This window comes from Methylobacterium nonmethylotrophicum, from assembly GCF_004745635.1.
Taxonomy (GTDB): domain Bacteria; phylum Pseudomonadota; class Alphaproteobacteria; order Rhizobiales; family Beijerinckiaceae; genus Methylobacterium; species Methylobacterium nonmethylotrophicum.
Map to the genome: position 1 here is coordinate 225,079 of NZ_SRLB01000006.1, position 57,242 is coordinate 282,320.

Annotated in this window: 47 protein-coding genes and 2 tRNA genes (2 of these 49 only partly in view); 26 read left to right on the forward strand and 23 right to left on the reverse strand. The window is 72.2% G+C overall.

Annotated elements, in window-relative coordinates:
• Positions 1-215, reverse strand: partial view of a hypothetical protein gene (locus EU555_RS09880; protein WP_135414488.1) — the 5' portion only. Its footprint begins 166 nt before the window's first position; 215 of the gene's 381 nt are visible here — the first part of the coding sequence; the start codon lies at positions 213-215; the stop codon falls past the left edge of the window.
• A gap of 277 nt (positions 216-492) precedes the next feature.
• Here EU555_RS09880 and EU555_RS09885 point away from each other — a divergent pair, with 277 nt between their 5' ends.
• Genes EU555_RS09885 through EU555_RS09900 form a run of 4 tightly spaced genes read left to right on the forward strand, consistent with a single transcriptional unit; the run spans position 493 to position 5,236 of the window.
• Positions 493-984 carry an invasion associated locus B family protein gene (locus EU555_RS09885; protein ID WP_135414620.1) on the forward strand — a complete coding sequence of 164 codons (492 nt, stop codon included), beginning with the start codon at positions 493-495 and terminating at the stop codon, positions 982-984.
• Positions 985-1,005: 21 nt separating this feature from the next.
• Positions 1,006-1,629, forward strand: coding sequence for a hypothetical protein (locus tag EU555_RS09890; protein WP_245524224.1), 624 nt, complete (start codon positions 1,006-1,008; stop codon positions 1,627-1,629).
• Entirely contained in the window at positions 1,626-3,617 is a 1,992-nt protein-coding gene (locus EU555_RS09895; protein WP_245524225.1) for a glycosyltransferase family 2 protein, read from the forward strand. Before EU555_RS09890 ends, EU555_RS09895 begins: the two co-directional genes overlap by 4 nt.
• Complete coding sequence (locus EU555_RS09900; protein ID WP_135414489.1) at positions 3,614-5,236, forward strand: glycosyltransferase; 1,623 nt, start codon at positions 3,614-3,616, stop codon at positions 5,234-5,236. Before EU555_RS09895 ends, EU555_RS09900 begins: the two co-directional genes overlap by 4 nt.
• A gap of 334 nt (positions 5,237-5,570) precedes the next feature.
• Here the strand turns inward: EU555_RS09900 and purC are convergent, their stop codons facing one another.
• Entirely contained in the window at positions 5,571-6,365 is a 795-nt protein-coding gene (purC, locus tag EU555_RS09905) for a phosphoribosylaminoimidazolesuccinocarboxamide synthase (RefSeq protein ID WP_063838512.1), read from the reverse strand.
• Positions 6,366-6,744: 379 nt separating this feature from the next.
• Here purC and EU555_RS09910 point away from each other — a divergent pair, with 379 nt between their 5' ends.
• Positions 6,745-7,527, forward strand: a complete 783-nt coding sequence (locus tag EU555_RS09910) for an HpcH/HpaI aldolase family protein (RefSeq protein ID WP_135414623.1) — start codon at positions 6,745-6,747, stop codon at positions 7,525-7,527.
• On the opposite strand, the gene EU555_RS09915 is transcribed toward EU555_RS09910, so the two are convergent.
• Positions 7,524-8,204, reverse strand: a complete 681-nt coding sequence (locus tag EU555_RS09915) for an alpha/beta hydrolase (RefSeq protein ID WP_135414490.1) — start codon at positions 8,202-8,204, stop codon at positions 7,524-7,526. The genes EU555_RS09910 and EU555_RS09915 overlap by 4 nt on opposite strands.
• A 33-nt stretch (positions 8,205-8,237) precedes the next feature.
• Positions 8,238-8,939: a DNA-3-methyladenine glycosylase family protein gene (locus EU555_RS09920; protein ID WP_135414491.1), complete on the reverse strand. Its 702-nt coding sequence runs from the start codon at positions 8,937-8,939 to the stop codon at positions 8,238-8,240.
• 6 nt (positions 8,940-8,945) lie between these two features.
• Here EU555_RS09920 and gluQRS point away from each other — a divergent pair, with 6 nt between their 5' ends.
• Together gluQRS and EU555_RS09930 are read left to right on the forward strand one after the other, a co-directional pair.
• The gene (gluQRS, locus tag EU555_RS09925) at positions 8,946-9,890 is read left to right on the forward strand and encodes a tRNA glutamyl-Q(34) synthetase GluQRS (protein ID WP_135414492.1); all 945 of its coding nucleotides are present in this window, start codon (positions 8,946-8,948) and stop codon (positions 9,888-9,890) included.
• 117 nt (positions 9,891-10,007) lie between these two features.
• A complete protein-coding gene (locus EU555_RS09930; RefSeq protein ID WP_135414493.1) occupies positions 10,008-10,688 on the forward strand; it encodes a DJ-1/PfpI family protein in 681 nt (226 codons plus the stop codon).
• A gap of 137 nt (positions 10,689-10,825) precedes the next feature.
• On the opposite strand, the gene EU555_RS09935 is transcribed toward EU555_RS09930, so the two are convergent.
• A complete protein-coding gene (locus tag EU555_RS09935; protein ID WP_135414494.1) occupies positions 10,826-12,871 on the reverse strand; it encodes a M23 family metallopeptidase in 2,046 nt (681 codons plus the stop codon).
• 442 nt (positions 12,872-13,313) lie between these two features.
• Here EU555_RS09935 and EU555_RS09940 point away from each other — a divergent pair, with 442 nt between their 5' ends.
• Entirely contained in the window at positions 13,314-13,901 is a 588-nt protein-coding gene (locus EU555_RS09940) for a HupE/UreJ family protein (protein WP_135414495.1), read from the forward strand.
• Positions 13,902-13,948: 47 nt separating this feature from the next.
• Here the strand turns inward: EU555_RS09940 and EU555_RS09945 are convergent, their stop codons facing one another.
• Together EU555_RS09945 and EU555_RS09950 are read right to left on the reverse strand one after the other, a co-directional pair.
• Positions 13,949-14,779: a class I SAM-dependent methyltransferase gene (locus tag EU555_RS09945; protein ID WP_135414496.1), complete on the reverse strand. Its 831-nt coding sequence runs from the start codon at positions 14,777-14,779 to the stop codon at positions 13,949-13,951.
• Positions 14,780-14,871: 92 nt separating this feature from the next.
• Positions 14,872-15,360 carry a Ros/MucR family transcriptional regulator gene (locus EU555_RS09950; protein WP_135414497.1) on the reverse strand — a complete coding sequence of 163 codons (489 nt, stop codon included), beginning with the start codon at positions 15,358-15,360 and terminating at the stop codon, positions 14,872-14,874.
• A gap of 719 nt (positions 15,361-16,079) precedes the next feature.
• On the opposite strand from EU555_RS09950, the gene EU555_RS09955 reads away from it, so the two are divergent.
• Positions 16,080-16,556 carry a hypothetical protein gene (locus EU555_RS09955; protein WP_135414498.1) on the forward strand — a complete coding sequence of 159 codons (477 nt, stop codon included), beginning with the start codon at positions 16,080-16,082 and terminating at the stop codon, positions 16,554-16,556.
• A gap of 186 nt (positions 16,557-16,742) precedes the next feature.
• On the opposite strand, the gene EU555_RS09960 is transcribed toward EU555_RS09955, so the two are convergent.
• Together EU555_RS09960 and EU555_RS09965 are read right to left on the reverse strand one after the other, a co-directional pair.
• A tRNA-Pro gene (locus EU555_RS09960) sits at positions 16,743-16,819 on the reverse strand.
• A gap of 87 nt (positions 16,820-16,906) precedes the next feature.
• Positions 16,907-16,983, reverse strand: a tRNA-Pro gene (locus EU555_RS09965).
• A gap of 290 nt (positions 16,984-17,273) precedes the next feature.
• Here EU555_RS09965 and EU555_RS09970 point away from each other — a divergent pair.
• On the forward strand, positions 17,274-18,908 hold the full coding sequence (locus EU555_RS09970; RefSeq protein WP_135414624.1) for a histidine kinase famiy protein: 1,635 nt from the start codon (positions 17,274-17,276) through the stop codon (positions 18,906-18,908).
• A 99-nt stretch (positions 18,909-19,007) separates the two neighbouring features.
• The gene (locus EU555_RS09975; protein WP_135414499.1) at positions 19,008-20,369 is read left to right on the forward strand and encodes an esterase-like activity of phytase family protein; all 1,362 of its coding nucleotides are present in this window, start codon (positions 19,008-19,010) and stop codon (positions 20,367-20,369) included.
• A 280-nt stretch (positions 20,370-20,649) separates the two neighbouring features.
• Here the strand turns inward: EU555_RS09975 and EU555_RS09980 are convergent, their stop codons facing one another.
• From EU555_RS09980 to EU555_RS10005, 6 genes are all read right to left on the reverse strand, one after another.
• Positions 20,650-20,865 carry a putative hemolysin gene (locus EU555_RS09980; RefSeq protein ID WP_245524227.1) on the reverse strand — a complete coding sequence of 72 codons (216 nt, stop codon included), beginning with the start codon at positions 20,863-20,865 and terminating at the stop codon, positions 20,650-20,652.
• An 85-nt stretch (positions 20,866-20,950) separates the two neighbouring features.
• Positions 20,951-21,673 (reverse strand): ABC transporter ATP-binding protein, encoded by a 723-nt coding sequence (locus EU555_RS09985; protein ID WP_060848451.1) that lies wholly within the window; start codon positions 21,671-21,673, stop codon positions 20,951-20,953.
• Between the two features lie 4 nt (positions 21,674-21,677).
• Positions 21,678-23,747 (reverse strand): branched-chain amino acid ABC transporter ATP-binding protein/permease, encoded by a 2,070-nt coding sequence (locus tag EU555_RS09990; protein WP_135414500.1) that lies wholly within the window; start codon positions 23,745-23,747, stop codon positions 21,678-21,680.
• Positions 23,748-23,820: 73 nt separating this feature from the next.
• On the reverse strand, positions 23,821-24,693 hold the full coding sequence (locus tag EU555_RS09995; RefSeq protein ID WP_135414501.1) for a branched-chain amino acid ABC transporter permease: 873 nt from the start codon (positions 24,691-24,693) through the stop codon (positions 23,821-23,823).
• Positions 24,694-24,754: 61 nt separating this feature from the next.
• Entirely contained in the window at positions 24,755-25,969 is a 1,215-nt protein-coding gene (locus EU555_RS10000) for an ABC transporter substrate-binding protein (protein WP_135414502.1), read from the reverse strand.
• Positions 25,970-26,377: 408 nt separating this feature from the next.
• Positions 26,378-27,361 (reverse strand): hypothetical protein, encoded by a 984-nt coding sequence (locus tag EU555_RS10005; RefSeq protein ID WP_135414503.1) that lies wholly within the window; start codon positions 27,359-27,361, stop codon positions 26,378-26,380.
• Between the two features lie 192 nt (positions 27,362-27,553).
• On the opposite strand from EU555_RS10005, the gene EU555_RS10010 reads away from it, so the two are divergent.
• On the forward strand, positions 27,554-28,168 hold the full coding sequence (locus EU555_RS10010) for a carboxymuconolactone decarboxylase family protein (RefSeq protein WP_135414504.1): 615 nt from the start codon (positions 27,554-27,556) through the stop codon (positions 28,166-28,168).
• Positions 28,169-28,259: 91 nt separating this feature from the next.
• On the opposite strand, the gene EU555_RS10015 is transcribed toward EU555_RS10010, so the two are convergent.
• Together EU555_RS10015 and pdxR are read right to left on the reverse strand one after the other, a co-directional pair.
• Positions 28,260-30,866, reverse strand: a complete 2,607-nt coding sequence (locus EU555_RS10015) for a putative bifunctional diguanylate cyclase/phosphodiesterase (protein ID WP_135414505.1) — start codon at positions 30,864-30,866, stop codon at positions 28,260-28,262.
• Positions 30,867-31,001: 135 nt separating this feature from the next.
• The gene (pdxR, locus tag EU555_RS10020) at positions 31,002-32,423 is read right to left on the reverse strand and encodes a MocR-like pyridoxine biosynthesis transcription factor PdxR (protein WP_135414506.1); all 1,422 of its coding nucleotides are present in this window, start codon (positions 32,421-32,423) and stop codon (positions 31,002-31,004) included.
• A 150-nt stretch (positions 32,424-32,573) separates the two neighbouring features.
• Here pdxR and EU555_RS10025 point away from each other — a divergent pair, with 150 nt between their 5' ends.
• The 9 genes from EU555_RS10025 (at position 32,574) to EU555_RS10065 (ending at position 40,833) form a co-directional block, all read left to right on the forward strand.
• Positions 32,574-33,197: an FMN-binding negative transcriptional regulator gene (locus EU555_RS10025; protein WP_135414507.1), complete on the forward strand. Its 624-nt coding sequence runs from the start codon at positions 32,574-32,576 to the stop codon at positions 33,195-33,197.
• 88 nt (positions 33,198-33,285) lie between these two features.
• Positions 33,286-34,182 (forward strand): LysR family transcriptional regulator, encoded by an 897-nt coding sequence (locus EU555_RS10030; protein WP_135414508.1) that lies wholly within the window; start codon positions 33,286-33,288, stop codon positions 34,180-34,182.
• A 118-nt stretch (positions 34,183-34,300) separates the two neighbouring features.
• Positions 34,301-35,101 carry a putative hydro-lyase gene (locus EU555_RS10035; protein ID WP_135414509.1) on the forward strand — a complete coding sequence of 267 codons (801 nt, stop codon included), beginning with the start codon at positions 34,301-34,303 and terminating at the stop codon, positions 35,099-35,101.
• 187 nt (positions 35,102-35,288) lie between these two features.
• On the forward strand, positions 35,289-36,539 hold the full coding sequence (locus EU555_RS10040) for an ABC transporter substrate-binding protein (protein WP_135414510.1): 1,251 nt from the start codon (positions 35,289-35,291) through the stop codon (positions 36,537-36,539).
• 268 nt (positions 36,540-36,807) lie between these two features.
• Positions 36,808-37,686 (forward strand): branched-chain amino acid ABC transporter permease, encoded by an 879-nt coding sequence (locus EU555_RS10045; protein ID WP_135414511.1) that lies wholly within the window; start codon positions 36,808-36,810, stop codon positions 37,684-37,686.
• Positions 37,687-38,727, forward strand: a complete 1,041-nt coding sequence (locus EU555_RS10050; RefSeq protein WP_135414512.1) for a branched-chain amino acid ABC transporter permease — start codon at positions 37,687-37,689, stop codon at positions 38,725-38,727. It begins immediately after the preceding gene.
• Between the two features lie 2 nt (positions 38,728-38,729).
• Positions 38,730-39,470, forward strand: a complete 741-nt coding sequence (locus EU555_RS10055) for an ABC transporter ATP-binding protein (protein ID WP_135414626.1) — start codon at positions 38,730-38,732, stop codon at positions 39,468-39,470.
• Positions 39,463-40,167 carry an ABC transporter ATP-binding protein gene (locus EU555_RS10060; RefSeq protein WP_167858506.1) on the forward strand — a complete coding sequence of 235 codons (705 nt, stop codon included), beginning with the start codon at positions 39,463-39,465 and terminating at the stop codon, positions 40,165-40,167. Before EU555_RS10055 ends, EU555_RS10060 begins: the two co-directional genes overlap by 8 nt.
• 81 nt (positions 40,168-40,248) lie before the next feature.
• On the forward strand, positions 40,249-40,833 hold the full coding sequence (locus EU555_RS10065; RefSeq protein WP_135414514.1) for a hypothetical protein: 585 nt from the start codon (positions 40,249-40,251) through the stop codon (positions 40,831-40,833).
• Between the two features lie 165 nt (positions 40,834-40,998).
• On the opposite strand, the gene EU555_RS10070 is transcribed toward EU555_RS10065, so the two are convergent.
• Positions 40,999-44,190 (reverse strand): efflux RND transporter permease subunit, encoded by a 3,192-nt coding sequence (locus EU555_RS10070; RefSeq protein ID WP_135414515.1) that lies wholly within the window; start codon positions 44,188-44,190, stop codon positions 40,999-41,001.
• 197 nt (positions 44,191-44,387) lie between these two features.
• Positions 44,388-45,638 carry an efflux RND transporter periplasmic adaptor subunit gene (locus EU555_RS10075; RefSeq protein ID WP_135414516.1) on the reverse strand — a complete coding sequence of 417 codons (1,251 nt, stop codon included), beginning with the start codon at positions 45,636-45,638 and terminating at the stop codon, positions 44,388-44,390.
• Positions 45,639-45,726: 88 nt separating this feature from the next.
• On the opposite strand from EU555_RS10075, the gene EU555_RS10080 reads away from it, so the two are divergent.
• Together EU555_RS10080 and EU555_RS10085 are read left to right on the forward strand one after the other, a co-directional pair.
• Positions 45,727-46,392, forward strand: a complete 666-nt coding sequence (locus tag EU555_RS10080) for a TetR/AcrR family transcriptional regulator (protein WP_135414517.1) — start codon at positions 45,727-45,729, stop codon at positions 46,390-46,392.
• A 111-nt stretch (positions 46,393-46,503) separates the two neighbouring features.
• Complete coding sequence (locus EU555_RS10085; protein WP_135414518.1) at positions 46,504-47,724, forward strand: DUF2252 family protein; 1,221 nt, start codon at positions 46,504-46,506, stop codon at positions 47,722-47,724.
• A 7-nt stretch (positions 47,725-47,731) separates the two neighbouring features.
• Here the strand turns inward: EU555_RS10085 and EU555_RS10090 are convergent, their stop codons facing one another.
• The gene (locus EU555_RS10090) at positions 47,732-48,721 is read right to left on the reverse strand and encodes an SDR family oxidoreductase (protein WP_135414519.1); all 990 of its coding nucleotides are present in this window, start codon (positions 48,719-48,721) and stop codon (positions 47,732-47,734) included.
• A gap of 299 nt (positions 48,722-49,020) precedes the next feature.
• Here EU555_RS10090 and EU555_RS10095 point away from each other — a divergent pair, with 299 nt between their 5' ends.
• Positions 49,021-50,067, forward strand: coding sequence for a patatin-like phospholipase family protein (locus tag EU555_RS10095; RefSeq protein ID WP_425375101.1), 1,047 nt, complete (start codon positions 49,021-49,023; stop codon positions 50,065-50,067).
• A gap of 414 nt (positions 50,068-50,481) precedes the next feature.
• The gene (locus EU555_RS10100; RefSeq protein WP_135414521.1) at positions 50,482-53,505 is read left to right on the forward strand and encodes a response regulator; all 3,024 of its coding nucleotides are present in this window, start codon (positions 50,482-50,484) and stop codon (positions 53,503-53,505) included.
• A gap of 28 nt (positions 53,506-53,533) precedes the next feature.
• Here EU555_RS10100 and EU555_RS10105 read toward each other — a convergent pair whose 3' ends face one another.
• The 3 genes from EU555_RS10105 to EU555_RS10115 all read right to left on the reverse strand — a co-directional run bounded on the left by EU555_RS10105 (position 53,534) and on the right by EU555_RS10115 (position 55,645).
• Positions 53,534-54,772 carry an RNA polymerase sigma factor gene (locus EU555_RS10105; protein ID WP_135414522.1) on the reverse strand — a complete coding sequence of 413 codons (1,239 nt, stop codon included), beginning with the start codon at positions 54,770-54,772 and terminating at the stop codon, positions 53,534-53,536.
• Positions 54,769-55,143 carry a YciI family protein gene (locus tag EU555_RS10110; RefSeq protein WP_425375102.1) on the reverse strand — a complete coding sequence of 125 codons (375 nt, stop codon included), beginning with the start codon at positions 55,141-55,143 and terminating at the stop codon, positions 54,769-54,771. Before EU555_RS10110 ends, EU555_RS10105 begins: the two co-directional genes overlap by 4 nt.
• Positions 55,144-55,204: 61 nt before the next feature.
• Positions 55,205-55,645, reverse strand: coding sequence for a hypothetical protein (locus tag EU555_RS10115; protein WP_135414523.1), 441 nt, complete (start codon positions 55,643-55,645; stop codon positions 55,205-55,207).
• Positions 55,646-55,853: 208 nt separating this feature from the next.
• Here EU555_RS10115 and EU555_RS10120 point away from each other — a divergent pair, with 208 nt between their 5' ends.
• Positions 55,854-57,242, forward strand: partial view of a hypothetical protein gene (locus EU555_RS10120; protein ID WP_135414524.1) — the 5' portion only. 369 nt of this gene lie beyond the right edge of the window; only the first 1,389 of its 1,758 coding nucleotides appear in the window; it begins with the start codon at positions 55,854-55,856; its stop codon lies off the right edge, out of view.

A 57,242-nucleotide genomic window follows, 5' to 3' on the forward strand; every position in this document is an offset into this window, starting at 1 on the left:
CAGAAGCCGGCGATCTCGGCCGAGCGCGAGGCCCGGCGCCCGCGCGGGTTACGGGGCACCGGCGGGTGCTCGATCGTCAGCGTCGCGTCCCGGTTGAGCGAGCGCTCGACATACGTGGTCTCGTCGACGGGCAGCGGCTCGGCCGCGGCGGCACCGGCGGCAAGACCACCGGCGGCAAGAAGCAGGAAGGCGAGGGAGGTGGCGGCGAGTCTCATCGGGCGGCTCTCGCGAGGAGGGGAGGGGCGCGTCGTCGATCCGTCTACACGGGGAACGGTGTCAAACCACTAACGGCGGACCGCGCCTGCGCGGCCCGGACCCGGCCTACAGCTAAGCCTGCACCGGCGCTCGGGTTCCCGATCGCGACGGCGCGCGGCCGGGTCCGCGGCTTGACAGCATCCCGGCCCCGTGGTCGGAACGCCCGGACCGGCGGTCGGCCGGGGCAGCGGAGCGGTGAGCGGCGTGGGAGACAGCGTGCGACGGAGCGGTTGCCGGGTGCGGGCCATCACCCTCGGCCTCGCGCTCGCCCTCGGCCTGCCGGCCTCCGCGGCCCTGGCCCAGGGCGCGGTCAAGCAGAGCTTCGACGACTGGCAGCTGCGCTGCGAGACGCCAGCCGGCGCCAAGGCCGAGCAATGTGCCCTTGTGCAGTACGTCGCCGCCGAGGATCGGCCGAACCTCACCCTGGTGGTGATCGTGTTGAAGACCGCCGACAACCGCGGCACGCTGCTGCGGGTGGTGTCGCCCCTCGGCGTCCTCCTGCCCTCCGGCCTCGGCCTGAAGATCGACCAGGCGGAGATCGGCCGCACCTCCTTCGTGCGCTGCCTCTCGACCGGCTGCGTCGCCGAGGTCGTGATGGACGACAAGCTGATCAACCAGCTCAAGTCCGGCCAGCAGGCCACCTTCATCGTCTTCCAGACGCCCGAGGAGGGGGTCGGCATCCCGCTCTCCCTCAAGGGGTTCAAGGAAGGCTTCGACAGCCTGAAATGACCTGATACCCGGGAGAGGACCGTGCCGGCTGGCTTTCTCCGTACCCTCAGCCTCGTCATCCCCAGTCTCGTCCTGGCCTTCCTCGGGCTCGCCGCCCCCGCGCGCGCCCAGAGTGCGGCGCCGCAGGACGAGGGCAATCCCTTCCTCAACATCTTCAAGTACGGCGGCACCACCAAGCCGCCCGAGGCGCCACCGAACCCCGACGACGTCTACTGCCCGATCATCGACATCACCGAGGGCGGCTCCTCGCTGCAGACCCTGGCCGGCGGCATCGTGCGCACGCAGATCCGCCTCGGCCAGCTCAGCCGCTCCTGCCGGTCCGGGCCGAACGGCGGCACGGTCGTCACGGTCGGGGTGCAGGGCATGGTCCTGCTCGGGCCCGGCGGGGCGCCCGGCCGCTTCAACGCCCCCGTCACCATCACGGTGAAGAACGGCACCCAGGTCATCGACCGCCGCAGCCGCCAGGCCGCCGCGACGATCCCGGCCGGCCAGGCGAGCGGCACCTTCACGGTGGTGGAGGACGGCTTCTCCGTCCCGGCCGGCCTGGCGCGGGACTTCGAGATCGAGGTCGGCCTCGGCGGCAGCGGCAAGCCGGCGCGGGCGCCCCGGCGCAAGCCCGCCGCCGCTCAGCCGGCCGACGGTTGACGGCGCGCCCGGCGCCCGGCGCCTGCCGCATCGCGCCCCGCGCGGACGATCCGGACTTCACCCGCGAGCTGATTCCCGGCAGGCCCGTCGGCGGGCGCTGGCTCGCCCTCGACTACGCCCTCGACCGCTTCGCCCCCCCGGTCCGGCCGCTCCTGCGCTTCCGCCGCCGCGACGGCACGCACGAGGACGCGCTCCTGCCGGGCCCCGTGCTCGGCCGCGCCGCCTGGCTCGGGCCGGTGCCGCCCGGCACCGAGGCGATCCTGCTCGCCGCGCCGGACCGGGGGTTCCGGATCGAGGCGGCGCGGCTCCTGTCGCGCTGGGCGGTGCTCGCCCTCGGCGCAAGGCGGCGGCCGGACAAGCTGCCGGTCGCGCTCTACCAGTGGCTGACCCGCGACGCCCGCCGCCTGCGCAACACCCTGCGCATCGCCGCCGGGGTGATGCCGCTCGACCGCTACCCGGCCTGGAAGGCCGCCCGCGCGCGGCCCTTCGAGCCTGCCCTCGACCGGATGCCGTCGGGCCCGCTGCCGCGCCTCGGCCTGATCCTGGAGGCGGGCCCGGACGAGGCGGAGGCCGTGCGCCGCACCCTCGCCACCCTCATGGCGCAGGGCCACCGCGACTGGCGCCTCTCCCTGCGCTGGCGCGGACCGGCGCCCGCAGGCATCGCCACCGATCCGCGGATCTCCGGCGACGGGCTGCCGGACGGCGCCGCGATCGGCCTTATGAGGCCCGGCGACATCCTGGCGCCCGACGCGCTCGGCCACCTCGCGGCCTCCTTCGCGGGGCCGGAACCGGCGGATCTCGCCTATGGCGACAGCGAGGTCGAGGAGCCGGCGGGCCTGCGCCCGCGCCTCAAGCCGGGCTGGAGCCCGGACCTCGCCTTGACCACGCTCTATCCGGGCCGGCCGCTCCTCGTCGCGGCGGACCTCGTCGCCCGGGCTCGCTGGGAGCCGGGGCAGGGCGCCCGGGCGCTCCTCCTCGGGGCGGCCCTGGCGGGACCGGCCCGCGTGCGGCGCATCCCGCGCCTTCTCTGCCGCTCGGCGCCCGAGGCGCCCGACCCCGACGGCCACGAAGCCGACCTGGCGCAAGCCCTGGCGCGCGCGGGCTCGCCGGCCGTCGTCGCGCGCAGCGGCGACACGATCGATCTCGACTGGCCGCTGCCGGATCCGCCGCCCCTCGTCTCGATCGTCATCCCGACCCGCGACCGGCCGGAGCTGCTGCGGGTGGCCGTGCGGGGCGTGCTGCGGGACACCGCCTACCCGGCCCTCGAACTCGTCATCGTCGATAACGGCTCGACCGATCCGGCGGTGGCCGCCCTCTACGCCGAATGGGCGGACGACCCGCGGATGCGCCGCCTCGACCGGCCGGGTCCGTTCAACTTCTCGCGCCTCGTCAACGACGGCGCCGCGGAGAGCCGCGGCGCGATCCTGGTGCTCCTCAACAACGACGTCGAGGTGCTGCATCCGGACTGGCTCGCCCAGATGGTGCGCCAGGCCCTGCGGCCGGAGGTCGGCGCCGTCGGGGCCAAGCTCCTGTTCGGCAACGGCCGGATCCAGCATGCCGGCGTCGTGGTCGGGCTCGGCGGCCGGGCCGGGCACATCCTGCGCAACCGCCCGGCCGGCACGCCGGGCCATCTCGGTCGCCTCACCGTCGCCCACGAGGTCTCGGGCGTGACCGCCGCCTGCCTGGCGGTGGCACGCGAGAAATTCGAGGCGGTCGGCGGCCTCGACGCCGAGGCGTTTCCGGTCGACTTCAACGACATCGACCTCTGCCTGCGCCTGTCTGCCCGCGGCTGGACATCGATCTGGACCCCGCGGGCGGTGCTCGCTCATCACGAGTCGGTCAGCCGCGGCCCGAGCGTCGGCCCGGCCCGGGCCCGGTTCGAGGCGGAAGGCGACCGCTTCGCCGCACGCTGGCGGGCGGTGATCCGGGACGACCCGTATTACCACCCGGCCTTCTCGGTCACGACCTTCGGGGAGGAGCTGGAATGAGGCTCCCGCCTCACCCGGCCTTCGACATCCTGCGCTTCGCGGAGGGACAGCCCGGCTTTACCCAGCGCTGGGCCCGGCGCGCGCTCCTCGTGCTGCGGCATCCCGGCGAGGCCTGGGCCGTCCTCCGGGCGGCGCTCGCCGGCAAGCGCGTGCGGGCCCGCGACCAGGCGGCGATCCTCTGGGGTGCCCGCCATGCGCTTCGTCCGTCGCCGCTCCCGGCGGGCGAGGCCGAGGCGGTGCCGGGCCTGCGCGTCGCCACCCCGGTCGAGATTCTTGCGGGCGGCGCCGGGTCGGCCGCCCTCGTGGTGCTGACCGCACCCGGCCACCGGCTCGTGCCTGGCGCACCGTCCGCCATCGCCGCGTCCTTCGCGGCCGATCCGGGCCTCGGCGCCCTCTACGGCGATGCCGTGGTGCTGGGCCCCGACGGTGCGCCGCGTCTGCCGGTGCTGCGCCCCGCCTTCGATCCCGACTACCTCCTCGCCGCCGATTATGTCGGCCCGGTGGTCGCCATCCGCCGGGCGGTGCTCGACCGGCTCGGCCTCGATCCCTCCCTGCCGGGGGCCGAGATCGCGGACCTTCTGCTGCGCCTCGACAGCGAGACGCCTGGCGCGGTGCGCCACCTGCCGCGCCTGCTCTCGACTTGGTCGCCCGCCGCGGCCATCCCGCCCGAGGCCTGGGCCCGCTCGCGCCGCAGGCTCGCCGAAAGCCGCCTCGCCGGGTCGGGCCGCGTCGAGGCGGCGGGCGGCGTCCTGTCCCTGCGCCGCGACCTCCCCGAGCCGCCGCTCGCCAGCCTCATCGTCCCGACCCGCGACCGGGTCGCGCTGCTGCGGGCCTGCATCGAGAGCCTGCGCGCCCATACCGACTGGCCCTCGCCCGAGATCATCGTCTGCGACAACGACAGCCGCGGCCCGGACACGCTCGCCTATCTCGAGCAGCTCGCCCGCGAGGGCGTCCGGGTGCTGCCCTGTCCCGGCCCGTTCAACTTCGCGGCGATGAACAACCGGGCCGCCGCCGCGGCGCGCGGTGCGCTCCTCGTCTTCGTCAACAACGACGTGGTCGCCTCCCGGGCCGACTGGCTGCGGCGGATGGCCGAGGAGGCCCTGCGGCCGGAGGTCGGCGCGGTCGGCGCCAAGCTCCTCGACGGGCGCGGCCGGATCCAGCACGGCGGCATCGTGCTCGGCACCGGCGGCCTCGTCACCCACGCCCACCGCCACGTCCTCGGCGCGGCGCCCGGCTACCTCGCCTCGCTCCGGGCCACGCACCGGGTCTCGGCGGTCACCGCGGCCTGCCTCGCCGTCGAGGCGAGGAAGTTCCGGGCGGTGGGCGGCTTCGACGCGGATGCCTTCGCGGTCGATTTCAACGACGTCGACCTCTGCCTGCGCCTGGAGGCGGCGGGATACCGCACCCTGATGGTGCCGGGGGCGGTGCTGCACCACCACGAGGCGGCGAGCCGGCGCTGGACCCCGCAGGCGCGCGAGCGCCACGCGGCCGAGGTGGCGGCGTTGCGGGCGCGCTGGGGGGAGCGGCTCGCAGCCGACCCCTGGTATCACCCGGGGTTCGATCCGCGGGCGGGGACCTATGCGCGGGTGCGGGCGTGGGAGGGGGCGGGGGTGCGTTGAGGCTTCACCACCTGCTCCGTTGCAATTCCAGTAAGCGCGGGATCCCCTCTCCCGTGTGGGAGAGGGGTAGGGGCGATCGAAGATCGCGCGAGGGTGGAGACGATTCAGAACAGGCTTCAAGCGTTAAGCAGCGCAGTTCGATGCTTGGTGCCTCATCCGGAACCCGAGCCACCCTCACCCCTAACCCCTCTCCCACACGGGAGAGGGGACGCGCGTCACTCTGAAAACATCTCTGGTGTCTGACGGCCCTTACAAGCCTCGAACGACGACGGGGCCGCCTCCTCGCCGGAAGCGGCCCCGCCCATCATCCCGATCCGGCGCGAGCCGGACCTCATCACTGCACCAGGCGCGGCCCGCCGGTCTGCACCTTCTCGTTCTCGCCCAGGATGCCGAGGCGGCGCGCCACCTCGGTATAGGCCTCGATCAGGCCGCCGAGATCCTTGCGGAAGCGGTCCTTGTCGAGCTTGTCCTGGCTCTTGATATCCCAGAGGCGGCAGGAATCCGGAGAGATCTCGTCGGCGACGACGATGCGCATCATGTCGCCTTCCCAGAGCCGGCCGGTCTCCATCTTGAAGTCGACGAGGCGGATGCCGACGCCGAGGAAGAGGCCGGACAGGAAGTCGTTGACCCGGATGGCCAGGGCCATGATGTCGTCGATCTCCTGCGGCGTCGCCCAGCCGAAGGCGGTGATGTGCTCCTCCGACACCATCGGGTCGTTGAGCTGGTCGTTCTTGTAGTAGAACTCGATGATCGAGCGCGGGAGCTGGGTGCCCTCCTCCAGGCCCAGCCGCGTCGCCAGCGAGCCGGCCGCCACGTTGCGCACCACCACCTCGAGCGGGATGATCTCGACCTCGCGGATCAGCTGCTCGCGCATGTTGAGCCGGCGGATGAAGTGGGTCGGCACGCCGATGTCGTTGAGGTGCTGGAACACGAACTCGGAGATCCGGTTGTTCAGCACGCCCTTGCCGTCGATCACCTCGTGCTTCTTGGCGTTGAAGGCGGTCGCGTCATCCTTGAAGTGCTGGATGAGCGTGCCGGGCTCGGGACCCTCATAGAGGACCTTCGCCTTGCCCTCGTAGATGCGACGGCGGCGATTCATAGGCGTGTACCGTGGTTTGAGGAAGTCCATGGGGCCGAGGCTCCTGACGACGTGTGGGACCCGCGGCGCGGCGACCTCGAGGGGAAGGTCGGGCCGGGGGACGCGTCGATCCGGGGCGTCCCGGCGGCCGGTGGCAAATTACCCGAACCGCGAAGGCAGCACAACGCGTTAGCCGGTTCGCCCGGGGGGCGCCCGGACGCCGCTGCGGTGAATTGCGGTCGTTGGTCGCGCCGATATGCGCATGAAGCGACCGGGATGCAAGCGTGGCGGGAGGGGGCGGCATGTCGCGGGCGAAGGTGTCCCCGCCTCGACGGCGCGGCGCGGCCTGCCCTAAGCTCGCGGCCGACGAGCCGCGCGCCCCAATCCGCGGCCTGCGAAACCGGGAGGAACCACGATGGCGGAACGGGCAATGGCCGAACGAGGCGGAGCGGTGGCGGCGCTGGCGGCGCGGTTCCGCGAGGGCAAGCCGCTGATCACGGCCTGGTGCGGCATCCCCGAGCCCGCGGTGGCGGGGCTGCTCGCGGCGGAGGCCTTCGACGCCGTCACCCTCGACATGCAGCACGGCGCCCACGATTTCGACAGCATCAACCGCACGATCGCCCTCGTGGCCGCCCGCGGCAAGCCGACCCTGGCGCGGGTGCCGGTCGGCGGATTTTCCACGGTGTCGCGCCTGCTCGATGCCGGGATCTCGGGCGTGATCGCCCCGATGGTCAACACCGTCGCGGACGCCAAGCAGTTTGCGGCGTTGGCCAAGTACCCGCCGCTCGGCGAGCGCAGCTGGGGCCCGAACCCGGCCCTGATGCTCTCGGGCCTCGCCCCCGAGACCTACCTGAAGGAAGCCAACGGCTTCTGCCAGACCCTGGCGATGATCGAGACCCGCGAGGCGCTCGCTGCCCTCGACGACATCCTGGCGGTGGATGGGATCGACGGCATCTTCATCGGCCCCTCCGACCTGTCGATCGCCCTCTCGAACGGCGCCGGGCTCGACCCCGACGGCGCGGCGGTGCGCGACGCGCTCAAGCACGCCATGGCGCGCACCCGCGCGGCGGGCAAGCGCATCGGCATCTACGCCCTGTCCGCTGCCCGCACCCGCGAGCTGATCGGCCAGGGCTTCGACCTGATCGCGCTCACGGGCGATTCCGCCCTGCTGCGGGCCGGCGCGCAGGCCGCGCTGAAGGAGGCGCGGGGCTAAACCCGGCGGCCCGCCCGGGCGAAGCCGGCGGCGAGGAACTGGCCGGCATGGTGCAGCGCGCCGTCGTCGATCCCGTGGCCGATCCCGGCGGAGAGGTGCCACTCCGCCGGCACATCCGCCGCTGCGAGGGCCTCCGCCGAGAGGAAGAGCGCGTCGACCGGAATCACCTCGTCCTGGTCGCCATGGGCGAGGAGGACCGGCGGCACCGCCCGGATCGCCGGCTTCAGGGTCTCCGGGCCCTTGCCCTCCTCGAGCACGAGCATGCCGGACAGGCCGACCACGGCCGCCACCGGGGCCGGGCGGCGCAAGGCGACGTGCAGCGCCATCATGCAGCCCTGGCTGAACCCCACGAGGGCGAGCTGGTGGGGCTTGAGGCCGTGGGCCGCCAGCTCCGCGTCGAGGAAGGCGTCCAGCGTCGGGCCGGCGCGGTTCACGCCGCGCCAGCGCTCGTGGGGATCGCGGAAGGTCAGCGAGAACCATTGCCGGCCGAAGCCCTGGATGCAGGGCTCGGGCGCGTGCGGCGCCACGAAGGCGGCGTCCGGCAGCAGCGGCCGCCATTCCTGCGCGAGGTCGATCAGGTCGTTGCCGTCGGCCCCGAAGCCGTGCAGCAGGACGACGAGCTGGCGCGGCGCGGTGCCTGAGCGGGGCATCAGGCGCGGGCCGGTGAGGATCGGCATCGGGTCGGGCTCCGTTCGGTGGCGTCGGCTGGCTTAGCCGGGAAGGGGCGCGCCGTCGCGCGCCTTGGCGACCCGGTAATAGGCCCACAGCACCTTGGCGGCGACCCCGCGCCAGGGCCGCCAGGCTTCGGCCCGCGCCGTCAGGGCGGCGGCACTCGGCCGCGCCTCCAGCCCGTCGGCGAGGCGGGCCGCCTCCTGCAGGGCGAGGTCGCCGGCCGGGAAGGCGTCGGGGTGGCCGAGGCAGAACAGCAGGTAGACGTCGGCGGTCCAGGGCCCGATGCCGTGCACCGCCACCATCCGCCGGTGGGCCTCGTCGGCCGGCAGGGCGTGCAGGGCGTTGAGGGGGAGGGCACCCTCCGCGACGGCCTGCGCGGCCGCCCGCAGGGTGCGGATCTTCGGGGCCGACAGGCCGGCCTCGCGCAAGGCCTCGTCCGGGGCGGTGGCCAGGGCCTCGGCGGTCAGATCCGGCAGGCGGGCGGTGAGCCGGGCCCAGATCGCCGCGGCGCTGGCGGTCGAGATCTGCTGCGACACCACGATGCCGGCGAGGCCGGCAAAGCCCGGCGGGCGCTTGCGCAGGGCCGGTTCGGCGCCCTCCGCCACCAGCCGCGCCATCACCGGATCGAGGGCGGCCAGAGCCGCGACGCCCTCGCGCAGGGCCGCATCGGAATCGAGCAGCGTCCCGGTGACGCCGGCGCCCGGCGCGGGTAAGGGCTTGGATGTCGTCCGCGTCCGCATTCCGCCGTGCCGTCTCCCCGCCTGCGCTTCGCCCCGAGCCCGAACGGGCGCCTGCATCTCGGCCACGCCTGCTCGGCCCTCCTCAACGCCGAGATCGCCCGGGCGCTGCAGGGCGAGCTGCTCCTGCGCATCGAGGACATCGACCCGGTGCGCTGCCGGCCGGAGCTGACCGAGGGGCTGGTCGCCGACCTCGCCTGGCTCGGCCTGACCTTCCCGGAGCCGGTCTGGCGCCAGTCGGCCCGGATGTCCACCTACCGCGCCGCCCTCGACTCCTTGCGGGCGCGGGGCCTCGTCTATCCCTGCACCTGCACCCGACGGGAAATTCTCGCTGCCGCCGGCGCAGCCCGCGACCCGAACGGCGCGGGCGCAGCCCGCGACCCGGACGGTGCTCCGCTCTATCCCGGCACCTGCCGCGGCCGGCCGGTGCCGGACGCGCCCTACGCCTGGCGCCTCGACATGGCGCGGGCGCTGGAGGCCTGCCGGGGCCCGTTCTCCTACACCGCCTTCGTCCCGGGCGAGCCCGACGCGGTCCGCGCAGCGGATCCGGCCCGCTGGGGCGACGCGGTGCTCGGCCGCAAGGACATCCCGACGAGCTACCATCTTGCGGTGGTGCTCGACGACGCCGCGCAAGGCATCACCCACGTGGTCCGCGGCCAGGACCTCGAGGCCGCCACCGACCTCCACGTCCTGCTCCAGCGCCTCCTCGGCCTGCCCACGCCGCGCTACCACCATCACGGGCTGATCCGGGACGAGGCCGGCGAGAAGCTGTCGAAGAGCCTGCGCTCCGAGGCGCTGGCGGCCTTGCGCGAGCGGGGGGTGAGCGCGGCGGAGGTGCGGGCACGGCTGGGGTTCGGCGATGCCCGACAAGATCGGGCGCGGGATCCCCTCTCCCACACGGGAGAGGGGAGACGCGCCTCATCTTTCCCCGGACAGCCCTGCCGCCCACGGTGAGAGGCGATGCGTATCGCCGTTGTGTGAATCTGCGGGCTCCCCCTGGGAGCCACCCGCCAGCCCTTGCAACCCGGCCCCTCTGCGTACGATCCTGCCGCCCAAACGGGAGGCACGCCCTTGTCGCTCAGCTTCGGAATCCTCGTCTTCCCGCAGGTCCAGCAGCTCGATCTCACCGGACCCTACGAGGTCTTCGCCTCGGTGCCGGAGAGTGCCGTCCACCTGATCTGGAAGGACGGCGAGCCGGTGCGCTCGGCCACCGGCATCCCTTTCGTGCCGACCGCGACCTTCGCGACCTGCCCGCCCCTCGACGTGCTCTGCATTCCCGGCGGGGCCGGGGTGAACCCGCTCCTCGAGGACGAGGCGGTGCTGGACTTCGTGCGGGCGCGGGCCTCCGAGGTCCGCTACCTCACCTCGGTCTGCACCGGGGCGCTGGTGCTCGGCGCCGCCGGGCTGCTCGCGGGAAAGCGGGCGACGACGCACTGGTACGCGCACGACTTCCTCTCCCGCTTCGGTGCCGTGCCGGTCGAGGGGCGGGTGGTGCGCGACGGCACCCTGATCACCGCCGGCGGCGTGACCTCGGGCATCGATTTCGGGCTCGCCGTGGTGGCCGAGCTTCTGGGCCGCGAGGAGGCCGAGACGGTCCAGCTCGCGCTCGAATACGCGCCCGCCCCGCCCTTCGGCGCAGGCACCCCGGCCGAGGCGCCGGCGGCGGTGGTGGAGCGTGCGAAGAAGCGGCTCGCCGGCTCGCGGGCGGCGCGCGAGGCGATCATCGGGCGGATCACCGAGGGGTCTGCTTGATGGGCCGCTGCCGAGCCACAATCTCCCGGTCATCCCGGATCCTCGCCTTCGACGCGCCCCGGGAAGAACGTCGAGTGGTGTCGATGGAAGTGGCTGACTGAACGTCTGGACCGAAGAAGCGCAGGGATCTCCCGCCCTCAGCGCATCGCCTCGCGCTGCGCCAGCGTGGTCGGCGCGCCCGACTTCTGGATCAGCCCGTCGATCTGGTCGCGCTGGCGGCGGAACTCGGCGAGGAGCCGCCCGTCGAGCTCGCGGCCGCGGGGGACGCGGATCTTCATCGGGTCCACGAAGTGGCCGTTGATGATCACCTCGTAGTGCAGGTGCGCGCCGGTCGAGAGGCCGGTCGAGCCGACATAGCCGATGATCTGGCCCTGGCGCGCCTTGGCGCCGGCGGTGATGCCGCGGCCGAACCGCGACATGTGGTTGTAGGTGGTGACGTAGCCGTTGGCGTGCTGCAGCTCGACCCGGCGGCCGTAGCCCGAATCCCACTCCGCCTTGATGACCGTGCCGTTGCCGGCGGCGAAGATCGGCGTGCCGATGCGGATCGACCAGTCGACACCGGTATGGAGCTTGGCGTAGCCGAGCACCGGGTGGCGGCGGTAGCCGAAGCCGGAGCTCATGTTGCCGTCGGCCACCGGCTTGCGCAGCAGGAACTTCTTGAGCGAGCGGCCGGCCTCGTCGAGGTAGTCGATGCCGCCGTCGTCGGGCGACTGGAAGCGGTAGATCCGCCGCGCCTCGCCGCCGAGGTTGAGCGCCGCGAACAGGATGTCGGGCCGCTCGGCCGAGCCGCCGGATTCCTCGTCGTAGGTGTAGAACAGCTCGATGCCGTCGCCGCTCGAGACGCGACGCTGGAAGTCGACGTCGTAGCCGAAGATCCGCACCAGATCCTCCACCGTCGAGCGCGGCAGGTCGTGGCGGGCCGCGGTCTCGTAGAGGCTGGCATAGAGGCGCGCGCCGGTGCCCTCCTCGTCGTCTTCCCCGGCCTCCGGCTTCGGTGCCGGCTTCTGGGCGGTGCCCTCCGGCACCGGCGGGGCCACCGACACGAAGGCGCCGCGGTCGTTCATCGCGGCGATCGCCTCGACGCCGGACTCGCCGTAGAGGATCACCCGGGTGAGCTGGCGCGGGTCGCCGGCCCGCGGGCCGGGGCCGATCTGGAGCCGCATCTGCTGGCCCTCGCCGATGGTGCCGGCCCGGACCCGGGCGCCGAGCGCCGCCAGGATCGGGCGGACCTGCTCGTCGAGGCCGCCATTGGCCCGGAGCACGCCCTCGAGGGTCTCGCCGCGCTTGATCGCGACGTCGCGCTCCTCGACGAGCGGTGCGTCCCGCTCCCGCTCGATCTTGGGAAGATCGGTGACGTTCTCGCGCATCACCCGGACCTCGATCGACTTGAACGGGCCGGACGATCCGCCGAAATCGCCGCCGCCATCGAGCCCCGGCAGAGCCGTCATGCTGCGCAGCGTCCGCGAGAGCATCAGCTGGGGGGCGATCGGCAGCGCCGCGCGGCGGCCCGCCTCGGCGGCGAGCCGCCGCTCCTCCTCGATCTGCGCCGCCACGTCCTCGTCCGAGAGGGCAGGGGCGCCGGCCGGGACCGCGAGGTCGCCGAGATCGCGCTTGACGACCGACACCTCCGCGTCCGGCGCCTCGGCGGCGGCCGCCTGGGGCTCCGGCGCCCGGTCGTTGCCCGGGTCGGCGAAGAAGCGCATCGGATCGAAGCTCGGGATGTCGGTCGCCGCCATCCCGGCGGTGGTCGAGAGCGCGGTGGCGATCCGCACGAAGGGCCTGACCTTGATGATCTCGCGCTCGCCCGCCCGCAGGGTCACCGGGGCCTTGAAGCTCTGCTTGGCGAGCGCCACCATCGGGTTGCGCACCAGCCGGTCGCCCTTGCGGGCGAGGTTGGTGCCGCCCTCGCTGGCGACCGGCCGGGGCGCCACCGCCACCGCCTGGGGCAGCTCCGCGAAGGTGATCTCGCCCTGCAGCGAGACCCAGATCGCCGAGCCGATCAGGGCGGCGCCGGTCATGCCGGTGAGCACGCAGGCCGCGAGCCAGCGCAGGTTGACGTCGCGCCTGTCGGAGGTGGGAGAGGCGGTGCCCGTGACGTCGAGCGGCGGCTCGCGGCCCGAATCGGCGGATCGGCCGCGGGGCGCCTGCTGGGATCCGACCGGGTCGAGGCGGGCGCGCTTCACCGTGTCTCCTTGGCCAGTTCCGGCGCCATGCCGTGTCCGGCGCCATGCGTGGGACGCCCGGCACCCCGGGGGACAGCGAAACGAGGCTCCGACCGCAGCGCGACCATGCGTGGCTCACGCACCGAAATCAACGGCGGTCGGGCCCTGCATCCCCAGTGGCTGTCCCGGGTCCGAACGTCGGCTGTCTCTCCGGCGCCAGCATGTCAGGATTGAGGCGTGCAGGCCCGGGATCCCGTCCGCTTCCGCCGTCGCCACGAGCCTGCCGTGATCCCTTTTGCCGCATGGCCGGGGGCGACGGCCGGGCCACCTTCCGGGCATCGGGCGGCGGCCCTCCGGTGCGTGCGCCAGGGCGTCCGGCCCCGCGGGGTTTCCCGTGAGCGCAGCGGTTTCCCCGGCCGCCCGAAATGCTCTACGGTTCCGCTGATCCTTCCGGGAGTTCTCCATGACGCGTCGCCACGCCGGTCTCGCCGCCGCCCTGCTGATCCTGTCCTCGCACGCCGCCCTCGCGCATCCCGGCCACGGCGACGCCGCCGGTCTCGCGCACGGCTTCGCCCACCCGCTGGGCGGGGCGGACCACCTGCTCGCCATGGTGGCGGTCGGCCTCTTGGCGGCGGCGCGCGGCGGGCGGGCGCTCTGGGCGGTGCCGCTGGCCTTCCTCGGCATGATGGCAATCGGCGGCGCCCTCGGGGCCGCCGGGGTCGTGCTGCCCTTCGTGGAGATCGGGATCGGGCTGTCGGTCGTGGCCTTCGGCCTCGCGGCGGCCGTCGGGGCCGGTCTGCCGCTCGCCGGCGCCGTCGCCCTCGTCGGCCTGTTCGCGGTGTTCCACGGCCACGCCCACGGCGCCGAGATGCCCGACACGGCCTCCGGCCTCGCCTATGGCCTCGGCTTCCTGGCGGCGACCGCGCTCCTGCACCTGGCCGGCATCGGCGCCGGGCTGGCAGCGGGCCGGATCGGCCGCGGCCGGGCGGTTCCGTTCGCGGGCGCGGCGGTGGCGCTCGCGGGCGTGGCGGTGCTGGCCCGGGCGGTCTGAGGACGTCTTGGGCGCCGGAGCCCTCTGCGGCTCCGGCGCGACGCGGTTCAGCCCGGATTGATCGCGGTCGCGAGCCAGCAGGCCGACCCGAGACGCACCGGGTTTCGTGAGGGCATCGCGGCCCGGACCGCCGCCACGGCCCGGTCCCGCAGATCCGCGTCGTCGAGCTCGCGCAGGAGCCCGGCGATCGGACCGACCGTCACCGCGAAGCGCGTCGCGGCCTCGGCATCGCGCCCGATCTCGAGCAGGCGATCGACGGGGGTGACCGCGATTTTCGAGAAACCCGTCTGCGCGAGCAGAGCTGCCAGCCCGTCCCGGTCCGCGAACCGAAACGGCCCGGGACTGCCCGGCACCGGCGGCGCAGGCGGCGGGACGACGGTGAGCACCGCGTCGCGCGGCACGCTCACCCAGTCATTCTCCGGGAGCGCGCGCCAGCACAGGATGGCGAGGCGGCCCCCTGGCCGCAGGCCGCGCCGGATGTTGGCGAAGGCCGCCCGCGACTCGTCGAAGAACATCACCCCGAAGCGCGACAAGGCGAGGTCGTGCCCGGGCGCGAAGGCGTGGACCTGCGCGTCGGCCTCGACCCAGGTGATCGGCGCGCCCTTGGTCGGCCGCTCCCGCGCCCGCTCCAGCATCGGACGGGACACGTCCACCCCGGTGACCGCGCCCTCCGGCCCGAGCCGCTCGGCCGCCAGCAGCGCGGTCTCGCCGCAGCCGCAGCCGATATCGAGCACCCTCTCGCCGGGACGAAGGGCTGCCCCGTCCAGCAGGGCGGCGGTCAGGGGCGCGAAGACACGGTCGAGCTCCGTCTGCATGCCAACCCAGCGCGCACCGACGTCGCCGTTCCAGTACTCCGTCTGGGAGATCGGTTCCGGCATCGGCGCACCCCTGTCCCGCCCGCGTCGGGCGCCAGATTAGGGCCGGGCGCCGGACGGGCAAGGGCCGCGGGTCGCGACCGGTCCGGGCTGCCTCAGGTCGCCCGGCTGCCCCGCGGGCGTCCCCGCCGTCCGGCGGGAGCGCCGGCCGGGGCAGCGTCGCCGCCCTCGGCGCCGCGCAGGCGCCGTCGGCCGAGACCGCTGTTCTTCGCCAGCTCGGAGCGCTGCGAGGCGTAGTTGGCGGCGACCATCGGGTAGTCGCGCGGCAGGCCCCACTTCTCGCGGTACTGGTCCGGCGTGAGGCCGCGGCCGGCGAGGTGGCGCTTGAGCGTCTTGTACGGCTTGCCGTCCTCGAGGGAGATGATGTGGTCGGGCGTGACCGTCCGGCGGATCGGGATCGGCGGCTCGGGCTTCGGCGCTTCGGGCGGGGGTGGCGCCATCAGCTGGGTCAGGGTCGAGTGTATGGCGCCGATCATCGGCGGCAGCTCGTTCGGCGGGACCGCGTTGTTGGCCACGTAGGCCGTGACGATGGCGGCGCAAAGATCGACGATCCGATCGCCCGAGCCGTTCTCCTCGACGTTCATCTCGCTCCCCCGTCTGCATTCGCATCGAAGAATGCATGATGACGTTCAAACGTCAAACAGACTGTGCGCTCTCGTGGGGTAATCCTGTGGACGTAACCGCTGTTCATCAGTCAATTGGGGCGGCCGGCGAGTAACTTATGTTTATGAAACGGGCTACGCTCTTGGGCGTAGGGAGGGTCTGTGACGGCAAAGACCCGCCGTGGCGCCGCCGCGGCCCGGTCCGGGAAGGCCGGCGGCAGGATCGCGTTCGCGTCGGCTTTCGGCCCCCGGACAGGCGACACCAGCCCCTGGGCCGCCGGATTGCTCCGGCTCTTGGCGCAGTCAGCCGAAGGATGTCGGCCCTGCCAGGGCTGGTTGGCCGCCCTGCGGCAGTCGAGCGATGGTCGGCATGCGTGAGGTCTTCGACCAGGAAAACAGCGATGTTCTCCGACGACGAGCGAAAGCCGGATTGGTTGAGCGGGACGCTTGAAGCCGATCGCGGAGGCGCCCGGCATTTCCGTCGATTGCTTGCTTTCGAGTCGTCACCGCCGTGACGATCCGCGTCAAGGGAGCAGAGGAGGACGCGGAGGTGTCCCTGGCCGCCGCGGCGCCGGCCGGTTCAGGCACGGGATGCCCCGCCGCGGGTCGAGGGCGACGCGCCGGTTTCTTGCGTGTGGAACACGAGGTGACGGTGCCGCTTTGCCAACGGGTCGGGAGCTCGCAGGCAGTGGACGGTGAGCATGCAGGAATACGGAGCCTCGTTCGGCCTCGGGGTCGTCGCCGGGATGCGCAGCATGGCGGCCTGCGCCGCCCTGACATGGGCCGCCTCGCAGGGGCGTACGCGCGGTGACGTCATCCCCGCCGGGCCGGGCGCTCGGACGCTCGCCACGGCGGCCGCTGTGGCCGAGATGGCCGGGGACAAGATGCCGTTCGCGCCCGATCGGCGCATCCCGGCCTCCTTCGCCTTCCGGCTGGCCATCGGCGCCGTCGGAGGCTGGGCCCTGGCCGGGCGGCGCGCGACGCCGGCATACGGCGCGCTGGCCGGGGTCGCGGGGGCGGTCGCCGGCACGCTCCTCGGGCGGGCCGCGCGGGGTGGGGACTCGCATTCGGCGGAAGGCCGCATCCGCGGCCTCGCCGAGGACGCGGTCGCGGCCGGTCTCGCCGTGCTGGTGGTCATGTCCGCGGACCCCGAGCGGCACCGAGGGGCGCCACGCTAAGCATCATTCCGCCGGTGGCGAACGACCGCTGCCGAAGTGGTACCGGTTCGGCGGCGAACCGAAGGACCGCGCCAGCGACAATGTTGCAAAAACAAGAGCCCCGGCAGAATTGCGCCATGCAATTCCGCTGAGACGCGTCGAACCGGAGCGTCATGCGATCGAGGACGTTTTCGCGAGAGCCGTCAGTGGTCGGAGTGGCAGGATTTGAACCTGCGACCCCCACGTCCCGAACGTGGTGCGCTACCAGACTGGGCTACACTCCGACGCGCCCGAAGGCGTAGGCTCGTACTCTCATACCATCTGCTGAAAATGCTTGATGGTCTCGGGAAGACACAGGCTCGCGAGAGCGCTGGTCGGAGTGGCAGGATTTGAACCTGCGACCCCCACGTCCCGAACGTGGTGCGCTACCAGACTGCGCTACACTCCGAACGGCCGGCCGCCGGCCGACGACGGGGCTTATAGCGAGGGCATCCGGGGGCCGCAAGGCCGTTCCTGCGCGATGGCCGAGTTTCTTGAGGCCCGGCCGTTGCCGGTCTTCGTGGCCCGGGCCGGCGGGCGCGGCGCTCGGGCCTTCACACCGGAACGGGGGACGGGTCTGGGAAGACCATCTTGCGCGATCCACCCCCGCACCCCATTGTCGCTGCGCAAACAGGCGGGACCGGCGGGGTGGCGGATGGCGAGCCGGGTGGTGGCGTGAGCGAGGACGACAAGGCCGGGATGCCGGAGCCGGGAGTGTCGCACTCCGCGGAGGCGCCGTCATTGGCGCATCTGAAGTCGGCGGTGATCCGCGAGCCGGGCCTCGACGACCGCGGCAGCGTGTTCTTCGCCGCGATCGAGATGACCCGGATGCCGATGATCCTGACCGATCCGCGGCAGACCGACAACCCGATCGTGTTCGCCAACCGGGCGTTCCAGGATCTTACAGGTTACACCGAGGCCGAGCTCGTCGGCCGCAACTGCCGCTTCCTGCAGGGGCCGGAGACCAGCCGCGAGACCGTGCGCGAGCTGCGCGACGCCGTGGCCGAGCGCCGGGCGATCGCGACCGAGATCCTCAACTACAAGCGCGACGGCTCGCCGTTCTGGAACGGCATCTTCATCGGCCCGGTCTTCGACGAGGCCGGGGAGATCGTCTACTTCTTCGCCTCGCAGCTCGACGTGACCCGGCGCCGGGTGTCGGAGCAGGCGTTCCGGCAGGCGCAGAAGATGGAGGCGATCGGCCAGCTCACCGCCGGCCTCGCCCACGACTTCAACAACCTGCTGCAGGTCGTGACCGGCAACCTGGAACTGGCGCGCAATTCCGTCACCAGCGAGCGGGCGCAGCGCCAGCTCGCCAACGCCGCCGGGGCGGCGGAGCGCGGCGCGAAGCTGACGAAGCAGCTCCTCTCCTTCGCCCGCAAGGCGCGGCTCGAGCCGCGCTCCCTCAACCTGAACGCGCTGGTGCTCGCCTTCGCCGAGGTGGCGGAGAGCACGCTCGGCAGCGCCGTCTCGGTGCGCCTCGACCTCACGCCGCGGCTGCCGGCGGTCACGCTCGACCGCACCAACCTCGAGATGGCGCTGCTCAACGTGCTGATCAACGCCCGCGACGCGATGCCGGCGGGCGGCACGGTGACGATCTCGACCGCCTCGCTCCAGCTCAACGGCGAGGGCCGGGCCCGCAGCCTGCCGCCCGGCACCTACGTGGCCTTGCGGGTGCGCGACGAGGGGGAGGGGATGCCGCCCCACGTCGCCGAGCGCGCGACCGAGCCGTTCTTCTCGACCAAGGGCCCCGGCAAGGGCACCGGCCTCGGCCTCGCCATGGCGCACGGCTTCCTGCAGCAATCCCGCGGCCGGCTGGAGATCGAGAGCCGGCCCGGCAGCGGCACCACCATCACGATGCTGTTTCCCGCCGGCACCGGCGCCCCCTCCGAGGAGGAGCCCGCCGAGCAGAGGGCGGTCCTGCGGCGGGGCGACGAGACGGTCCTGGTGGTCGAGGACAGCGACGACGTGCGCGCGCTCGCCCGCGAGTATCTGGAGAGCCTCGGCTACCAGGTGCTGGCCGCCCGCGACGGCGACGAGGCCCTGCGCATCCTCGAGCGCGAGGAGCGGATCGACCTGCTCTTCTCCGACATCGTGATGCCCGGCAGCCTCAACGGGCTGACCCTGGCGGAGCGGGCGCAGAGCCGTCGGCCGGACCTGCCGGTGCTGCTGACCACCGGCTACAACGAGGACCTGGTGGCCGACGGCCCCGCGACCCCGACCATGGACGTGCTCGGCAAGCCCTACCGCAAGGCCGAGCTCGCCGACCGGATCCGCGCCGCCCTCGACCGCGGCGCCAGGGCGATGCCGGCCCCGGGCGAGCCGCATCACGGCTGAGCGGATCGATCGGTCAAGCCGGGGAAGCGGGCCTGTCGTCACGTCGGTGACATGCGCCTCGCGCAAGAACGGCCGCGCTCATTGTCCCGCGAGGATTCCATGCCGCGCCGTTCCCTGCTCGCCGCCGCCTTCCTGCTGTCGGCCGCCCCCGCCGCTCTCGCCCAGACCTCTCCGGCTCCGCAGGCCTATCCCGCCACGCTCGCGGGCCACGCCGTGCTGCCGGCCGAGAGCTTCGTCGCGATCCCGGAGGACGCGCCGAAGGACCTCGCGACCCCCGGCAAGTTCACCACCGGCCGGCGGGTCGAGGCGGTCGGCACCGTCGAGGTCCAGTCGATGGGCCGCCCGACCAGCCTGAGGCTCCCGCTCAAGGGTCAGCCGCTCCAGGGCCATTCGGGCATCAAGCGCGTGGCGGACGGCACCTACTGGGTGCTGACCGACAACGGCTTCGGCGCCAAGGCGAACTCGCCCGACGCGATGCTCTACCTCAACCACTACCGGATCGACTTCGACAAGGGCGGCGTCGAGCGCCTGGAAACGATCTTCCTGCGCGATCCCGACAGGAAGGTGCCGTTCCGCATCGCCAACGAGGCGACCGAGAGCCGCTACCTCACCGGCAGCGACTTCGACCCCGAGAGCGTCCAGTTCGTCGGCGACCAGATCTGGATCGGCGAGGAGTTCGGCCCGTTCCTGATCAAGGCCGACCGCACCGGCAGGGTCGAGGCGGTGGTCGAGACCCTGGCGTCGGGCAAGCCGGTCCGCTCCCCCGACAACCCGGCGGTGACGACCCCGGCGATGCCGGGCGGCGCGGTGGCGTTCAACGCCCGCCGCTCGAAGGGCTTCGAAGGCATGGCGGCCTCGCCGGACGGCAGCCGGCTCTACGCCCTCCTCGAAGGCCCGCTCTGGGACGCGGACGCCAAGGCCTTCGAGACCCGCGACGGCCGCGAGGTGCTGCGCATCCTCGAATTCGACACCAAGGCGGAGACATGGACCGGCCGCTCCTGGCTCTACCCCCTGGAGGCCAACGGCAACGCCATCGGCGACTTCAACCTCGTGGACGCCACGACCGGCCTGATCATCGAGCGCGACGACGGCGAGGGCACCGCCGACCGGGCCTGCCCGGCCGGCCAGAAGGGCAACGACTGCTTCTCGGTCCCGGCGAAGTTCAAGCGTGTCTACAAGGTCGAGCTGACCGACGCCAACCAGGGCGGTCCCGTTCGCAAGATCGGCTACATCGACCTGATGCGCATCGCCGACCCGGCCAAGAAGGCCCGCAAGCCGCTCACCGACGGCGCGCTCGCCTTCCCGTTCTTCACGATCGAGAACGTCGACAAGGTGGATGACACCCACATCATCGTCGGCAACGACAACAACCTGCCGTTCTCCGCGAGCCGCGACCCGCACCAAGTCGACGACAACGAGTTCGTGCTCCTGGAGGTGGGGGATTTCCTGAAGGCGAAGTGACGGCCGTGCCCCGCATCTCGGCCGAGATGCGGGGTGCTCGGCGGATGCTGCCTTCGCCGGAGCCCTTGTTCGATCTACTCCTGCAGATTTGCCACCCGCCGGGTCATTCCGGGGCCGCGCAGCGGAGCCCGGAATCCAGAAACACAGGTGAGGAGGAATGAGACGGAACGCGATCCGTCATTTTCTGATCATCTTGCGCTTCTGGATTCCGGGCTCCGCTGCGCGGCCCCGGAATGACGTGGCAGGAATCAACTCCGTCGAAGGAGCAAAGCTGGATCTCTCACCGCTTCGCCTTGTTCGCCTCGCGAAACAGCTGCCACTCCTCGACGACGCGCCCGTCCGGCAGGTGGCAATAGCCGGCCTCGCCTTTGGAACCTTTTCGGATCTCGAGGCGCCCGCCGATGGAGGCGCAATAGGCAGAGGCGGGGTTTCCGAGGGCCCAGGCCTGTGGAATGCCGACGACCACGAGCATTGCGGCGGCAAGCAACGACTTCACGATCCTCTCCTCCCCGGAAACCGCGGAAGGATAGGCGAGCGCGATGAACCGGCGGTGACGTAGGATCGCCCGCCGGTCTGGTGCTTCAGTGACCCCCGCCCAGATACGCCGCCCGCACCTGCGGATCGTCGCGCAGCTGCGCCGCCGGGCCCTGGAAGCGGATGCGGCCGTTCTCCAGAACGTAGGCGTGGTCGGCGACGCCGAGCGCCGCCATGGCGAACTGCTCGACGAGGAGCATCGTCACCTGCTCCTCCTTGAGGCGGCGGATGATCCGGAAGACCTCCTCCACCAGCTTCGGCGCGAGGCCCATCGACGGTTCGTCGAGGAGCAGGATTTCGGGTCGCAGCATCAGGGCCCGGCCCATGGCGAGCATCTGCTGCTCGCCGCCCGACAGCGTCCCGGCGAGCTGGGTGCGGCGCTCGCGCAGGCGCGGGAACAGGGTGTAGGCCCGTTCCCGGTCGGCGTTGACGTCGCCCTTCGGCCGCGATCCGGTGAGGCGCGGGAAGGCGCCGAGCGTCAGGTTGTCCTCGACCGAGAGGGTCGGGAAGACCCGCCGCCCCTCGGGGGAGTGGGCAAGCCCGGTGCGGGCCACGTCGTGGCTCTCCAGGCCGCCGATCTCGCGCCCGTTGAGCTTGATCGAGCCGGCGCGCGGCTTGATCATGCCGGAGAGCGCCCGCATCGTGGTGGTCTTGCCGGCGCCGTTGGAGCCGATCAGGGTGACGACCTGGCCCTTCGGCACCGTGAAGGTGAGGCCGTGCAGGACCTCGATCTGGCCGTAGCCGGCCGACAGGCCGCTGACGTCGAGCATCTCTCTACTCCGCGGCGTCGGCAACCGGGCTGCCGAGATAGGCTTCGATGACCTTGGGGTCGGACTGGACCTCGCGGGCGCCGCCCTCCGCGATCTTGTGGCCGAAATCGAGCACGCTGACACGATCACACAGGCCCATCACCACGTCCATGTGGTGCTCGATCAGGATCACCGTGATGCCGGCGTCGCGGATCTTGCGGATGATGACCGTGAGCTCGGCGATGTCGGGCGCGGTCAGGCCGGCGGCCGGCTCGTCGAGGAGGAGCAGGACGGGATCGAGCGCCAGCGCCCGGCCGATCTCGAGGAGCCGCTGCTTGCCGTAGGGCAGGTTGCGGGCCTCGACCTGGGCGAGGGACCCGAGGCCGACGAAGTCGAGGATCGCCATGGCGCGGGCCCGCGCCTCCCGCTCCTCGCGCCGGCGCCGCGGCGTTCCCAGGATCGCGTCGAACAGCGTGCCCTGGAAGCTGTGGTGCAGCCCGACGAGCACGTTCTCCAGTGCCGTCATCTCGCGGAAGAGCTGGACGTTCTGGAAGGTGCGGGCGACGCCCGACAGGGCGATCTCGGAGGGCGTGCGGCCGTCCAGGCGCTTGCCAGGGGAACCATTGGCGGCCTCCGTGCCGGCCGCGAGCGTGACCCCGCCGGCGGTCGGCTTGTAGATGCCGGTGAGCACGTTCATCATCGTGCTCTTGCCCGAGCCGTTCGGCCCGATGAGGCCGTGGATCGTGCCCGGCCGCACCGCCAGGTCGACCTCGTTGAGGGCCTTGAGGCCGCCGAACTGCATCACCGCCTTCTCGACCTGGAGCAGCGGGTCCGCGCCGGAGCGGCCGCCCTGGCGGATCAGCGCCTCGCCGGAGGCCGACAGCGCCTGCGTCGCTCCCGTATGGGCCGGGCGCAGGAAGGGCAGCTTCTCCCGCAGGAAGCCGACGATGCCGTCCGGCAGATAGTAGACCACGAACAGGATCATCAGGCCGAAGACGGTGAGGCGGAAGTCGGTCACCGATTCCATCGCCAGCGTCGCCGGGAAGAAGGCGAGGCAGAGCGCGCCGGGGATGAGCAGCGTCATCCGGTTGTCCTGGCGGCGCAGGAAGGCGAGGCCGACCACGACGACCGCGAGGCCCGCGATGATCCCGGCCATGATCCGCACGAGGCCGATATCCGCCAGGATGTTCGGCATCATCACGATGATGGCGGCGCCGATCAGCGGGCCGGAGCGCGACTTGCGCCCGCCCATGGTGACGGCGAGGAGGAACAGGACCGTCAGCTCGAAGCCGTAGGAGTTCGGCGCGACGTAGCGCTCCGACCAGGCGAACAGCGCGCCGGCGAGGCCCGCCAGCGCCGCGGAGATCACGAAGGCGTAGACCTTGTAGCGGTAGACGCTGACGCCCATGCAGTCGCAGGCGATCGGCGAATCGCGCAGGGCCTCGAAGGCGCGGCCGAAGGGCGAGCGCACCACCCGGTTGACCACCAGGATGGTCAGGAGCAGGCAGGCGCAGACGAGATAGTAGAATTCGAGCCGGCGGCCCGCCGCGCCCCAGGGGGCCTGCATGCCGATGAGCGAGAAGTCGAGGACGCGGGCCGGCGGCAGGGTGATGCCGAGCGGTCCGTTGGTCAGCTCCGTCATCTCGTTGATGAAGATCTGGATGATGGTGCCGAAGGCGAGCGTCACCATGGCGAGGTAGGGCCCGCTGACCCGGAGTGCCGGAATCGCCAGCAAGAGCCCGAAGGCGGCGGTGACGCCGATGCCGGCGAGCAGGCCCACCCAGAGCCCGAGCTTGAACTTGAGGAAGAGCACCGCGGCCGCGTAGGCGCCGACGCCGAACAGGCCGGCATGGCCCAGCGAGACCTGGCCGGTATAGCCGACCACGATGTCGAGCCCGAGGATCAGGATCGCGTAGATCGCGATCACCACCAGCAGGTGGATGTAGTAGGTGCTGGTGACGACGTGCGGGAAGGCCGCCAGGAAGACGACGAGGCACACGGCCCCGAGGAGGCCGACGAAGCGGCCGAGCCCGGCTTGAGGCACCGGCGGAGCGGTTTGCCGGGCCAGCGCCGGCGCGGAGGCGGACTGCGCCATGATCGTGAGGAACCTTAGGAGAAGCGGGAGCGACGAAGGCCGCTCCCGCGTTCCGGGAGCGGCGCGAAACGGATCAGACCTTCTTGATCACGGCCTTGCCGAACAGGCCGACCGGGCGCACCGCCAGCACGGCGAGGAGCAGGATCAGGCCGGGCACGTCCTTGTAGCCGGTCGAGATGTAGAAGCCGGTGAGCGTCTCGGCGACGCCGAGGATCAGCCCGCCGACGATCACGCCGAGGCCCGATTCGAGGCCGCCGATGATCGCGACCGCGAAGGCCTTGAGCGCCAGCACCGAGCCCATCGTGGCGCCGGTGAGCGTGACGGGGGCGACGAGCACGCCCGCGAAGGCCGCCGTCATGGCGCTGATCGAGTAGGACAGGGTGATGACCTTCTGGGTGTTGATGCCCATCAGGCCGGCGGCGTCGATGTCGTTCGAGGTCGCCACCACCGCCTTGCCCCAGATCGAGCGGCGGTTGAACAGCTCGACCGCCAGCATCATCAGGAGCGCGCCGGCGACGATCATCAGCTCCATCGGCAGCACCCGGACGCCCCCGAAGGTCAGGGCGGTCTCCGGCAGCGGCGAGGGGAACTTCAGGTCGTCGCGGCCCCAGATGTTCTCGGCGACGTTCTTGAAGATGATCCCGAGCGCGATGGTGGCCATGATCCACCCGTACTCGGACTTGATCTTGACCGCCGGGCGCACGCCGAGGCGCTCGACCACGGCGCCGAGCGCGAAGCCGAAGACGAGGACGAGCGGCAGCATCAGCCAGTAGCCGGTGAACGGCACCAGGGTGAGGCCGAACAGGGCCCCCAGCATCAGGGCCTCGCCCTGGCCGAAATTCAGGGTCTTCGATGTCGCGAAGGTGAGCTGGTAGCCGAAGGCGATCGCGGCGTAGATCATGCCGACGGCGATGCCGCTCGCCACCAGCTGAAGGAAGATTTGCATGACCGGACTCGTCTCGACGTAAAGGGGCCCCGCAGGAACAGCGGGGCCCCGGTCTCAAGGCTCAGTTCGAGGCCTTCTCCTTGACGCGGACGACGCCGGCATTCTTGGCGTCCTCCTCCTTGGCGTAGACGATCTTGCCGTCCTGCACCTTGCCGAACACCACCATGTTGCGGGTGATGGCGTTGTGGTCCTTCGGCGTGAACGGCTTGTCGTAGGTGGTGACCACGCCCTCGACCTTGGTCTTCAGGTCCTCGAGCGCCGCGCGCACCTTCGGGCCCTCGGTCGAGCCGGCCTGCTTGATCGCGGCGGCCAGCAGGTAGACCGAGTCGTAGCCTTGCGCGCCCGCCACCGGGGTCGGGATCTTGTTGACCTTGAAGGAGCTGTAATAGCCCTCGAGGAAGGACTTGCGGCGGGGCAGCGTCTTATCCTCGATGAAGGTCTGGGGCATGATCACGCCGTTGCCGTTCGCCCCGGCGATGTCGATGAAGCTCTGCATCGAGGCCGGCCACGAGGTGATCATCGGCACCTTCCAGCCGAGCTTGGCCATGCCGTTGGCGATCTGGGCCAGCTCCGGGCCGATGCCGTAGGCCAGGATCACGTCCGCGCCCGCCGCCTGCGACTTCAGCAGCTGGGGCGTCATGTCGACGTCCTTGATGTTGAACTTCTCCACCGCGACCGGCTTGACGCCCTTGGCCTTGAGGTACTTCTCCAGGTCCTCGCGGCCGAGCTGGCCGTAATTGGTCGAGTCGGCCAGGATCGCGATCTTCTTGAAGCCCTGGGCGATCGCCTCGTCGGCCATCATGCCGGCCTGCAGCACGTCGTAGGCCGAGGTGCGGAAGACGTAGTTCGAATCGTAGTCCGGCGGGTTGAACTGGTTGGTGATGATCGTGCCGGTGGCCACGTTGTTGATCACCGGGATCTCGGCTTCCTGGTAGAAGCGCTGGGCGGCGAGCGCCACGCCGGTGTTGATGAAGCCGAGGGTGGCGACCACCTTCTCCTTGTTGATCAGCTCCTGGGCGACCTGGGCGCCGACCTCGTTCTTGGCCTCGTCGTCGCGCTCGACGAGCTGGATCTGGCGCCCGAGCACGCCGCCGCTCTTGTTGATCTCCTCGGCGGCGAGCCGCACGCCGTCGCGCATCGACACGCCCATCGACGAGGAGCCGCCGGTATAGGGGCCGGTCACGCCGATCTTGATCGGGTCGGCCGCGTAGGCCGGGACCGCGAAGGCGGTCGCGCAGGCGAGCGCCGCGGCGAGCGCGGTCAGGGATGAGCGCATCTGGATTCCTCCGGGCACCGTTTCTTGCCGTCCCGGCCTTCGCGGCCGGGCTTCGGGGTGCCGGATAGAACCCAAAGTGGCAGCGCTTGTCGAGCGCGTCTTTCGATCTAGAGAGACGGGCGTGAGCGGGGGCAGAGTGCTGAGAGGCAGTTCGATACGGCGGGGCGAGTCGAGAGTGTGATCCTTGATGGATCTCCGCGCCATCCCGGGGCCCGGCGCGGCCGGGAACCCGGGATCCTTGAAGGCTGACGCTGGAGGAGGACTTGGACCGCGGTCCGGATTCTCCTGCATCGTCGGCGTTCGCGAATACCGGGTCCTCGGCTGCACTGCCCCGGGATGATGTCGCGAGTACCGGATCCGGCGATCAACTTGCGGGAGGGGACCAGGCGAGCGCGCGCCCGGCGCCCCTCACTCCTTCGCGGGCTCGTCCTTGCCGGGCACCTGCGTGATGCCGCCGATCACCCGTACCGGGCGATTGCCCTCGGGCGGGGTCTTCCAGCCGCCGTCGGCGGACTTCGCCTCCGGGGCCTTGGGCGCGGCGGCGTCGGCGGCCTTGGTCTCCGGCTTCGGGGCGGGCTCGGCCTTCGGTGCCAGGGGCGGTACCAAGGCGGCCGGGGTCTCGGGTTTCTCGGGCGGCTTGGTGCGGGCCGCAGTTTTGCGGGGCGCCTCGGGCTTCGGGCCCTCGTGCGTGGTCTCGCGGCGCGGGCCGGCGCCGCCGCGGGCGGCCGGGCTGTCGGGGTTGAGGCCGAGGGGGTTCGGTCCGGCGGCGCTCGGCGCGCGGGCGGCGGCGGAGGGCGCCTGGACCGGGGGCAGGGCCTGCGGCAGCGGCCGGGCCGCGACGCGGCGCTCCTCGGGGCGGAGATCGGCCGGCGGCAGCGGCTCGCCCCGGGAGAGCGGCATCGGCGGCGGGTAGGGTCCGCCCACGCGGGGGCCGTCGTCGCGGGAGCCGCGCTCGCGCAGGATCCCGTCCCGCGGCGCCGGCGGGCGGATGTCGGCCTCGGTCCAGCCGAAGCCCGGGCGGCGGCCGCCGGGGATCGTGCCGGGGGGAATCAGCGGCGCCTCCAGGCGCTCGCGGTCGAGGATGCGGCCGGAGCGGGCATCGACGACGAGCTGCACCCGGTTGCCCCACGGGCTGTCGGCCTCGACCCGGTAGGTCTCGCCGTCGAAGCGCGGATGGCTCATGCCCGAATAGCCGGCACGGCCGAGGCGGACGATCACCGCCCGGGGCGGCAGGATCGCGTCGACCTCGTCCTCCTCGATGAAGACCCGGTAGCCCTGCGCCTGCGCGGGCCTGGTCAGCGACGCGCTGGCGATGAGCGTGGCGGCGAGCGCGGCGAGGAGTGCCGCGCCCGTCACGGACCGCGTACCCGTCTTCGACGGCAGTGCAGTCATCGTCCCGCATTCCCTTGTTTCCGGGGTCGTGCCGGGCGTGCAGCCCCGCATTCCCCTCGTGCTCGGACAAGAAACCGTTAACCGCGGGAATGAGGCGGGATTGCGGGAGCGCTGCCGTGGCAAGGCCTTCGGCGGCATCGTCTTTCGGCTAAGGGATGGCGTGAGCGCCCGCTCGCCCCGGAGGACACCCTCATGCCACGCCGTCTCGCCACCCTCCTCGTCGCCCTCGCGCCCTGCGCCGCCCTCGCGCAGGAGCGGCTGCCGACGATTCCGCCGGCCCAGTACAGCCCGGAGCAGAAGCAGGCCTCGGAGGCGTTCGAGGCCGCCCGCAAGGTGCCGGTCTTCGGGCCGTTCGAGCCCCTGATGCACTCGCCGGAGGTGATGACCCTGGCGCGCTCCATGGGCGATTACCTGCGCTACAAGCCGAAGATCGGCACCACGCTCTCCGAGCTGGTCATCCTGGTCAATGCCCGCCACTGGACGCAGGACTACGAGTGGTACGTCCACGCGCCGATCGCCCGGAAGGTCGGGATCGCCCCCGAGACCATCGCGGCGATCCGCGACGGCCGCCGCCCGGCCGGCCTGCCGGAGGACCAGGAGGCGGCCTACGACTTCACCAGCGAGCTCCTGCAGAACAAGCGGGTCTCGGACGCGACCTTCGCGCGGGCTGAAAAGCTCTTCGGCAAGCCGGGCGTCGTCGACCTGACGGCGGTGAGCGGCTACTACACGTTCCTGGCGATGGAGCTCAACGTCGCCCGCTATCCCCTGCCGAAGGACGGGACGCCGCTGCCGCGGCTGCCGGACTAGCCCCCCGCCCGCCGGGCGAGCCGGTGGGTCACGGCGAACGCGGCGTGAGCCTGAGGCCGCGGCACGCCGCCTGCCCGCGGCACCGGACGGCTCACGCGGACAACGCCGCCGGCCGCTCGCCCGGCACGCACAGGGCCGCGAAGTCCTCGGGCGGCATCGGCCGGCCGAACAGGTAGCCCTGCGCCTCCTTGCAGCCCTTCGCCCGCAGGCGCCCGCACATCGCCTCGGTCTCGACGCCCTCGGCGATCACCCCGAGGCCGAGGCTGTGGCCGAGGCTCAGCACCGACCGCACGATCGCCCGGTCCTGGCTCGACACCTCCATGCCCTGCACGAACGAGCGGTCGATCTTCAGCCGTGTGAGCGGGAAGCGCTTGAGAAGGCTGAGGGAGGCGTAGCCGGTGCCGTAATCGTCGAAGGCGAGCCCGATGCCGAGGTCGCGGAGCGCGCGGAGCGGGGCGATCAGGGCCTCGTCGTGCTGCAGGATGATGGTCTCGGTGATCTCGAGCTCGAGGGCGGAGCCCGGCAGGCCGGTTTCGGCGAGGGCGGCCCGGACCTCGTCGACGAGGCTCGCGGCGTGGAACTGCGCGCCGAACAGGTTGACGCCGACGCGCAGGTCCGGGGCGCCGGCCGCGCGCCAGGCGGCGGCCTGGGCGCAGGCCTCGCGCAGCACCCAGCGGCCGACCGGGGCGGCGAGGGGGCTGGCCTCGAGCGGCGCCAGGAACGCGGCCGGGGCGAGGAGCCCGAGCTGCGGGTGGCGCCAGCGGATCAGCGCCTCGGCGCCGACGATCCGGCGGGTCCGCAGGCAGACCTGCGGCTGGTAGAACAGCGCGAACTCCCCCGCCGCGAGCGCCTGCGGCAATTCCTGCTGGCGCGCGGTCCAGACCAGGGTGGCCTCGCGCATCGCCGGCGTGAACAGGCGGTGGCAGTGCCGCCCGGCGCGCTTGGCCTCGTAGAGCGCCATGTCGGCGCAGGCGAGGAGCGCGTCGCTGAGCGGCCCGTGCAGGGGGCTCAGCGCGATGCCGATGCTCGCCCCGAGATGGATGCTCCGATCGCCGAGCGGGAACGGCTCGGACAGGCCGTGCAGGAGCGCCTCGGCGACCGCGATCGCCGCCGCGGCGTCGCCGCAGCCCGGCAGCAGCACCGCGAATTCGTCCCCGCCCATCCGGGCGACGAGGCCGTCGACGATGTCATGCCGCGCGATGCAGGCGGCCAGGCGCGCGCCGGCCTGCCGGATCAGGTCGTCGCCGGCCTCGTGGCCCAGCGTGTCGTTGATCGTCTTGAAGCCGTCGAGGTCGATCATCAGGGCGGCCGCCGCAGCGCGGTCGGGCGCCTCGGCGACCTGCGCCATCGCCCGGGCGAGGCCCCGGCGGTTGCTCATCCCGGTCAGGCCGTCGGTCTCGGCCTGCCGGCGCAGGGTCGCGATCAGGCGGGCGCGCTCGCCCATCCGCTCTTCCAGCACCGCGAGCCCGTCGAACAGCCGCCGGATCTCGGTGATGCGCAGGGCCGGCGCGCCGCCTGGCGGCGGCCGGATCCCGGGCGGCAGGGCCGTGCCCTGCGACAGGGCCACCACGGTCTCCCGCGCGACCAGCAGCGGCCGCAGCACCGAGGCGCGCAGCGATTGCAGCAGGACGGCCAGCAGGGACAGGACCGTGACCGTGCCGCAGGCCACCGCCACGAGGCGCGCGCGCACGGCGTCGCGCTCGGCCGCGAAGCCCTCGACCATGCCGGCGAGGTAGCGGTCGCGCAGGGCCTCGACCGGCTTCAGGGTCGGCACGTAGCGGTGGGTGAGCGCGTCGGCCCCGAGCGTGTAGCGGCCCGAGACCTGCCCCTCGGCGATCGCCGCCGTGATCAGGCCGAGCCCGCCCTCCACGAAGGTCGTCTCGACCTCGCGCAGGAGCCCTTCGAGGGGCTGGCCGGGCCCGAAGGCGGACTGCCCGCGCAGCAGCCGCATGAGCTCGAGGATGCGGCCCCGCATCTGCACCGCCTCGGCGACCCGCTCCGGCGTGAGGGGCTGGCGCACCGCGACGGCCGGGATGATGGCCGAGCCGATCCGGCCGCCATATTCGCGCAGGTCGCTCACCACGTGGCCGATCAGGCCCGCGCCGACAAGGGCCGGATCGGCCCGGCCGATCTCGCGGATCTCCCAGGCGACGGCGTCCTGGAAGATGTCCACCACGGCGATCATCCGGGCGACCGCGGCCCCGACATCCTCCAGGCGCCGCTCGGCGGGCGGCAGCCCGGCCACCCGGTCGACGTCCCGCCGCGCCGCGTCGAGCTGCGCGGCCGTCGCCTCCAGGAACCGGGCGGGCACCTCCGGCGCCCCGGCGGACCGGGCCGGAGCGACGAGCCCCGCCAGGGCCCCGTCGCTCGCCGCCCGGAACGCCGCGAGCCGCGCCTGCGCCGCCGGATCGCTGCCGGGCGCGATCGCCATCAGGACGTTCGAGGGTCCGCGCTCGGCCGAGAGGCGGTTGGCCGCCTCGAGGATCTGGCGCAGCCGGCTGATGCGCATCAGGTTGTGCTGGCCGTCGCGGTAGGCGGCGATCGACGGCGCGACCACGATCGCAGTCAGGGCCAGGAGGCCGGCCGCGATCAGGAAAGCCGCGCCCCGCAGCCGGCGCTCGAGCCTGAGCTCCTGCCCGCGCCGCCCGCTTCCGTCCTGTCCGGAGGTCGCGGACCGCGTCGGTGTAAGGTGATGCACGATGAGCCTCGAAAACCAGCCGGCAGGATGCGCGGGCACGCACACACCGTCGTCACGGGCTAAATCGGAATCATTGCGGAATGCTTAGTCTGTAAGGCCTTGGCTCGGTAAAAGCCGTAGATGAGAGGCGCGAAATCAACTTACGGTTATATCGACCAGAGCTGCGGCGAGGCGGCGGATGCCCGCCCGGATGGCGACGGGCTCGTTGCCGGCAAAGCCCAGCACCAGCCCGGCCCGGTCCGGCCGCGATGCCGGGCTGTGGTAGAGCGGGGCGAGCGGGTAGACGCCAATGCCGGCCGCACGGGCGAGCGCCACCATCTCGGCCTCGCGGCTGGCCGGCACGTCCGGAAACCAGGCGACGAGGTGCAGCCCTGCCGCTTCGCCCTCGACGCGCACCCGCGTGCCGAAGCTCTCGTCGAGGGAGGAGAGGAGCGCGGCCCGCCGCGCCGCGTTGCGGCGCCGGGCCTGGCGCAGGTGGCGCTCGTAGGCGCCCTCGGTGAGGAGCCGGGCCAGGGCGGCCTGCTCGAGCCCCGGCGCCTGCCGGTCGGCCAGGCGCTTGGCCTGCGCGAAGGCCTCGGCGAGGGACGGCGGCACCACGAGGTAGCCGAGGCGCAGCTGCGGCGACAGGGTCTTGGAGACCGTGCCGGCATAGACGACGCGGCCGGTCCGGTCGAGGCTCAGCAGCGACTCCACCGGTCTCGCGTCGAAGCGGTACTCGCTGTCGTAATCGTCCTCGATGATCGTCGCGCCGGTCGCCTCTGCCCAGGCCAGCAGGGCCTGCCGGCGGGCGACCGGCAGGACGCCGCCGAGCGGGAACTGGTGCGACGGCGTGACGTAGGCGAGCCGCGCCGGGCCGAGGCCGGGCAGGGCCTCGGTCCGCAAGCCCTCGGCATCGACCGCGGCGGGCACGATCGTAGCGCCGGCGGCCGCGAAGACCCGCCGCGCCGCGCCGTAGCCCGGCTCCTCCATGACCACGCGGTCGCCCGGATCGACCAGGAGGCGGGCGCAGAGGTCAATGCCCTGCTGCGAGCCGTTGACCACGAGGATCTGGTCGAGGGCGCAGCGCAGGCCGCGGGCGCGCCAGAGATAGGCCTGCAGGGCCGCGCGCAGCTCCGGCAGGCCGCGCGGGTCGCCGTAGCCGAGCCGGGCCGGCCGGCGCAGCAGCACGGCAGTGAGCGCACGGCGCCAGGCGAGGACCGGAAAGTCGATCCCCGAGAGTTCCCCGGTGCGGAAATCGACCGCCGGCCCCCCCGCCTCGCGCCAAGGCTCCGCGAGGAGGCGCTGGCCGAAGGCGGAGAGGCGTGGCGGCGGTGCCGGGCCGGCCGCGACGGGCGCGGGCACCGGCCGCAGGCCGGCCGCGACCCGTGCCCGGCTGCCCTGCCGCGTCTCGAGATAGCCCTCGGCGTGGAGCTGGTCATAGGCCGCGGTGACGGTGGTGCGGGAGACGCCGAGCTCGGCGGCGAGCGCCCGGGTCGAGGGCAGGGCGGCGCCCGGCGGATAGGTGCCGTCCGCGATCTGCGCCTTCAGCGCGGCGCCGATCTGCGCGCTGACCGGCATCTGGCGGGCGGGGATCCGGGCGTGACGGTGAGCATCCAAACTGGCCTGGCCCTTTCGGCCTGAACTGGACGTCCAGCATGGGCCAGTTTCGGGCAAAGAACCAGTGCCCCGCCGCGCCTGCCCTGCGTGATCGTTTGGAGGAGACCGCCGATGTACATCCCGCCCGCCTTCCGCGCGGCCGACGAGGCCGCGATGCACGCGGTGATGCGGGACGCACCGCTGGCGAGCCTCGTCACCGCGACGGCGGCCGGGCTCCTTTGCACGCCGCTGCCGCTCTGCCTCGAGCCGGGCGAGGGCGAGCGCGGCGTGCTCTACGGCCATCTCGCCCGGGCCAACCCGCACTGGCGCGCGCCCGCCGAGGGCGACACCCTGGCGATCTTCTCCGGGCCCGACGCCTACGTGACGCCGTCCTGGTACGCGACCAAGCGCGAGACCGGGAAGGTCGTCCCGACCTGGAACTACGTCGCGGTGCATGCCTACGGGCCGGCGGAGTTCTTCGACGATCCGGCGCGGCTCCTGGCCGTCGTCACCCGGCTCACCGCGCGGCACGAGGGCGGCCGACCGGCGCCCTGGGCGGTCGCCGACGCGCCGGCGGATTTCGTCGCCGCGCAGCTGCGCGGCATCGTCGGATTGCGGCTCCCGATCACGCGCCTGGAGGGCAAGCGCAAGATGAGCCAGAACCGCGACGCGGCGGACCGCGCCGGCGTCGCGGCCGGGCTGGCGGCGGGCGACGCCGCCGAGCGCCGCGTCGCCGGGCTGATCCCGCTGGACTGACCGCCCGCTCGGATTTGCCGCCGGTACGAACCTTGCTCCAATTCGGCTCGTGCGCGATCCATGGTTCGTGCGCGAGCCGGGACGGGGCATGGCGGAACTGCGAAGCCTGGAGATCTTCTACTGGACCGCCTCGCTCTGCAGCTTCCGCAAGGCGGCGGAGCGGGTGAACACCTCGCAGCCCGCGGTGTCGCAGCGCATCGCCGCGCTGGAGCAGGAATTCGGCGTGGCCCTGTTCGAGCGGCGCGCCCGCTCGGTCGTGCTGACCGCCAAGGGCCGCGAGCTCCTGGCCTACGCCGAGCGCTTCCTGCGCCTGCGCACCGAGATGATGCAGGCGGTGGCCGGGCCCGGCTCCCTGCGCGGCGTGCTGCGCCTCGGCGTCTCCGAGACCATCGTGCATACCTGGCTGATGCGCTTCATCGCGCGCATGAACGAGGCCTATCCGGGAGTCACCGTCGACATCGCGGTCGACATCTCGCCCAACATGCGCGACGCGCTCCTCGACCGCGACCTCGACCTCGCCTTCCTGGTCGGGCCGATCACCATGCCGAGCCTCGTCAACCTGCCGCTGTGCAGCGTGTCGCTGGCCTGGATCGCGGCGCCGCAGCTCGATCTCGGCCCCGGCGAGGTCGATCTCGCGAGCCTTCTCCGCTTTCCCCTGATCACCTACCCGAAGAACACCAACCCCTACGTCCAGCTGCGCGAGATGCTGGCGCAGTCGAACCTGCCGCCGCCGCGCCTGCACAGCAACGCCTCGCTCTCCACCATCGTGCGGATGGCCCGGGAGGGGATCGGCATCGGGGTGATCCCGCCCGAGGTGGTGCGCCAGGACCTCGACGAGGGTGCCCTGCGGGTCATCGCCCCGGCGCCGGCGCTGCCCGACATCACCTTCACGGCCACCTATGCCAGCGCTCCCGACGGGGGGCTGGCCGCGGCGGCGGCGCGGCTGGCCTGCGAGGTCGCGGCCTCGCCCGACTGGCGCCGGTGACGATGTGATAAGCAGGGCTTATCGAAACCGATGCGAAATGACGATTGGCGCTTACCTGCCCACGATGTGATCATGGCGCATCCTTGAGCACAGGGTGTTCCGGGCAACAGGAGCGGCGATGACCCTTCCCTTCGATCGGGCGCGGATGAGCGGCGAGGCGGCGCGGCTCGCCTGCCGCAGCGGCGCCATCACCGGCTGCACCGCCGGCATCGCCGACGGCTACGTGCAGGGCAACCTCGCGGTGCTGCCGGCGGACCTCGCCGACGAGTTCCTGCTGTTTGCCCAGCGCAACCCGAAATCCTGCCCGATCATCGGCGTCTCGGCGAAGGGCGAGCGCACGATCCCCGAACTCGGCCTCGACCTCGACATCGCCACGGACGTCGCCGGCTACCGGGTCTGGCGCGACGGCGAGGTGGTGGCGGAGCGCGACGCGGTCGCGGATCTCTGGCGCGACGACCTCGTGGCCTTCGTGATCGGCTGCTCCTACTCGTTCGAGGCCGCGATGGCCGAGGACGGGCTGCCGCTCCGCCATGTCGAGATGGGCGTGCGGGTGCCGATGTACCGCACGTCGACTCCGTGCGCCCCGGCCGGCCGCTTCGCCGGGCCGATGGTGGTCTCGATGCGGCCCCTCACCCCCGCGCAGGCGATCCGGGCGGTGCAGATCACCTCGCGCTTCCCCTCCGTCCACGGCGCACCGGTCCATCTCGGCCGCCCGGACCTGATCGGCATCCGGGATATCGGCGCGCCCGATTACGGCGATCCGGTGCGGATCGGCGAGGACGAGATCCCGGTCTTCTGGGCCTGCGGCGTCACCCCGCAATCGGTGATCGCCGCCGTGAAACCGTCCTTCGCCATCACGCATGCGCCGGGCTGCATGCTGATCACGGATCGCCGCAACAGCGAGTACGCGGTGCTCTGAGCCGGTTGTCCCCGACGTCGATCGTCTCGGATTCCGGCTCGCGCATCATTCTTGCAACCGCCCGCACGACGTCTCCGACGCCGGCTGTTCGATCTGCGGCAATCGACTGTTCAAGGCCGGCGGCCGGCTTTGAAAAAGCCGGCGGAATGAGGCTTAGAGAGAATCCCTGCCCCCTGGAGGCCAGCGCATGATTCGTCGTCGAGAACTCTTGGTCGGGGCCGGTGCCCTGTCGCTCGCCTCGGTCGGAGGCGCGCCCGCCCGCGCCGCCGAGCCCGAGGTCGTGATCGGCGTGCTCTACGCCATGTCGGGCCCGAGCGCGCAGGTCGGTGTGGACGCCCGCCACGCCATCGAGACGGCGCTGGACCTCATCAACAACGACCACGACCTCGACCTGCCGGGCGCCAAGGGCGCGGGCCTTGCCGGCCTGGGCGGCGCCAGGATCCGCCTGGTCTTCGCCGACCACCAGGCCGACCCGCAGAAGGGCCGCGCCGAGGCCGAGCGCCTTATCACCCAGGACAAGGTCGCGGCCCTCCTCGGCTGCTACCAGTCGGCAGTCTCCGCCACCGTGAGCGCCACCGCCGAGCGCTACGGCGTGCCCTTCCTCTGCGCCGACTCGTCATCGCCGAGCCTGCACCGCAAGGGCCTGAAGTACTTCTTCCGCCCGGCCGCCCACGACGAGATGTTCTCGACCGCGATGTTCGACTTCCTGGATTCCCTGCGCAAGCAGGGCCAGAAGATCGACACCGTCGCGCTGTTCTTCGAGGACACGATCTACGGCGTCGATTCCTCGACCGTGCAGCGCAAGCTGGCCGGCGAGCGCGGCTACAAGCTCGTCGCCGACGTGAAGTACAAGAGCAACTCGCCCTCGCTGACCGCCGAGGTGCAGCAGCTGAAGACGGCGAATGCCGACGTGCTCCTGCCGACGAGCTACACCACCGACGCGATCCTGCTCACCAAGACCATGGCGGAGCTCGGCTACAAGCCGAAGAGCATCATCGCCCAGGCGGCCGGCTTCTCCGAGAAGGTCACCTACGACGCGGTCGGCGACAAGCTCCAGGGCCTGATCTCCCGCGGCAGCTTCTCCCTCGATCTCGCCGCCAAGCGCCCAATGGTCGCCACCGTCAACGGCATGTACAAGGCCCGGGCCGGGCGCGACCTCAACGACAACACCTCGCGCCAGTTGATGGCCCTGATCGTGCTCGCCGACGCCCTCGACCGTGCCGGCTCGACCGACGGCCAGAAGATCCGCGCCGCGCTCGCCGCCACCGACATCCCGGGCACCCGCACGGTGATGCCCTGGACCAAGGTGGCGTTCGGCCCCGACGGCCAGAACGTCTTCGCCGACCCGGTGCTGCTCCAGTGGATCGGCGACAAGTTCATCACGATCTTCCCGGACTCCGCCGCGGTGGCACCGGCCAAGTGGCCGATGAACGCGTGAGGCCGTTCTTCGACGCTGACGCTTCGAGGTGAAGCGCACCTCCCCTCTCCCGTTTGGGAGAGGGGCCGGGGGATCGAAGATCCCGGCGTGAGGGTGCTACGCTTCGGTGTGAAGCGCTGAGCGTGGTGCTGGCAGCTCGACGCTCGCAGCTTGGTCCGGAAGCGTGTCACCCTCACCCCTACCCCCCCACACGGGAGAGGGGATCCCGCGCCCTTCCGGCGACGATCGAACCGTTCTCGCGAGCCGCTCACCGGAGCCTGTATTATCCATGACGACGCAAGCCCTGGTTCAGGTGCTGGCGAGCGGCCTCCTGATGGGCTTGATCTACGCCCTGATCGCGGTCGGCCTCTCGCTGATCTTCGGCCTGATGGACGTGGTGAACTTCGCCCATGGCGAGTTCCTGATGCTGGCGATGTACGCGACCTTCGGGCTGGTGCTGGTCACACGCCTCGATCCGGTGGTGCTGATGCCGCTGGTCGCCGCCCTGCTCTTCGTGCTCGGGGCCGCCGCCTATATGGGCGTGGTGCGCTTCGCCATGCGGGCCAAGGCCAACCAGGGCATGGTGCAGATCTTCGCGACCTTCGGGCTCGCGATCCTGCTCCAGGGCGCCGCCCAGTACCTGTTCACGCCCGACTACCGCAACGTCCAGAACACCTGGCTCGGCGGGCGCACCCTGGATCTCGGCGGCGTCTTCCTGCCCTGGCCGCAGATCTTCGGCGCCGTCGTGTCGCTCGCCGCCTTCGGGGGGCTGCACCTGCTGATGAGCCGGACCGATTTCGGCCGGGCGCTGGAGGCCACCCGGGAGGACCAGGGCGCGGTGGCGCTGGTCGGCATCGACCGCAACCGGGTCTTCGCGCTGGGCTGGGGCCTCGGCGCGGCGCTGGTCGGCCTCGCCGGCGCGGTGCTGGCGATCTTCTACTACATCCACCCGCAGGTCGGCGCGAGCTTCGCCCTCATCGCCTACGTCACGGTGGCCCTCGGCGGCTTCGGCAGCGTCGGCGGGGCCCTCGCGGCCGGGATCATCGTCGGCCTCGTCGAGGCGTTCACGGCGGTGATCCTGCCGCCGGCGCTGAAATCCGTCGGCGTCTACGCCCTCTACCTCGCGGTGGTGTTCGCGCGGCCGCAAGGCCTGTTCGGGAGGCTCTAGATGACCACGCTGACCACCGCCCTCGCGCCGGGCTCAGGCCTCACGCGGGCCGAGGCGAGCTACGCCGCCAGGCGCCGGCGCAAGCTGGTCGTCGCCGCCCTGGTCTTCGCCGGTCTCGCCGCGCTCCCTTACGGGATCCGCGACGTCTACCTGCAGAACGTCTTGATCCTCACCCTGATGTACGCCGCGCTCTCGCAGAGCTGGAATATCCTGGGCGGCTATTGCGGCCAGGTGTCGCTCGGCCACGCGCTGTATTTCGGCTTCGGCGCCTACGCCACCACCGTGCTGTTCGTGAATTACGGCATGCTGCCGTGGTTCGGCATGCTGGCCGGCGGGATGCTCTCCGCCGTCGTGGCGCTGGCGCTGGGCTATCCGTGCTTCCGGCTCGCCGGCCACTACTTCTCGATCGCCACCATCGTGATCGCGGAGATCGGCCTGCTGCTGGTCCATAACTGGGACTTCGTCGGCGGCGCGATGGGCATCCAGTGGCCGTTCAACCCGGATTCCTGGTGGACGCTCCAGTTCGCCCGCGACAAGATCCCGTATGTCCACTTCGCCATCGGCTTCCTGGCGGTGGTGTGGTTCGTGACCTGGGTGATCGAGGGCTCGCGCTGGGGCTACTGGTGGCGCGCCGTCAAGGACGACGCCCAGGCCGCCGAGAGCCTCGGCGTCGAGGTCTTCCGCTCCAAGATGGCGGCGGCCGCGGTCTCGGCCTTCTTCACCGCCATCGGCGGCGGCTTCTACGCGGCTTACGTCTCCTACATCGACCCCGAGAGCGTGATGAGCTTCCGCTTCTCGCTGCTCTTCGCGCTCCCGGCGGTGCTCGGCGGCATCGGCACCCTGTGGGGGCCGCTCGTGGGTGCTGCGATCCTGATCCCGCTCACCGAGATCAGCCGGTCGTATCTCGGCGGCAGCGGCAACGGCCTCGACCTGATGCTCTACGGCGTGCTCGTGATGGTGGTGGCGCTGGCCCGGCCCGAGGGCGTGCTCAGCCTCTTTCGCCGCACCCGCACGGCCCGCAACCAGGAGGCGACACCGTGAGCATGCCTGCTGCTTCGTCGCCCCTGCTGCGCATCGACCACGTCACGCTGCGCTTCGGCGGCCTCGTCGCCAATGCCGATATCAGCCTCGACGTGCCGGAGGGCCAGATCCTCGGGCTGATCGGGCCGAACGGCGCCGGCAAGTCGACCCTGTTCAACCTGATCTCCGGCACCTACCGGCCGAGCGAGGGGCGGATCGCCTTCCAGGGCGAGGACATCACCGGTCTCTCCGCGCCCGAGCGCTGCCGGCGCGGCATCGCCCGCACCTTCCAGGTGCCGCGCTCCTTCGACTCGATGAACGTGGTCGAGAACGTGATCGTCGGGGGCTTCGCCCGCCATGCCGGCGCCGCCGCGGCCCGCCGCGTGGCGCTCGAGACCCTCGACTTCGCCGGCCTCGGCCACCGGGCGGAGGCCGTGGCGGGGGAACTGACGCCGCCCGAGAAGCGCCGCCTCGAGGTCGCCCGGGCGCTCGCCACCGAGCCGAAGCTCCTCCTCCTCGACGAGGTGCTGACGGGCCTCACCCCGAGCGAGGCCAAGGCCGGGGTCGAGCTGATCCGCAAGGTGGCGGCCCGCGGGGTCACCGTCATCATGGTCGAGCACGTGATGGAAGTGGTGATGCCGCTGGTCGACCGCGCCGTGGTGCTGCATCTCGGCCGCGTGCTGGCCGAGGGCCACCCGACCGAGGTGGTGCGCCACGACGGCGTCATCACCGCCTATCTGGGAGAGCGTCACCGTGCTGCTTGAGGTCCGCGGGCTCTCCACCGCCTATCAGGGCTTGCTCGCCATCCAGGGCGTCTCGATCGAGGTCGAGACCGGCGAGATTGTCGTCGTGGCGGGCGCCAACGGCGCCGGCAAGTCGACGCTGCTCAAGTCCATCGCCGGGATGGAGCGGCCGAAATCCGGCGAGGTGGTGTTCGACGGCGCCCGCCTCGACGGCCTGCCCGGTCACGCCATCACCGCCAAGGGCATCGCCTACGTGCCGGAGAACAAGCGGCTGTTTCCACGCCTCTCCGTCTCCGACAACCTGCGGCTCGGCAGCTACCTCCACCGCAAGGCCGCCGACCGCGAGGCGCCGCTGGAGCGGGTTTTTTCCCTCTTCCCCCGCCTGAAGGAGCGCCTGCCGCAGCGCGCCGGCACGCTCTCGGGCGGCGAGCAGCAGATGCTCGCCATCGGCCGCGCCCTGATGACCCGGCCGCGCCTGCTGATGCTCGACGAGCCCTCGCAGGGCATCATGCCCAAGCTCGTCGACGAGATCTTTTCCGCCGTCGAGGCGATCCGCGCCTCGGGCACGACGATCCTGCTGGTCGAGCAGCGCCTCGCCGAATCGCTCAGCATCGCCGACCGCGCCTACGTGCTCCAGACCGGGCGGTTGATGCTCGCCGGCCCGGCCGCGACCCTGCGGGACGATCCGGAGGTGCGGCGGGCGTATCTGGGGATTTGAACGTGCGAATCTGATCCGGGCCGCGAGACTCCCGCCCGTCCGGCCGATGCTCTAGAGAGGGCTCCGCACGGAGACCCATCGATGACCAGCCGCACCACCGAGATCACGCTCGAGCGCATCGCCCTGATCCGGCGCCTGGTCGTGGCCTGGGATCCGGCGGGCCAGGGCGCTCCGGTGATCCACCCGGATGCCCCCTATGGCAGCCTCGACCGCGACGGCGACATCGCCAACGTCACCGGCGACGACGAGGGCGCGGCGGAGGAGCACCGGGCGGTGGGCGAGGCGCTGGTCGCCTTCCTGCGCCACGCCGACCTCAAGCCCGGCCGCTACGGCTACCACAACCCGCTGACCAAGCTCGACCTGTCCCAGGTCTCCGACGTGTTTCGCGACGAGGCCGCCGGCACGTCGCCCGAGCAGATCGTGTTCGAGGTGGGACCGGAGCACATCGCGTTGATCCGGCACCTCGCCATGGGCTGGGACGAGGCCCGCGCGGTGCCGGCGGTCGCGGTGAGCGCGCCTTACGGCCCGGGCAGCCTGGAGGAGGCGATGACCCGCGCGCTCGGGGGTCCCCGTGAGGATTGGGCCCATCTGCACCGGTCGATGCAGCCGGCCCTGCAGATTTTTCTCCGTAGCGCCGACATCGCGCCGGGGGATTACGCGCCCTGACGAGGTCTGCACTCAAGCCGCTTCATCAATAAAACGCGGGATCCCCTCTCCAGGCGATGCCGGGCTTGCCCGGTATCGCTCCAAGGTGCGGGAGAGGGGAATCCACTTTATCCTGAAACATCAGTGCTGAGCGTCACGTGGGTCAACCGCACCGAGCCGGCCGCCTCACGCCGCCTCGACCGCGTGCTCCTCCGCCCCCGCCCCATGCCCGCCATGCTGCTTGAGCGGCCGGTTGCCGGTGAGCCGCCGCAGCAGCACGTAGAAGACGGGGGTGAGGAAGAGCCCGAAGGCCGTCACCCCGATCATGCCGGAGAACACCGCCACGCCCATGGCCCGGCGCATCTCCGAGCCGGCCCCGGTGGCGGTCACGAGGGGCAGCACGCCCATGATGAAGGCCATCGAGGTCATCAGGATCGGGCGCAGCCGCAGGCGGCTCGCCTCGATCGCCGCCTGGACCGGATTGCGGCCGGCGAATTCGAGCTCCCGGGCGAATTCGACGATCAGGATCGCGTTCTTGGCCGACAGGCCGACCAGCACGATGAGGCCGATCTGGGTGAAGACGTTGTTGTCGCCGGAGGATAGCCAGACGCCGAACATCGCGGCGAGCAGGCCCATCGGCACGATCATCAGGATCGCCAGCGGCAGGGCGAGGCTCTCGTACTGCGCCGCCAGGACCAGGAAGACGAGGAGCAGCGCCAGCGGGAACACCCAGACGCCGGAATTGCCGGCGATGAACTCCTGGTAGGTGAGGTCGGTCCACTCGAAGGAGAAGCCCCGCGGCAGGGTCTCGGCAGCGATCCGCCTCGCCGCTTCCTGTGCCTGGCCGGACGAGTAGCCGGGCGCGGCCCCCGCGTTGATGTCGGCGCTGAGGAAGCCGTTGTAGCGCATGGCGCGCTCCGGCCCGGCGGTCTGGCGCACGCGCAGCAGCGTCGAGAGCGGCACCATCTCGCCCGACCCCGCCCGCACCTTCAGCAGGCCGACATCGTCGGAGCGGGCGCGGAAGGGTGCGTCGGCCTGGACCCGGACCGAGTAGGTGCGGCCGAACTTGTTGAAGTCGTTGACGTAGAGAGAGCCAAGATAGATCTGCAGCGTGTCGAATACGTCGGTGACCGGGATGCGGAGCTGGCGCGCCTTGGTCCGGTCGATATCGGCGAAGAGCTGCGGCACGTTCATCTGGAAGCTCGAGAACAGGCCGGCGAGCTCGGGGGCCTGGGCAGCCTTGGCGAGAAAGGCCTTGGTCGCGTCGTTCAGCGCCTCGTAGCCGAGACCGGCCCTATCCTCGATCTGCAGCTTGAACCCGCCGATGGTGCCGAGACCGTTGACCGGGGGCGGCGGGAACATCGCGATGAAGGCCTCGGGGATCGCCGCATATTTCTTGTTCAGCGACATCGCGATGGAGGCGCCGTCGAGCCCCGGCCCCTTGCGCTCCTCGAAGGGCTTCAGGGTCGAGAAGACGATCCCGGAATTCGACGAGTTGGTGAAGCCGTTGATCGACAGTCCGGGGAAGGCGACCGCGCTCTCGACGCCCGGTTCCTTCAGGGCGATCTCGCTCATCTTGCGGATCACCTCCTCGGTCCGGTCGAGGGTGGCGCCGTCGGGCAGCTGCGCGAAGCCGACGAGGTACTGCTTGTCCTGCCCCGGAACGAAGCCGCCGGGGATCTGGCGAAAGAGCGCCGCGGTCACGCCGACGAGCACGACGTAGACCACCATCATCGCCCCTTTTCGCGAGATGACGCCGCCGACGCCGCGTCCATAGCCGTCCGAGGCGCGCCCGAAGGCGCGGTTGAAGCGGCGGAAGAACCAGCCGAGCAGGGTGTCGAGGGCCTTGGTCAGCCGGTCCTTCGGCGCGTGGTGGTCCTTGAGCAGCAGTGCCGAGAGGGCAGGGGACAGGGTCAGCGAGTTGACCGCCGAGATCACCGTCGAGATCGCGATGGTGAGGGCAAACTGCTTGTAGAACTGGCCCGTCAGCCCGCTGATGAAGGCGAGCGGCACGAACACCGCCACCAGCACGAGGGCGATGGCGATGATCGGCCCCGAGACCTCGCGCATCGCCTGGTAGGAGGCGTCGCGGGGCGACAGGCCGGCCTCGATGTTGCGCTCGACGTTCTCCACCACCACGATCGCGTCGTCGACCACGATGCCGATGGCGAGCACGAGGCCGAACAGGCTCAGCGCGTTGATCGAGAAGCCGAAGGCGTGCATCACCGCGAAGGTGCCGACGATCGAGACCGGCACGGCCAAGAGCGGGATGATCGAGGCCCGCCAGGTCTGCAGGAACAGGATCACCACCAGGACCACGAGGGCCACCGCCTCGAGCAGGGTGTGGATCACCGCCTCGATCGAGGCGCGCACGAACTGCGTCGGGTCGTAGACGATCTGGTAGTCGACTCCCTCCGGCATGGTCTGCTTGATCTCCGCCATGGTCCGGCGAACCGCGTCGGAGATCTGGATCGCGTTCGAGCCCGGCGATTGCGAGATCGGGATGGCGACCGCCGACTTGTTGTCGAGGAGCGAGCGCAAGGCGTAGTCCGAGGCGCCGAGCTCGATCCGGGCGATGTCGCGCAGGCGCGTGATCTCGCCGTTCTCGCCGGTCTTGACCACGATGTCGCCGAACTGCTCCTCGCTGTTGAGGCGCCCTTCGGCGTTGAGCGAGAGCTGAAGGTCGAGGCCCGGGATCGCCGGCGAGGCGCCGATGACGCCGGCCGCCGCCTCGACGTTCTGGGCCTGGATCTCCCGCACCACGTCGCCGGCCGACAGGCCGTGCTCGGCGACCTTCTGCGGATCGAGCCAGATCCGCATCGCGTAGTCGCCCGAGCCGAAGAGCTGCACCTGGCCGACGCCGTCGAGACGGGCGAGGCGATCCTTGATGTTGAGCACCGCGTAGTTGCGCAGGTACGTCATGTCGTACCGGCCGTTCGGCGAGACGAGGTGGACCACCATCGTCAGGTCGGGCGAGGACTTCACCGTGACGATGCCGAGCTGGCGCACGATCGCCGGCAGCCGCGGCTCGGCCTGCGAGACGCGGTTCTGGACCAGCTGCTGCGCCTTGTCGGGATCGGTGCCGAGGCGGAACGTCACGGTCAGCGTCATGATGCCGTCCGTCGTCGCCTGGCTCGACATGTAGAGCATGCCCTCGACGCCGTTGATCTGCTCCTCGATCGGCGTCGCCACGGTCTCGGCGATGACCTTGGGATTGGCGCCCGGGAAGGTCGCCCGGACGACGACGGAGGGCGGCACCACGTCCGGGTACTCGGAGATCGGCATCGCGAACAGCGACAGCAGACCGCCGATGAAGATGAGCACCGAGAGCACGCCCGCGAAGATCGGGCGGTCGATGAAGAACTTGGAGAGGTTCATGCCGCCCTCCGGGGGCGAGAGGATCGCGGAGGCGGCGGACGCCTCATATGCCAGAATGAAGATCAGGCGCGGGATCCCCTCTCCCGTGTGGGAGAGGGGAGCAGTGTTTCACTATCGAACATCTTCGAAGATCGGAGGATGTGCTTCAAATTTTGTTAGATCTTTTGGGCGGTAGGAATCGTCCACCACCCCATATGTCACCGTTGCGCCAGCTTGCCCGTCGCCGGCTCCTGCATCGGCCGCGCGCCCATCGTGACGGGGGACGGGCTGACGAGGCTGCCGGGGCGCACCCGCTGCAAGCCGTTGACGACGATCCGCTCGCCCCCCGACAGGCCGGAGGTGACGACCCGCAGGCCCTCGACCGACCGGCCGAGGGTGACGGCCCGGAACTCCGCCCGGTTGTCGGCGCCGACCACGAGCACGAACCGCTTGTCCTGATCGGTGCCGACCGCCCGCTCGTCGACGAGGAGCAGCCGCTCGGGCGCCGCCTGGCCGAGGCGCATGCGGGCGAACTGGCCGGGGATCAGGTGGCCGTCGCCGTTGGCGAAGGTGGCGCGCACCCGCACCGTGCCGGAGCGGGCATCGACCTTGTTGTCGATGAACTGGAGATGCCCCTTCGCCGCCGCCCCGTCGGCCGTGACCATCTCGACCGGGATGCGGTCGAGCCGGCCGCGTCGGCCGGAGGGTTCGGCGACGGCGGCGAGCGCCTTCAGGACGACCGTCTCGTCGGCGTCGAAGCTCGCGTAGATCGGATCGACCGAGACCAGCGTCGTCAGCACGGCGGCGCCGGCCCCCGTCGCCACGAGGTTGCCGGGGGTGATCTCCCGGCGCCCGACCCGGCCGCTCACTGCCGCCCGCACCTCGGTGTAGCCGAGGTTGAGCCGTGCGGCCGCCAGCGTCGCCTTGGCGGCGTCGAGGTTGGCCTTCGCCTCCTTGAAGGCGTTCGCCCGCACGTCGAGGTCGCGGGCGGTGACGATGCGCTGGTCCGACAGGCGCTGGCCGCGCTCGTAGTCGCTCGCCGTCAGCGCGAGGCGCGCCTCGGCGCCCGCCACCTGCGCCTCAAGCCGCTGGACCTCGGCCGCGTAGGGTGCCGGGTCGATCGTCACCAGGAGGTCGCCGGCCCGGACGAGGTCGCCCTCCGAGAAATGCGTCGCCTGGACGGCGCCGCCGACCCGCGCCCGCACGTCGATCCGCTCGACCGCCTCGAGGCGGCCCGAGAATTCGTCGAACAGCACGACATCGCGGGGCTCGACCGCGGCGACCGGGACCGGGACGGCCTGCTCGACCGGGGATGGCGCCGCGACGGCCTGCGCGCCGGAGAGGCGCGACAGGGGTGCGAAGTGGTAGGATGCGCCGGCCAAGAGCGCGAGGGCGAGGCCGGCCGCGGCGAAGCGCCGGGTGCGGGGAGGGGCGACGGCAGGTTCGGGGTGCACGACCGGCTCCGACATCTGTAAGGTGCGATACACATGTCGACGTGGACGTCGGCCGTCAAGTGACTTATCTACCACTCGATACAAAACTTGGAGCGCGCGGACAATGGCGATGGGGCGGCCCCGGTCCTTCTGCATGGACACGGCCCTCGACGAGGCGATGGAGGTGTTCTGGCGCCACGGCTACGACGGGGCGACCCTCGCCATGCTGACCAAGGCGATGGGCATCAAGGCGCCGAGCCTCTACGCCGCCTTCGGCAGCAAGGAGGGCCTGCTGAAGGCCGCCCTCGACCGCTACGCCGAGCGCCGCTCCGCGCATATGGGCTACGTGCTGGCCGGCGCGACGGCGCGCGAGGTGGCCGAGCGCTTCCTGTCGAGCATCGCCGAGAGCCACACCGACCCGGCCAACCCGCCCGGCTGCCTGCTGGTCCAGGGGGGGCTCGCCTGCGGCGCCGGCTCGGAGAACATCCCGTTCGAGCTCGCCGCCCGCCGCGCCCAGACCGAGACCGAGTTGCGCGAGCGCTTCGTGCGGGCGCAGGCGGACGGCGACCTGCCGGAGGGCAGCGACCCGGCGGCGCTGGCGCGCTTCCTGTCGACGGTCGCCTCCGGCATGGGCGTTCTGGCCTCCTCGGGTGCCGACCGGGAGGCCTTGCGGGAGGTGGCCCGGGTCTCGCTGGGAGCGTTCGCCGGGTGCCGCGAGGCGGTCGGCGCATCGATGGAGGCGGGTGTCCCCCGCAGGCTCCTGCCCGGTAGTCGGCCCCCGCACGGTTGAGCGGCCGCCATCATCCACAGCGGAGACGAAACGCCGCGCGTTGCCCACATGTTCTCGTGCGTTGATGGATGCGGCCACGGTTGGTGCGCCGCCGTCGCGCCTGGGGGTGGCATGCCCGAGACCCGTATCCTGGAGACCCGCATCCTCGGCCCCGCGGACCGGGCGGCCGTCCTGGAGCGGCAGCGCACCCTGAAGATGGCGCGCTCGGCCCACGCCTATGTCCGCGGCAACACGCTGAAGTTCTACGAGTGGCTGGAGGGGCTCGCGCGCGGCACCCTGCCGGAGGGGCCGCCGGTCTGGATCTGCGGCGATTGCCATCTCGGCAATCTCGGCCCGCTCGCGAATGCCGAGGGGCAGGTCGACATCCAGATCCGCGACCTCGACCAGACCGTCATCGGCAACCCGACCCACGACCTCGTCCGCCTCGGCCTGTCGCTGGCGAGCGCCGCCCGCGGCTCGGACCTGCCCGGCGTGGTCACCGCCCGGATGCTGGAGGAGATGATCCGCGGCTACGGCCAGGGGCTCGCCGTTCCGGAGGCGGACGCGACCCCGCCCGAGCCCGACGTGGTGCGCACCGTGCGGCGCCGGGCCCTCGGCCGCCAGTGGAAGCACCTCGCCCGCGAGCGGCTGAAGGACGTGACGCCCAAAATCCCCCTCGGCCGCCGGTTCTGGGCGCTCGACGAGGCGGAGCACGAGGCCCTGGCGGAGCTGTTCGGCCAGGAGGACGTGCGGCGCCTCGTCCTCGCGCTGAACGGGCGCGACGAGGCGGCCGCCATGCGCCTCGTCGATGCGGCCTATTGGATGAAGGGCTGCAGCTCGCTGGGCTTCCTGCGCTACGCCGCCCTGGTGCGGATCGAGGATCCGGAGGGCAAGGGCCGCCTCGCCCTGATCGACCTCAAGGAGGCGGTCGCGCCGGCAGCCCCGCCGGCGCCAAGCGCCGCGATGCCGTCGGACTACGCCGCGCGCGTCGTCGCCGGGGCGCGGGCGCTCTCGCCGAATCTCGGCGAGCGCATGCTGCCGGTGCATCTCCTCGGCAAGCCGGTGGTGATGCGCGAGCTCGCGCCGCAGGACCTGAAGCTCGACGTCGACCAGTTCAGCCGGGAGGAGGCGGTGCGGGCCGCCCACTACCTCGCCTATGTGGTCGGCAAGGCGCATGGGCGGCAGATGGACGAGGCGACCCGCGCGGAATGGCGGGCCGAGGTCCTGCGCGGCAGCGAGGACGGCGGGGAGGCGCCGTCCTGGCTGTGGTCGAGCGTGGTCGCGCTCGCCGGCCGCCACGAGGTCGGCTACCTGCAGCATTGCCGCCTCTACGCCGACCGGGAGGCCGCCTGAAGCAGCCTCAGAGCCGGCGCCGGCCGCCCAGGAGGAGCGCCGCCGTCGCGGCCAGCCCGGCGGCGACGCCGGCCGTCGCCAGCGGGTGCAGGGTCGCCCTCGTATAGGCGCTGGTGCGCAGGACCGGCACCGGCGGGTCGCCGCGCTCCCGTCCGGCGTCGATCGGCGCGTGGAGGGCGCCGGCCGGGCGACGGGGCGGGTCGGACCGCTTCTGGAGCGCGATGATGGCGGGCGCCAGCTCGTCGTAGGCGCCGGGCGCGAATTCCTTGCCCATCACGAACAGCTTGCCGCCTCCGCCCACGAAGATGTCGCGCTGCGGATGCACGGCGGCGTGCAGGATGGCGCGCGCCACCTCCTCGGGCGGGTAGATCGGCGGCGGCAGCGTCGGCTCGCGGTCCATGTAGTTGCGCGCCCGGTTCGGCAGCGGCGTGTCGACGGAGGCCGGCTTGACCAGGGTGACCGAGACCGGCGCGCCCTCGGCGATCAGCTCCATGCGCAGGGTATCGGTGAAGCCCTTCACCGCGTGCTTGGAGGCGGCATAGAGGCCCTGGAACGGGAAGGCGAGGTCGGAGGCGATGCTGCCGACGTTGATGATGGCGCCGCCGCGCCGGCGCAGGTGCTCGGCGGCGACCAGCCCGCCATTCACGGTGCCCCAGAAGTTGGTCCGGATCAGCCGCTCGTGATCCTCCTGGGTGATCTCCCGCAGCGGCCCGTACACGGTCAGGCCCGCGATGTTGACCCAGGTGTCGAAGCCGCCGAACGTCGCGATCGCCGTCGCGGCGATCGCCTCGACCTCCTCCCGGCGGCCCACATCCGCCGTGACGGCGATGGCGCGCGCGCCGAGCTCCGCGGCGATGCGCGCGAGCACGTCCTGGCTGCGGGCGGCCAGGACCACGCGGGCGCCGCGTTCCGCGGCCATGCGGGCGGTGGCGAGGCCGATGCCGCTCGACGCCCCCGTGACCACGACGACCTGTTCGCGCAGCGGCTTGTGTCTCATCGTCGGACGACTCCGTTAGATCTTGTGACGGCCTGAGGCTACGTGCGAGGCCGCGAAGCGTTGCGCCCTGTGCGGCTTTCGCGCACCCAAGGGCGCGGCCGCGGATCGCGGCGTCCGGGACGAGGCGCCGCGCCCTTAACCTGCATCAAGGCGGCGGGCCGGGCGTTCCCGCATGCCCCGCCTTCCCGGGTCGGCGAGGCGGCGGCGCTCGGCCCGCGCGTCCATCGCCGGGATCCCGCACACATCGCCGCCCGCACATCCTGGATGCCATGACCGACGAGACCTCAACGGACCGATCAGTGCCGCACGACGCCCCGCGCGACACCGCCCTCGTGCTCGCCGGGGGCAACGCGCTCGGCGCCTACCATGCGGGCGGCTACGCGATGCTGCAGGCGCGCGGGATCCGGCCGGACCGGATCGTCGGCGCGTCGATCGGCGCCGTCACCGCGGCGATCATCGCCGGCAACGCGCCCGAGCACCGGGTCGAGCGGCTGCGCGCGTTCTGGGACGAGGCGACTCAGCACACCGCGCCGAGCGCCACTGACCTCGTCAAGCCGCGCCAGTACTACAACGCCCTGCACGCGCTCCTGACGCTCGCCTGGACCCGCCCCACCATCTTCCGGCACCGCCTGCCGGGCCTGTGGTCCGCACTGCCCTGGATGCCGAACGACGTCGCGCTGTTCGACCATTCGCCCCTGCGGGCGACGCTCGAGCGGCTCGTCGATTTCGAGCGGCTGAACAGCGGCGACATCCGCCTCACGGTCGCCTGCGTCGACGTCACCACCGGCGAGGAGGTCTATTTCGACACCGCCCGCCAGCGCGTGGGACCCGAGCACATCCTCGCCAGCACGGCGATCATCCCGGCCTTCCCGCCGGTGGAGGTGGAGGGGCGTCTGCTCTGCGACGCCGGCTACACCAACAACCTGCCGCTCGATCCGCTGTTCGAGACCGAGCCGCAGCAGGATCTCCTGTGCATCGCCCTCGACCTGTTCGGCCTCGAGGCGCCGCGGCCGGCCTCGCTCGACGCCGTGCTGGAGCGGGCGAACGACCTGATCTTCGCCAGCGCCGGACGGCGGGCCATCGCGGGCCTCCAGCGGGAATACGCCCTGCGCCAGCAGCTCGATCCGAACGGGCCCGCCGTCACGCTCCTGCACCTCGTCTACCGGGCCGAGGCCGATCAGCTCGCCGCCAAGAGCTTCGACTTCTCGCCCTCCTCGATCCGCGACCGCTGGCAGGCCGGCAGCCGCGACGCAGGCCGCGGGGCCGACTGGCTCGCCGGCGCCGCACCGGCGCATCGCGCCGGCGACACCCCGGCGCGCCGGCGCTTCACCTATACCAGGCTTTGATACGGCTTCCGCTTGATCAACTCGGATATCAATCGAGCGCGGGATCCCCTCTCCCGTGTGGGAGAGGGGTAGGGGTGAGGGTGACACGGTCCTGAGACTGGCTCTGAGTGTCCCGCTGCCAGCACGACGGTCTGAGTTTCACTCAGAACCGTAGCACCCTCACCCCCTGCCCCTCTCCCACACGGGAGAGGGGAGGTGCGCTCCATTCTAGATTCGAACGGATCAAGCGGTGATCGCATGACGCTTTGCGGGCGCGTCCGCGGCCGGCCCCTGTCCATCGCGCCTAAGGTGCAGCAGTGACGGCAATCGCGAGTTTGTGTGACAGACACCGGCGCGCCTGCGCTCCGGCGTCGGTTCCGGACCGGGCGGATCTCGCCGGGGCAAAGGTCCGGGTGAGGCAAGGGTACGGGTGACATGAGCAGCAGGACCGCATCCACCAAGAGCTGGCGCTTCCTCGCCCCCGGCCGACGCTTTCCGGGTTCGCCGCTGGCCTTCCTGCTCCTCGCCCTCGCGGTCGCGACCGGCGGCTGGAACTACGTCGAGGGCGCCCGCAGCCGGGCCGAGGCCGACCGCCTGGGCGGCGTCCTGGCGCAGAGCGAGCGCGTGCTCTCGACCATGAAGGACCTCGAGACCGGATTGCGGGGCTACGTCCTGACCGGCCGCGAGGATTACCTGGAGCCCTATCGCGCGGCGTCGGCCCGGATCGACGGCGAGCTCGACCGCCTCGACGGCGTCACCCTCGACCGGGCGACGCGGGACCGGCGCCGGGCCGCGATCGAGGCCGAGCGGGATTACGCCGCCCGCGTCGTGGCGGCGCGCCAGGCGGGCGGCCAGCAGGCCGCCCTGGACCTGATCCAGACCGGGGAGGGCAAGCGGGCGATGGATACCGTGCGCGACCTGACCCGGGAGGTCCAGGACCGCGCGGGCGCCGATCTGAGCCGCCTCGCCGCGGCCGACGCCCTGCGCACGCCGCTGCTCCCGCTCGTCACGCTGGTGGCGGGCCTCGCGGCGGTCGGCCTGCTCGCGCGCCTCGCCCTGGTCCGGCGCCGCGAGAGCCAGCGCATGGCCGACCTCCTGGAGAGCGTGCTGGAGAACGCGCCCGTCGGCCTCGGCTTCCTCGACCGCGACCTCAACATCCGCCACATGAACCGGGCGCTCGGCGACATGAGCGAGCGGGGCTTCGGCGCCGATGTCGGGGCGCCGATCTGGGCCATCTTGCCGTCGCTGCGGGACGAACTCGCCCCCAAGCTCGCGGCGGCCCGCGACCGCGGGCTCGTCACCGCCAACGTCGCGGTGGCGGTGCCGGCCGCGAGCGCGCCGGGCGGGACCCGCCACTTCGCGGCGAGCTTCTTTCCCCTGCGCCGCAGCCGCCGCGGCCCCGAGGGCGAGCGTGCCGACGGCGTCGGCCTCGTCATGAACGACGTGACCCTCGGGAAACTCGCCGAGCGCCGCCTCATCGACAGCGAGGAACGGTTCCGCTCCCTCACCGAGGCCACCTCGGCGATCGTCTGGACCACCACGCCGGACGGCGATTTCCGGCAGGCCACCTCGGAATGGACCCGCTTCACCGGGCAGTCGCCCGCCGAGGCGGCCGGGCGCGGCTTCCTCGACGCCATCCATCCCGACGACCGGGCGGCGACCGGGGAGGCCTGGACGCGGGCGGTGGAGAGCCGCAGCCTCTACACGATCGAGCACCGGCTGCGCCGCCACGACGGCGCCTGGCGCCACATGGAGGGGCGGGGCGTCCCGATCCTCGAGGAGGACGGGCGGGTGCGCGAATGGGTCGGCGCCCATGCGGACGTCACTGCCCGCCGCGAGGCCGAGCTGGCGCTCGAGGCCGCCAAGGACGCGGCCGAGGAAGCCAACCGTGCCAAGAGCCAGTTCCTGGCCAACATGAGCCACGAGCTGCGCACCCCGCTCTCGGCGGTGATCGGCTATGCCGAGATGCTGCAGGAGGAGATGGAGGATCTCGGCGAGGCGAGCCTGCTCGCCGACATGCGCAAGATCGAGGCGAATGCCCGCCACCTGCTCGGCCTGATCAACGACGTGCTCGACCTCTCGAAGATCGAGGCCGAGCGGATGGAGGTCTATGCCGAGGACCTCGACGTCGCCGAGACCGTGCGGGAGGTCGCCACCACGGTCGAGGCGCTGGTGGAGAAGAAGGGCAACACGCTGACCCTGCAGCTCGGCGATCGCCTCGGCCACGCGCAGACCGATGCCACCAAGCTGCGGCAATGCCTGATCAACCTCCTGAGCAACGCCGCCAAGTTCACCGAGGGCGGCCGCATCACGCTGGCGGCCGACCGCGAGCCCCGGGAGGGCGGCGACCGGCTCCGCTTCACCGTCACGGATACCGGCATCGGCATGAGCGAGGAGCAGCAGGCGCGGCTCTTCCAGCGCTTCACCCAGGCCGACGCCTCGACCACCCGCCGCTTCGGCGGCACGGGCCTGGGGCTTGCCATCACCCGGGCCTTCGCGCGCATGCTCGGCGGCGAGATCACGGTCGCGAGCCGGGAGGGGGAGGGCACGACCTTCACCCTGGAGCTGCCCGCCCTCTACGAGGAGCGCGCCCCGGCAGAGCCCGAAGGCGCCGAGAACACGGCCGGCATCCGGGCCGCCCTCGGCGTGCCCGCCACGGAGGCGCCGCAAGCCGGCGCCTCCAGCCTCGTCCTCGTCGTCGACGACGACCCGGCGACCCGCGACCTGCTCGCCCGCTTCCTGCGGCGGGACGGCTTCGAGGTCGCGACCGCGCCGGACGGGCGCGCGGGCCTCGAACAGGCGCGGCATCTGCGCCCCCGCGCCATCCTGCTCGACGTGACGATGCCCCGGATGGACGGCTGGGCCGTGCTGCGGGCCCTGCGCGCCGACCCGGACTTCGGCGAGACGCCGGTGATCATGGTCACGGTGCTCGACGAGCAGAACCTCGCCTTCTCCCTCGGGGCGACCGACTACCTGCACAAGCCGGTCGAGTGGGGGCAGCTGAAGGAGGCGATGGAGCGGTTCCGGCCCGTCGTCCACGAGGGGCCGGTGCTGGTGGTCGACGACGACCCGGACGTGCGCGAGCGCATGACCGCGATGCTGACCCGCGAGGGCTGGCGGGTGACGACGGCCGAGAACGGCCTTGCCGGCCTCGAGGCCGTCGGCGTGCGCAAGCCGGGCCTCGTCCTGCTCGACCTGATGATGCCGGAGATGGACGGCTTCGGCTTCCTGCGGGCCCTGAGGTCGAAGCCGGACTGGCGCGACATCCCGGTCGTGGTGCTGACCGCCAAGGACATCACGGCGGAGGATCGGCGCCGGCTCGCCGGCCGCGCCGACCGCATCCTGCAGAAGGGTGCCCTCGGCATGGCCGACCTCGCCGCGACCCTGCGCGGGATCATGAACCCGGCCGCCGGCGGCGATGCGCCGGCGGATGCGCCCGACCGCGCGGCGCTGCCGTGACGCGGCGGCGCCCGCGGGACCGGCGCCCCTACGCCCCGTCCGCCGCCCGCCCGAGCAGGTAGGCGCGCAACGCGGCGTCGCCGGTCAGGTCGGCGGCCCGCGCGAAGGCGCGACGCGCCTCGTCCGGCCGGCCGGCGTCGCGCAGCGCGTGGGCGCGGGTCGCCCAGTAGGGCTGGTAGGTCGCGATCCGCGCCTGCGGCGAAAGCGCGTCCAGCGCCGCCAGCGCGGCCGCCGCGTCGCCGGCGGCGAGAAGGGCGGCCGCGCGCGCCACCAGCACGCCGATGCTCGGCGCCCGGGTGGCCAGGAGGTCGTAGAGGAGCGACAGCGCGCCGTGCTGGACGACGCCCGTGACGGCGCGCTGCACATGCACCGACTGGATCGCCGCCTCGCACTGGTAGCGCCCGAACTGCGCCGACCGGGACGCGGCGGTGAGCAGGCCCTCCGCTTCGACGATCATCGCCCGCGACCAGCGCGCCGGATCCTGCTCGGCGAGGGGAACGAACCGGCCGGCCCGGTCGCGCCGGGCCTCGCGGCGCGCCTCGCAATACAGCATCAGGGCGAGCAGGCCCTTCGCCTCCGGCTCGTCGGGCAGCAGGGCCGCCAGCAGCCGGCCGAGGAAGATCGCCTCCTCGGCGAGGCCGCCGGCGCTCGCATCGAGCCCGTCGCGCGAGTCCCAGCCCGTCCCGTAGGCGGCGTAGACGGCGTCGAGCACGTCGCCGAGCCGGCCGGCGCGCTCCTCCGGCTCGGGCAGCGCGAAGCGCAGGCCGGCATCGCGGATCTTGGCCTTGGCGCGCACGAGCCGCTGGCTCATCGTCGCCGGCGCCACCAGGAAGGCTGCGGCGATCCGCGCCGCGTCGAGGCCCAGCACGGTCTGGAGCATCAGCGGCGTGCGCACGCCCGCGTCGATCGCCGGATGCGCGCAGACGAACAGGAGCGTCAGCCGCTCGTCGGAGAAGGCCGGGTCGTGCCCCTCCGCCGCCAGCATCGCGTGGCGGCGCGCGATCTCCGCGGCGGCCGCGTCGCGCGTGCCCTGGTGGCGCGCCGCGTTGAGCAGCGTGCGCCGCGCGGCGGTGAGCAGCCAGGCGTCGGGATTGTCCGGCACGCCGCGCTCCGGCCAGGTCTGGAGCGCGGCGGCGAAGGCCTCGGACAGGGCGTCCTCGGCGCCGGCGATGTCGCGGGTCCGTGCCGACAGCAGGGACAACAGCCGCCCATACGACGTGCGCGCCGCCAGCGCCGCCGCCTGCCGGGCCGGACCCTCGCCGGTCACGCCGTCGCGCCGCCCGGCGGCGGCAGGACCGGCCTGACCTCGACCGACGCGCTCGCGGCGGCGGGTGACCGCGCCGCCCAGGCGAGCGCGGCGTCGAGATCCTCCACCTCGATCACCAAGTAGCCGGCGAGCTGCTCCTTCGTGTCGGCAAAGGGGCCATCCTGGACGTGGCGCTCGCCAGCGCGCACCCGCACGGTCGTCGCCGTCTCCGGCCTTTGCAGGCCGTCGCCCTTCACGATCACGCCGGCCTGCTGGAGCGCGCCGATATAGGCGTTCCAGGCGCCCCAATAGGCCCCGGCCTCCTCGGGATGGGTGCGCTTCGCGAAGTCATCGGCCGTCTCGGTCATCAGCAGCATGTAGTGCATGGACATGTTCCTTTCGGATGACAGGGGGTGGGAGTGATCCGTCGGTCGGGGGGAAGGGTGCGGCGTATCAGGCGTAGATCGACCGCCGCGCGGAGACCGTCGCCGCGCAGAAGAGCCCGATGGCGATCAGCAACGCGGCCGCGATGATGGCGACCTGCGCAGGCCCGAAGGCGGCGAAGACGCCGTGGACGACGTCGCCGGCAAACAGCGCCGCATAGGCGACCAGCGACCCGGCCAGGACCGGTCCCGCCCTCCTCGACCCGGCGAGGAGCAGCGCGCAGCCCGCGAATCCGCCGACGACACCGGCCGCGAAGGCCAGCGTCATCCAGGCCGGCAGCCCGGCATGGAGCGCGGCCTGGGCGGGGGTCATGCCCATCGCGGCGAGCCCGGCCTCGCTCGACGTGGCGGTCGCGCAGAACCGGACGATGCCGAAGGCGTTCCAGGCCAGGCCGAAGCCGGCGGCGGCCAGCAGCCAGGCCGGCCGTCCGAAGAGGGTGAGTGTCGTCATGCGTCATCTCTACGACAGGCAGTCGCGACGATCGCGCTGCTCAGGACGATGACACGCCGCAGAGCCCGATTTCGACACGAGGCCGAGAATTTTTCGCGCCGCGTGTTCGAAGCGGCCGTTCGCGGACGGTTGCCATGCCGGGGAACCGGGCTGCATGTCCGCCGCGTTGTCGGCGACTTCTTCCCTCTCGCGGAGGCCGCAACCGCTCATGCTCGTGTACGGCGACGTTCGGCGCCAGGCCGATCCTCGCGAGGAGGCCGCCCGCTTCCTGGAGGCGGTCGAGGCGGCGCGCGGGCTCAGGCCCGGGCTGGCGCGCCACGCCGCGCTCGCCGGGGCGCTGATCGCGGCCGGCGAGCTCATCCAGGGCGTGGCGGATGCGGAGGAGGCAGGCCGCGACGGGCAGGGCGGTGCCACCGACCGCCTGACCGGGCTGCTCGTGCGGCTCGCCGGTGCCGTCTGGGCATCGTGGCGGAGCGGCTTCGCGACCGGAGAGGTTCCCGACCGCGCCGCGGTCGAGCGCGCCTGCGCGGGGCTGACGCCCGAGCCGCTGGAGATCCGCCTGCCCGAGGGCTTCGCCTTCTATGCCGTCTATCCCGAGAGCTACGCCGAGGCCGCCTGCGCGTCCGGCCTGGATGCCGGCGCGATCGTGATCGGCATCCGCAGCATCGGCACGACCCTCGGGGCGATGGTCGCGGCCGGTCTCGGCGGCGCCGACCTGGTGACCGTCCGGCCGAGCGGCCACCCGTTCCGGCGGGAGCTTCCCCTCCGGCCGTCGCTGCAGGACCGCCTCGGGCCCGACCGCCGCATCGCGGTCGCCGACGAGGGGCCGGGGCTCTCGGGCAGCTCCTTCGCCTCGGTGCTCTCGGCCCTGCGCGAGCGGGGCATCGGGTCCGACCGCGTCGTCCTGTTTCCGAGCCATGACGGGGAGCCGGGGCACGCGGCGGCGGAGGAGACCCGCCGGCTCTATGGCGGCACCCGGCGCCTCGTCCGGACCTTCGACGACCTCGTCCTGCGGGCCGAGCGTCCCGAGCACAGGCTGGAGGCCTGGCTCGCCCCGCTGATCGGGCCGCTGACGGCGCCGCTCGAGGAGATATCGGGCGGCGCCTGGCGCACCCACCGCGACGGCGACCGGGGTGCCTGGCCGCCCGCCCATCCGATGCAGGAGCGCCGCAAGTTCCTGGCACGCGCCGCGAGCGGCACCTGGCTCGTGAAGTTCGTCGGGCTCGGGGCCGAGGGGGAGCGGAAGGTCGCGCGCGCCCGCGCGCTGCACGCGGCCGGGTTCACCCCGGAGGTCGCCGGATTCCGCCACGGCTTCCTCGTCGAGCGCTGGATCGAAGGCGCGACGCCGCTCGACCGCAGCCGCATCGATCCCGTTCGCCTGGTCGAGCGCGTCGGTCACTATCTCGGCTACCGGGCGACCGCGTTCCCAGCCGGTCGCGGCCGGGGCGCCTCCCTGGCGGCACTGTGGGAGATGGCCCGGCACAACGCCGCGCAGGCCCTCGGCGCGGAGCAGGCCCGGCGCCTCGACGGCTGGCGCGCCGCCCTGCCGCGGTTTGACGCCGGGATGCGGCCGGTCGAGACCGACAGCCGCCTGCAT

Coding starts and splice junctions, on each gene's coding strand:
- EU555_RS09900 (WP_135414489.1), top strand. CDS start 3,614: ATGAGGCTCCCGCCTCACCCGGCCTTCGACATCCTGCGCTTCGCGGAG.
- purC (WP_063838512.1), bottom strand. CDS start 6,365: ATGGACTTCCTCAAACCACGGTACACGCCTATGAATCGCCGCCGTCGC.
- EU555_RS09910 (WP_135414623.1), top strand. CDS start 6,745: ATGGCCGAACGAGGCGGAGCGGTGGCGGCGCTGGCGGCGCGGTTCCGC.
- EU555_RS09915 (WP_135414490.1), bottom strand. CDS start 8,204: ATGCCGATCCTCACCGGCCCGCGCCTGATGCCCCGCTCAGGCACCGCG.
- EU555_RS09920 (WP_135414491.1), bottom strand. CDS start 8,939: ATGCGGACGCGGACGACATCCAAGCCCTTACCCGCGCCGGGCGCCGGC.
- EU555_RS09940 (WP_135414495.1), top strand. CDS start 13,314: ATGACGCGTCGCCACGCCGGTCTCGCCGCCGCCCTGCTGATCCTGTCC.
- EU555_RS09945 (WP_135414496.1), bottom strand. CDS start 14,779: ATGCCGGAACCGATCTCCCAGACGGAGTACTGGAACGGCGACGTCGGT.
- EU555_RS09950 (WP_135414497.1), bottom strand. CDS start 15,360: ATGAACGTCGAGGAGAACGGCTCGGGCGATCGGATCGTCGATCTTTGC.
- EU555_RS09955 (WP_135414498.1), top strand. CDS start 16,080: ATGCAGGAATACGGAGCCTCGTTCGGCCTCGGGGTCGTCGCCGGGATG.
- EU555_RS09970 (WP_135414624.1), top strand. CDS start 17,274: ATGCCGGAGCCGGGAGTGTCGCACTCCGCGGAGGCGCCGTCATTGGCG.
- EU555_RS09975 (WP_135414499.1), top strand. CDS start 19,008: ATGCCGCGCCGTTCCCTGCTCGCCGCCGCCTTCCTGCTGTCGGCCGCC.
- EU555_RS09985 (WP_060848451.1), bottom strand. CDS start 21,673: ATGCTCGACGTCAGCGGCCTGTCGGCCGGCTACGGCCAGATCGAGGTC.
- EU555_RS09990 (WP_135414500.1), bottom strand. CDS start 23,747: ATGGCGCAGTCCGCCTCCGCGCCGGCGCTGGCCCGGCAAACCGCTCCG.
- EU555_RS09995 (WP_135414501.1), bottom strand. CDS start 24,693: ATGCAAATCTTCCTTCAGCTGGTGGCGAGCGGCATCGCCGTCGGCATG.
- EU555_RS10000 (WP_135414502.1), bottom strand. CDS start 25,969: ATGCGCTCATCCCTGACCGCGCTCGCCGCGGCGCTCGCCTGCGCGACC.
- EU555_RS10005 (WP_135414503.1), bottom strand. CDS start 27,361: ATGACTGCACTGCCGTCGAAGACGGGTACGCGGTCCGTGACGGGCGCG.
- EU555_RS10010 (WP_135414504.1), top strand. CDS start 27,554: ATGCCACGCCGTCTCGCCACCCTCCTCGTCGCCCTCGCGCCCTGCGCC.
- pdxR (WP_135414506.1), bottom strand. CDS start 32,423: ATGCCGGTCAGCGCGCAGATCGGCGCCGCGCTGAAGGCGCAGATCGCG.
- EU555_RS10025 (WP_135414507.1), top strand. CDS start 32,574: ATGTACATCCCGCCCGCCTTCCGCGCGGCCGACGAGGCCGCGATGCAC.
- EU555_RS10030 (WP_135414508.1), top strand. CDS start 33,286: ATGGCGGAACTGCGAAGCCTGGAGATCTTCTACTGGACCGCCTCGCTC.
- EU555_RS10035 (WP_135414509.1), top strand. CDS start 34,301: ATGACCCTTCCCTTCGATCGGGCGCGGATGAGCGGCGAGGCGGCGCGG.
- EU555_RS10040 (WP_135414510.1), top strand. CDS start 35,289: ATGATTCGTCGTCGAGAACTCTTGGTCGGGGCCGGTGCCCTGTCGCTC.
- EU555_RS10045 (WP_135414511.1), top strand. CDS start 36,808: ATGACGACGCAAGCCCTGGTTCAGGTGCTGGCGAGCGGCCTCCTGATG.
- EU555_RS10050 (WP_135414512.1), top strand. CDS start 37,687: ATGACCACGCTGACCACCGCCCTCGCGCCGGGCTCAGGCCTCACGCGG.
- EU555_RS10055 (WP_135414626.1), top strand. CDS start 38,730: ATGCCTGCTGCTTCGTCGCCCCTGCTGCGCATCGACCACGTCACGCTG.
- EU555_RS10065 (WP_135414514.1), top strand. CDS start 40,249: ATGACCAGCCGCACCACCGAGATCACGCTCGAGCGCATCGCCCTGATC.
- EU555_RS10070 (WP_135414515.1), bottom strand. CDS start 44,190: ATGAACCTCTCCAAGTTCTTCATCGACCGCCCGATCTTCGCGGGCGTG.
- EU555_RS10075 (WP_135414516.1), bottom strand. CDS start 45,638: ATGTCGGAGCCGGTCGTGCACCCCGAACCTGCCGTCGCCCCTCCCCGC.
- EU555_RS10080 (WP_135414517.1), top strand. CDS start 45,727: ATGGCGATGGGGCGGCCCCGGTCCTTCTGCATGGACACGGCCCTCGAC.
- EU555_RS10085 (WP_135414518.1), top strand. CDS start 46,504: ATGCCCGAGACCCGTATCCTGGAGACCCGCATCCTCGGCCCCGCGGAC.
- EU555_RS10090 (WP_135414519.1), bottom strand. CDS start 48,721: ATGAGACACAAGCCGCTGCGCGAACAGGTCGTCGTGGTCACGGGGGCG.
- EU555_RS10100 (WP_135414521.1), top strand. CDS start 50,482: ATGAGCAGCAGGACCGCATCCACCAAGAGCTGGCGCTTCCTCGCCCCC.
- EU555_RS10110 (WP_425375102.1), bottom strand. CDS start 55,143: ATGTCCATGCACTACATGCTGCTGATGACCGAGACGGCCGATGACTTC.
- EU555_RS10115 (WP_135414523.1), bottom strand. CDS start 55,645: ATGACGACACTCACCCTCTTCGGACGGCCGGCCTGGCTGCTGGCCGCC.